This window comes from Streptomyces sp. NPDC088354 (assembly GCF_044753585.1).
In the GTDB taxonomy this organism is placed as follows: Bacteria; Actinomycetota; Actinomycetes; order Streptomycetales; family Streptomycetaceae; genus Actinacidiphila.
In genome coordinates, this window is the sequence record NZ_JBIVNJ010000016.1 from 56,294 (window position 1) to 113,060 (window position 56,767).

Below are 56,767 nucleotides of genomic sequence, written 5' to 3' on the forward strand. Positions count from 1 at the left end.
CCGGTGGTACCGAGGGACGGCCCGGGACAGCCCCGGGCAACCGGAGCAGCATACTACGTCCGCTCCTGTCCCTCGAAACTACCATGGTCAGCGGGACGGCCCGATCCCCCGCCGGGTCCCGCGCCTCAGTACGCTGCGTGCGGAACCCTGCCTCTGCCCCAGGTCCCTGGCCGCCCCCCCGCAGGAGGAACACGTGCCGCCGACGCTCGACGCCCCCGCGGTGCGCGCATGGTGCCGGCTCGCCCTCCAGGCACTCGGCCGGGCGCGCGAGGAGATCGACGCGATCAACGTCTACCCCGTCGCCGACGGGGACACCGGCACCAACATGTACCTCACCGTCGAATCCGCCGCCCAGGCCGTCGACGCGGTCTTCGACGGGCACGCCGCCTCCGGCACCGAGCCCGACCTCTCCTCGTGCCTGCGCTCCATGGCGCACGGCGCCCTCATCGGGGCCCGCGGCAACTCCGGCACGATCCTCGCCCAACTGCTGCGCGGCATGACCGAAGTGCTGGCGTCCGGCTCCGGGGACCTGCGGCCCGCGCTGCGCCGTGCCGCGGAGTCCGCGTACCAGGCGGTCGCCCATCCCGTCGAGGGCACGATGCTCACCGTGGCGACCGCCGCGGCCGAGGCCGCAGCCGCCACGGCGGACGCCGCCGCCGACGCCTGGGCGGTGGCACGGGCCGCGTACGAGGGCGCGCGCCGCGCGCTCGCCGCCACCCCGGCGCAGTTGGACGTTCTCGGGAACGCCGGCGTGGTCGACGCCGGCGGCCGGGGACTGGTGGCCGTCCTGGGAGCCCTCGCCGACGCGGTCTCCGGACAGGCCCCCATGGGCCCGCTGGTCGACGCCCTCCCCAAGGGCCCCGCCCTGCCCTTCGGCTGCGCGCCCGGCGGCGACACGGGCGACCCGCACGTCGTGCCCGGCGGCCCCGGCTTCGAGGTGGTCTACCTCCTGGACGCGCCGGACACGGCCGTCGACGGTCTGCGCCGCAGGCTCGACGGGCTCGGCGACTCCCTGGTGGTCGTCGGCGGCGACGGCCTGTGGAACGTCCATGTGCACGTCGACGACGTCGGCGCCGCCATCGAGGCCGGGATCGAGGCCGGACGGCCGCACCGCATCAAGGTCACCCACTTCGGCGACCAGGCCCGGGCCCACGAGCGCGGCCGCCGCGGGCAGCGCGGGGAACCCGCCCTGCGCGCCGTCGTCGCCGTCGTGCGCGGCGACGGCCTCGCCGCGCTGTGCGCCGAGGCGGGCGCCGTGGTCATCGCCGTCCGGCCCGGGGAGCCGCCCGCCAGCGGCGAGATCGCGGAGGCCATCCGCCGCGCGTACGCCCGCGAGGTCGTGCTCCTGCCCAACGACGTCGAACTGCGGCACGCGGCCGGGGCCGCGGCCGAACAGGCCCGCACCGAGGGGGTGCGGGTCGCCCTCATCCCCACGCGGTCCGCGGTCCAGGGCATCGCCGCCCTCGCCGTCCACGAGCCGTCGCGGCGGTTCGACGAGGACGTCGTGGCGATGACGTCCGCGGCCGGCGCCACGCGCTACGCCGAACTCGCCGTCGCGGAGACGCGGTCCTGGACGATGGCGGGCGTCTGCCAGGCCGGGGACGTCCTCGGCCTCATCGACGGCGACGTCGCCATCATCGGCGGGAACCTCGTGGAGACCGGGATCACCGTGCTCGACCGGATGCTGGCGGCGGGTGGGGAGATGGTCACCCTCGTGCTGGGGGCCGGCGCGCCGGCCGGTCTCGCGGGGCGGCTCGAGGCGCATGTCCGGGAGAGTCACCTGGCGGTGGACACGGTGGTGTACACGGGGGGGCAGGAGCGGTGCCCGCTCCTGATCGGCGTCGAGTAGTTCCCCCGCCCTCCCGCCCGTGTGCCCTGTGAAGTCACGCGCCCCGACACGCGTTGTTGGGGGGTCGGGTGCGGGGCCTCCGGGGTTGGCCATTCTGGACAGCACATCTCGGTGCCTTGAGGACCCTGAAATTGCGCACCGGGGTGGTGCACCCAAATATGCTCCAGTGTCCAGAACGCCCACTCCTACGACCCCGCCCCCTCAGGTCTCGTTCACGAAGGGCGTAGCCGTCACGGCCAACAGCACTCCCACCGGCCGTGAGTCGCCCATCCGACCCGGGAGGGGGTGTGGCGGGGTTCGCCCGCAGGGGACGAGCGGAGACCGCGTGGCCCGATGCCGGACGATGCTGGGCCAAACCGCGAGCCCCGTGGGGGTACCTCCCAGCGGTAGCTGGTGGAGGACCCCGGCGCGGCACCGACCCCCACCACGCACAAAGCGGGGCCCGCACTTACCGCGCCGGGTGATCGGGAGGGTGGGCGGGGGAAAAACCCGGCCCGGACGGCAGGCGCGGCGCGCGCCGTGCGCAAAGATGGACGCGATGTCTGCTCCCCTTGACGAACCGCTCACCAAATCCGTCGGCGGCCGCACCGCGAAGGTCTTCGCCGACCACCTCGACCTGCACACCGTCGGAGACCTGCTGCACCACTACCCGCGCCGCTACGCCGAGCGCGGTGAGCTGACGCGCCTGTCGGACCTTCCGCTCGACGAGCACGTGACGGTCGTCGCGCGCGTGGCGAAGGCGACGAAGAAGACCTACGGCCCGGGCAAGGCCCGGCTGGAGGTGGTCGTCACCGACGGCAGTGGCTCGTTGACGCTGGTGTTCTTCGGCCGGGGGGTGTTCAAGCCGGAGCAGGACCTGCTCCCGGGCCGGCGCGGCATGTTCGCCGGCAAGGTGTCGGTCTTCAACCGGGCGCTGCAGTTGGCGCACCCGGAGTACCAGTTGCTGGACGCCGAGGAGGGCAAGGAGGCCGTGGACGCGTTCGCGGGCCGGCTGATGCCGATCTATCCGGCGTGCAAGCAGGTCAACTCGTGGACGATCGCGAAGACCGTGGACACGGTGCTGACCTCGCTGGGGGCGACGCGGTGGGCCGGGACGGGGGAGCCGCTGCCGGAGGCGCTGCGCGGGTCGCGCGGGCTGGTGGGGTTGCCCGAGGCGCTGGAGAAGATCCACCGGCCGCGGACGAAGGCCGACATCGCCGTCGCCAAGGACCGCCTGAAGTGGGACGAGGCGTTCGTGCTGCAGGTGGCGCTCGCGCGGCGCCGGGCCGCGGAGTCGGCGTTGCCGGCCGTGCCGCGCGTGCCGGCGCAGGACGGGCTGCTGAAGGCGTTCGACGCGCGGCTGCCGTTCACGCTCACCGAGGGCCAGGAGTCCGTCTCGGCCGAGATCTTCGCGGATCTGGCGACGGACCACCCGATGCACCGGCTGCTGCAGGGCGAGGTCGGCTCGGGCAAGACGATGGTGGCGTTGCGCGCGATGCTCGGGGTGGTGGACGCGGGCGGTCAGGCCGCGATGCTGGCGCCGACGGAGGTGCTGGCCCAGCAGCACCACAGATCGATCACGGAGATGATGGGCGACCTCGCCGAGGCCGGTCTGCTGGGCGGTTCCGAGCTGGGCACGAAGGTGGTGCTGCTGACCGGTTCCATGGGGGCCGCCGCGCGCCGTCAGGCGCTGCTGGACCTGGTGACCGGAGAGGCCGGCGTCGTCGTGGGTACGCACGCGCTGATCGAGGACAATGTGCAGTTCCACGACCTGGGCCTGGTCGTCGTCGACGAGCAGCACCGCTTCGGGGTCGAGCAGCGCGACGCGCTGCGGGGCAAGGCGAAGCAGCCGCCGCATCTGCTCGTGATGACGGCGACGCCGATCCCGCGCACGGTCGCGATGACGGTCTTCGGCGATCTGGAGACCTCCGTGCTGGACCAGTTGCCGGCCGGCCGTTCGCCGATCGCCACGCACGTCGTGCCGGCGAAGGACAAGCCGCACTTCCTGTCGCGCGCCTGGGAGCGGGTCCGCGAGGAGGTCGAGAACGGGCACCAGGGGTATGTGGTGTGCCCGCGGATCGGCGACGAGGAGCCCGATCCCAAGAAGAAGTCCGCGGAGGACGAGGCGGAGCGGCGGCCGCCGCTGGCGGTACTGGAGATCGCCGAGCAGTTGGTGAAGGGTCCGCTGGCGGGCCTGCGGGTGGAGGTGCTGCACGGCAGGATGCATCCCGACGCCAAGGACGACGTGATGCGCGGCTTCGCCGCGGGGGAGGTGGACGTGCTCGTCGCGACCACCGTCATCGAGGTCGGCGTCAACGTCCCCAACGCCACCGCCATGGTGATCATGGACGCGGACCGCTTCGGCGTCTCGCAGCTGCACCAGTTGCGCGGCCGGGTCGGCCGCGGTTCGGCGCCGGGGCTGTGCCTGCTGGTGAGCGAGATGCCGGAGGCGAGTCCGGCCCGGGCCCGGCTGGACGCCGTGGCCGGGACGCTGGACGGGTTCGAACTGTCCCGGATCGACCTGGAGCAGCGCCGGGAGGGCGACGTGCTCGGGCAGGCGCAGTCCGGGACCCGGTCCTCGCTGCGGATGCTCACCGTCATCGACGACGAGGACGTGATCGAGGCCGCCCGCGAGGAGGCCGTCGCGCTGGTCGCCGAGGACCCCGAGCTGACCGGGCAACCGGATCTGCGCAGCGCCCTGGAGAGCCTCGTCGACGCGGACCGGGAGCAGTACCTCGACAAGGGCTGACGGGCCGTCAGTGTCAGACCCTCCTGGGAGAATGGACACAGTCCGCGCCGATCCGCTCGGGAATCGGCGTAGTTGGACCTTTGGGGGCTGATTTCATGTCGTTCCGTCATCTCAACGAACTGCCGCTCGGTGAGAAGGTCTTCCGGATCGAGCTCTCCAGCGACGACGACAGCACCGTGACCCTCTCCCTGGCCGGCTGGTCCGAGGACGATCCGGACACCCTCCTCGCCTCCGGCACGCTCGCCCTGCCGCTGGCCGACGTCCCGTCCCTGCGCATCGCTCTCAACCGCGCGCTGCGCGCGCTCGCCCTCGTGGCCGACGTGGCCGAGCCCATCCCGGACCGCGACGTGCTGCGGGAGCTGTTCCCGGGGCACGGCGCGCCCTGGGTGCCGCAGCACGAGGAGGAACTGCTCCGCCGGTTCCACGACGGCGATTCCGTCGCCCGGATAGCCGCCCGCTTCGGCCGCACCCCCGACTCCCTGCGGACGAAGCTGCGCGAACTCGGCCACGACCCGCGCCGCCCCGAGTACTGCCCGCCCGACGGCTGCCTGTCCTGGTCGCGCTACGCCTCGCCGGCACTGGTGGGTTCGCCCGCGCCGGACGCCGGGGGCGAGCAGGGCGGGCTCTGACCTACGTATCGTGGGGGAGCGGCGCCCCAGGGTGCCGCTCCGCCCGCCCACGAGACGAATGAGCCGCTGATGACCCGCGTGATCGCCGGAGCCGCCGGTGGCCGCCGCCTGGCCGTACCGCCGGGCAACGGCACCCGCCCCACCTCGGACCGGGCCAAGGAGGGGCTGTTCTCCACCTGGGAGTCGCTGCGCGGCACCCTGGCGGGCGCGCGGGTGATCGACCTCTACGGCGGTTCGGGCGCCGTCGGTCTGGAGGCGCTGTCCCGCGGGGCCGAGCACGTCCTGCTGGTCGAGGCCGACCCGCGGGCCGCCCGCGTCATCCGGGACAACGTGCGCACCCTCGGCCTGCCCGGTGCCGAGGTGCGGGCCGGCAAGGCCGAGAAGGTGATCGCAGGACCCGCCCCCCAGGACCCGTACGACGTGGTCTTCCTGGACCCGCCGTACGCCGTCACCGACGACGAGCTGCGAGAGATTCTGCTCACACTCCGTACGCAGGGGTGGCTCGGGGCCGACGCGATCGCCACCGTGGAACGGAGCACCCGAGGCGGGGAATTCCGCTGGCCCGAGGGCTTCGGAGGGCTGCGGGCCCGCCGCTACGGCGAAGGGACGCTTTGGTACGGTCGCGCCGCCGACGTCACTGACGCGTCATGAACCCACCGCAGAAGCCTCAGAGCGAGGAGTCACCGTTGCGCCGCGCCGTCTGTCCGGGGTCCTTCGACCCCGTCACCAATGGACACCTCGACATCATCGCCCGTGCCTCCCGTCTCTATGACGAGGTCTATGTGGCCGTGATGATCAACAAGTCCAAGCAGGGCCTGTTCTCGATCGAGGAGCGCATCGCCCTCATCGAGGAGGTCACCGCCGACTACGGGAACGTCCGGGTCGAGGCCTTCCACGGACTGCTCGTCGACTTCTGCAAGCAGCGTGACATCCCCGCCATCGTCAAGGGGCTGCGCGCGGTCAGCGACTTCGACTACGAGCTGCAGATGGCCCAGATGAACAACGGGCTGTCCGGCGTGGAGACGCTCTTCGTCCCCACCAACCCCACCTACAGCTTCCTGTCCTCCAGCCTCGTCAAGGAGGTGGCGCAATGGGGCGGTGACGTCGCCCACTTGCTGCCCCCCGTCGTGCTGGAGGCTCTCAAGAAGAAGCTCGCGCGGCAGTAGAGTCTGTGACGTGGACGTCCAGATGAAGCTCGATGAGATCGTGGCCGCCGTCGAGGCCGCCCGGTCCATGCCGATGTCGGCCTCCTGCGTGGTCAACCGTGCCGAGCTGCTCGCCATGCTCGAAGACGTGCGGGCCGCGCTGCCGGACTCGCTCTCCCAGGCCCAGCAGCTGCTGGGCGGCCGGGAGCAGATGGTCGAGGAGGCCCGCGCCGAGGCCGCCCGGATCCTCCAGGCCGCGCACGCCGAACGCGGCTCGCTGATCTCCGACACCGAGATCGCCCGCCGGTCCCAGCAGGAGGCCGAGCGCATCGTCACCGAGGCGCAGCGCGAGGCCGCCGAGATCCGGGCCGAGGCCGACGACTACGTGGACAGCAAGCTGGCCAACTTCGAGGTCGTCCTCACCAAGACCATCGGCTCCGTCGACCGCGGACGCGAGAAGCTGCTCGGCCACGGCCACGGCCCCGAGCTGGACGAGAACGGCTACCCGTACGAGGACGACGCGCCCGAGCGCAGCGCCGACCCCGAGACGCTGCGCCGCCGCGCCGACGACTACGTGGACGCCAAGCTGGGCGCCTTCGAGGCGGTGCTGAGCAAGACCCTGGAGGCGGTCGGCCGCGGCCGTCTGAAGCTCACCGGCCACCGCCCGATCGACGAACTGGGCGCTCACATGGCGTCCCAGGACGCCGGCGACTCCGAGGGTCACGACCCCGGCCAGTCCGACGCCGAGTACCTGGCGGGCCTGGCCGCCCCCGCGGTCCCCGGGGAGTACCAGTACGACGCGAACACAGGCCAGCAGCCCGCCTACGGCTACCAGCAGCCCGATCCGTACCAGCAGCAACAGCAGCCGGACCCGTACCAGCAGCAGGCCCAGTACGCCGACCCCTACGCCGCCCAGCCGCAGCAGCAGGCGTACTACGACCCGAACTACGGCTGGCAGCAGCCGCAGCAGCCCCAGGGCGGCTACGAGCAGCAGCAGTACATCCCGCAGCAGCCCCAGGGCGCGGCGCTGGACGAGACCAGCTTCTTCGACACCAGCATGATCGACCTGAACCGCCTGCGGGAGCTGGAGCAGGAGCGCGGTTTGGGCTGAGCCCGGGGGACCGGTATCCTGATCCCTCAGCCGTGTGATCCCCGGCGCTTTGGCGTGCCCGCCCGTCCTCCGGACGAACGTGCACCGAACCGATGAAAGCAGGAGCTCTGAACACCCGCCTCGACCACCGCAACCCGCTCGTGTTCGACACGCATGAGCTGGGCCGTCGTCCTGGTGCGATGAAGAAGGTCTCCCGCACGGTTCCGGCACCGAAGGATCTCGGCATCGAGGTCATCGGCGTCCGCGAGGGCGCAGAGATCATGCTGGACCTCCGCCTGGAGTCGGTGATGGAGGGGGTGCTCGTCACGGGCACCGCCCACGCACCGCTCTCGGGGGAGTGCGTAAGGTGTCTGGAGCCGGTCGAGCGTGAGCTCGACACGGAATTCCAGGAGCTGTACTCCTACCCCGACGCCGACACCCGGACCGGTGGGCACCACGGTGCCGCCGACGCCGGTGACGACGCGGAGGAGGAGGACACTCACCTCCTCGAGGGCGACCTGTTCGACCTCGAGCCCGTGCTGCGGGACGCGGTGGTTCTCGAACTGCCGCTGCAGCCGGTGTGCCAGGACGACTGTCCCGGTCTGTGCTCCGAGTGCGGGGCACGGCTGGCGGACGACCCGGACCACCGTCACGAGGCCACCGACATCCGTTGGGCGGCCCTGCAGAACATTCAGCTGAGCGGTGCCGACGAGGGCGCCGACGAGAACCAGGAGAAGTAGCCGTGGCTGTTCCGAAGCGGAAGATGTCGCGCAGCAACACGCGCCACCGCCGTTCGCAGTGGAAGGCTGCGCCCGTGAGCCTGGTGGCGTGCGAGCGTTGCCACGAGCCGAAGCAGCAGCACATCGCGTGCCCGAGCTGCGGCACCTACAACCGTCGTCAGGTCCTCGAGGTCTGATCGGCGGGTGAGGGGCCTCATGTCGGACGGAACAACGTCGACAGACGCCGGTAAGGCAGCCTCGTCCCCCGCGGTTCTGGAAGGGCGGCTCGGGTACACACTCGAACCCGCCCTTCTGGTACGTGCGCTGACCCACCGCTCGTACGCGTACGAGAACGGCGGTCTGCCCACCAACGAGCGGCTGGAGTTCCTCGGGGACTCGGTGCTCGGCCTGGTGGTCACCGACACCCTCTACCGCGGCCACCCGGATCTCCCGGAGGGCACGCTCGCGAAGCTGCGGGCCGCGGTGGTCAATTCGCGCGCGCTCGCCGATGTGAGCCGCGGTCTGGACCTGGGCAGCTTCATCCGCCTGGGCCGGGGCGAGGAGGGCACGGGCGGCAGGGACAAGGCATCGATTCTGGCGGACACGCTGGAGGCGGTGATCGGGGCGGTCTATCTGGACCAGGGTCTGGACGCCGCGTCCGAGCTGGTGCACCGGCTCTTCGATCCACTGATCGAGAAGTCCTCCAACCTCGGTGCGGGCCTGGACTGGAAGACCAGCCTCCAGGAACTGACCGCGGGCGAGGGCCTCGGCGTCCCCGAGTACGTGGTCACCGAGACCGGACCCGACCACGAGAAGACCTTCACGGCTGCCGCCCGCGTCGGTGGTGTCGAGTACGGCACCGGCACCGGCCGCAGCAAGAAGGAAGCCGAGCAGCAGGCCGCCGAGGCCGCGTGGCGTGCGATCCGCGCCAAGCGGGACGGCGACACGGCTGCCGTGAACTGAACACCGTCGGGCCCGCCCGGCCGGCCCCAGGCCGTCCGGGCGGGCCCTTACGGTTTTCCGCCGAACCCGCGAGAGGAGCACCCACCGTGCCCGAGCTGCCCGAGGTCGAGGTGGTGCGGCGCGGTATGGAGCGCTGGGTCAGCGGCCGCACCGTCGCCGACGCGGAGGTCCTGCATCCGCGCGCCGTCCGCCGGCACCTCGCCGGGGCCGAGGACTTCGCGGCCCGGCTGAAGGGTGCGACCCTCGGCCCGGCGCGGCGCCGCGGCAAGTACCTCTGGCTGCCGCTGGAGGACTCCTCGCTCACGCTCCTCGGCCACCTCGGCATGAGCGGGCAGCTGCTCGTCCGGCCGGAGGACGCGCCGGCCGAGACGCACCTGCGCATCCGCGTGGGCTTCGACGACGCCCTGGGCACCGAACTGCGCTTCGTCGACCAGCGCACCTTCGGCGGCCTGTCCCTGCACGAAGCGGTCCCCGGCGACCCGGACGGGCTGCCCGTACCGCTGTCGCACATCGCCCGCGACCCGCTCGACCCCGCCTTCGACGACGCCGCCTTCCACGCCGCGCTGCGCCGTCGCCGCACCACGATCAAGCGCGCGCTGCTGGACCAGTCCCTGATCAGCGGCGTCGGCAACATCTATGCCGACGAGGCGCTGTGGCGCACGAAGCTGCACTACGAGCGCCCCACCGCCACCCTCACCCGGCCGCTGACCGACGAGCTGCTCACCCACATCCGCGAGGTGATGAGCGACGCCCTGGCGGCCGGCGGCACGAGTTTCGACAGCCTGTACGTCAACGTCAACGGGGAGTCCGGCTACTTCGACCGCTCCCTGGACGCGTACGGCCGCGAGGACGAGCCCTGCCGCCGCTGCGGCACGCCGATCCGCCGCCGGCCGTGGATGAACCGTTCGAGCTACTTCTGCCCGCGCTGCCAGCGGCCACCGCGCCCCGCGACCGCCCGCGCGTCCTAGCCGCGCCGCGCCACGCGCTGAGCCCCTGGTTCGCGCTTCCCGGGGTCAGCGCGAACGCCGGGCGGCCCGGACGCGACGCCTGACGGCGAGCGGCGCCCAGTAGCCGAAGAAGCGTCCCGGGGGTCTGCTGGCCTGGGGTCGCCCAGACGATCGACGCTGTGACCTGCGATTGAGTGCAACGGTTGTCAGCGCTGGCCGTCGTCGTGCGCCCTCGGACGGCCCAGAGACGGGCCAACGCCGAAGCCGTCCTCGCCTCGGACCGTCGCACGAGAACACCTCGCTACTCCGGGCCCATGGCGCACCCGGCAGGCTGCATTGCGGCTGATCGGCCCTGATCTTCTTGGGCTGGCCGTGGAGCCTCGGCAGGGTGAGGTCGTCATCCACGCTGCAGTACGCAGAGAGACACCCGAAGTACTTGAGGATCTGGACGACATAGCCGGCGACCTCGACGGCTTCCTGCAAGGTGGCCCCGAAGCCCGGTCGGCCATCACGCGGCGTGTGCACATCGGTCCGCCCGACGCGACCACCTGGCCGGGCTTCGCCCACGCGCTTGTCTACATCGCCAAGTCATAGCGAAGCAGGTGGCCCCAGTCTCGAAGACCGAGGCTGCTGACCCTGCCTCACCTGGGCTGACGCTGACCTGCAGCAACGCGGCCTGGTCACCGCCGTTCCCCGTGGGTCCCCGTTCGGCACCGCCTCACGGGGCACGGCTGCGGCACGCTCGATCCCCTCGATTCGGCAAGGCGCCGTGGCACTGTCACCACCCGTGTCCTTGGCGACTTCCTCCTGCGTGCAGGGGTTGTCTGTGGCGGGCACTAGCGTGCCCGCCGAGTCCCGTCGATGTCTGTACGCCATGAGGAGCCACGATGCCCGGCGATGCACCCGAGTTGCCCGTGAAGGATCTGCGCACCCTGATACCGGAGTACGCGGACCTCGCCAGGGAGACCGTCCTCCTCAACCCCGAGCCCGGCGACCCAGGCGGGCGGGAGAGTTCGCTGGGAGGCGAGTTGCTGTGGCCCGCGGACGAGCCGTGGCCGTACTGCGCACAGGAAGGCCACTGGACGCCCGGGTCCGGCTGGGGCAACAGCCCTACCGACCCGGGCGCGGTGCCGATGGTGCCGATCCTCCAGCTGTTCGCCCGTGATGTCCCGGGGTTGGAGTTCCCGGAGGGGAAGGATCTGCTCCAGCTGGTGTGGTGCGCGCTCATACACGAGCGGGATCCCGGGCCGGTGATGCCGCAGCTGTACTGGCGCAACGAGGCGGAGGTCGTGGCCGGAGGGCTGCTGTCCGAGCCCCCCGAGGTGAGCGAGGGGGAGTACGACGAGGACAACATGCCGGAACCGTCCACGCTGTCCCCGATGGTCGCGGAGGACTTTCCGAGGTGGCTCGATCTGCCCAAGGACATGGAGGAGACCTGGGAACGTCGTCTCCGGTTGCCGACGGGCGACGCCGAGTGGCCACCCGACTCCAACCTCATCGGAACGAAGGTCGGTGGCTGGCCCGCCTGGACGCAGCCTGCCGACTGGCCGGACTGCGAGAGCGGACACCGCATGGAGCACCTTCTGACCATCACCGACGACATACCGTTGGGCGACTGCGGCGGCGTCTACTTCTTCCATTGCCGCCAGTGCCCCGGTCTCCCCTGGGACTGGCGCTTCGACTGCCACTGACAGCTGAGGTCGGTGGAGCGGTTTGGCCGGTGGCCTGCCTGGGCCGGGATCGAGCATGATCACGGGGCCGTGAGCCTGCCGGCTACTCGGGCAGGCTTGTCCCCTGCTCGCAATGTGGTCCGAGTGGCCACCTGGTCTTGCTCGACGCGGGTCCCGGACCGGGGACCGGGGGAGGTGGGTGAGGCCGCGGAGCCGTCCGCCCCCCCGCCGGCCAGCGGCCTTCCTCCGGGTACTCGACCTCGGTCCCGCCGGTGAGTCGAGCGGTTCGTAGGAGATGGACGGCTGGATGGACGCGGGCCGCTGTCGATCGCGTATTCGGCTACAAGCCTGCGACCGACGACGGCCGGAGACGGCCCGTGCCGTCTGACAGGTCTGTGACCCGCGGCTTTCTCAGTAGCCGAAGTCCTGGGTCCACCAGGGGCCGCCGTCGCCGAAGACCGCGCCGACGCCGAGAGTCTTGAAGTCGCAGTTGAGGATGTTGGCGCGGTGGCCGTCGCTGTTCATCCAGGCGGTCATGACCTCCTCCGCGGTGGCCTGGCCGCGGGCGATGTTCTCGCCGCCGAGGTCCTTCACGCCGGCCTGCGCGGCGCGGTCCCAGGGGTCGTCGCCGTCGGGGTCGGTGTGGTCGAAGAAGGCGCGGGCGGCCATGTCGGCGCTGAAGTCCGAGGCGAGTGCGTCGAGCTGCTCGTCGTCGGTGACCGGCTGGCAGCCCGCGGTGGCGCGCTGCTGGTTGACCAGGGCCAGGACGGCGGCCTCGGCCGCGCTCTCGGAGCCGTTCTCCACGGGAAGGGCGGTGGCCACCGGCGGCGTGGTCGGCACGACCGTCGCGGGGGCCGAGGTCTGCGGCGCCGTGGGGGTGGTGGTCGGGGGCCCGGCCGTGCGGCTGGGCGTGGGGGTCGGCGTGGGCGACGCGCTGGTCGCGGGGGCGGAGGGCGGCGTCGATCTGGGCGGGGTCGCGCGCGCGTCGCCGCGGCTGGCCGGCTGGGAGGGACGGTCCGCGGGGACGGTCCCCAGATCCTGCGGACTGCTGGAGTTCGGTATCCCGGCGGCCTGGATCTGCCCCGGCCCGTTGTCGTGGTATGAGATGCCGCCCGAGCCGTCGGGCGACGGCAGCAGGCCGCTGGAGACGCCGATCGCGCCCACGGCGAGCGCCGCGGAAGAGGCCAGGAGGCCGGTGCGTACGGGGTTGCTCTTGCGTCGCCGGGCGTTGCTGCGGTGGCCGCGGGGGCGCGGCGCCTCTGCGACTGGCGCCGGCTCAAAGGCATTACGGCTGTGGCGGCCCATCCGGTGCAGTCCTTCACATCGACGACGGTGTTCACCCGTTCGGGTGAGTCCTGTTGCGGCGTGACTGTACCGAAACACAGGCGGGGCAGGTGTGAAGCCTGCGCAACTGGCGGGTTAGCGTGCTTCCGTGAACGAGACTGTCCGCCTCACCGCATGGGTCCGCGGCCGTGTTCACCAGGTGGGTTTCCGCTGGTGGACGCGGGCCAGCGCGCTGGAGATCGGAAACCTGGCCGGCTATGTGAGCAATCTCTCGGACGGCCGGGTCCAGGTCGTGGCCGAGGGTGACCGTATTCTGTGCGACCGATTGCTGCACTCGCTGCGCACCGGCGACACGCCCGGACGCGTCGACGGCGTCACCGAGATCTGGGGAGAGCCGCGCGGCGGCTACGAGGGCTTCGCGATCCGCTGACACCCCGCGGTCCGCGCCTCGCCCGTTCCGCTGTGTCCTCGCAGGTGGGACGGACAGCGAAGATCAATGGCAATCGCACTTGGCAAGGGCGTCAAGGAGGTTGCCATTTTCCACACCGCGTGGAAGGCTGCCGACATCGAGGATTCGGTGATCTTCCGGATGCATTGTCCGGGCCTTTCCTCCACCCCAGGCGGGTCGCCCCCGGTGCCGGTACGCACCGTGAATTCGCAGGCGTACCCGACGGCCGGGCTGTGATCGTGTTGACCGTCAAACTATTTGGTGAGACGCTGGAAGCCCCGCGCACCGCGGCTGTATGCATGGCGAAGGGCAGTCTCGGCGCACACGGCGCGGGTGTCTCCAACCCCTCACTCACGACCCACACCGCACAACGGTCGGTCACTCAGCGTGGAGGACCATCCATCATGGCAAAGGCGCTTCTCGGTTACGTCGGCGGACCCGACCCGCGACTTCTCTCCGAGATGCGAAGGCTGCAGCAGCGCGTCCAGGACCTGGAAACCGAGCTCGTTCGGATTCAGGCCGAGAACGACGCGCTTGCCAACGCTTCGCGCGAGCTCGTCGACGTACCTCACCCGGAGCCTGTTCTCGCTTGATGCGGCCTTTCGGCCGGTCAGTGGAAACGACCCCGTTTGGGAATGTGCAAGGGACGCCCCGGCGTCCCTTCGTCGTTTTGCCTCCCCCTCACCCGCCCATGATCTCCGCCCTCACGTTCCATGTGCCCCCGGCATTCCTCGGTGAAACCGGGACCGGGAGGTAGAGTCCCACGGCGTGCATCTCAAGAGCCTGACCCTGCGCGGGTTCAAGTCATTCGCCTCGGCGACGACCCTGCGGTTCGAACCCGGAATCACCTGTGTCGTCGGTCCGAACGGTTCCGGCAAGTCCAATGTCGTGGACGCGCTGTCCTGGGTCATGGGCGAACAGGGCGCGAAGTCACTGCGCGGCGGCAAGATGGAGGACGTCATCTTCGCCGGCACCACCGGCCGTCCGCCGCTCGGCCGCGCCGAGGTGTCGCTGACCATCGACAACAGCGACGGCGCCCTGCCGATCGACTATGCCGAGGTCACCATCACGCGGATCATGTTCCGCAACGGTGGCAGCGAATACCAGATCAACGGCGACACGTGCCGGCTGCTCGACATCCAGGAACTCCTCTCGGACTCCGGTATCGGCCGCGAAATGCACGTCATCGTCGGGCAGGGGCAGCTGGATTCCGTGCTGCACGCCGATCCGATGGGCCGCCGCGCCTTCATCGAGGAGGCCGCCGGAGTTCTGAAGCACCGTAAGCGCAAGGAAAAGGCGCTGCGCAAGCTCGACGCGATGCAGGCCAACCTCGCCCGTGTGCAGGACCTCACCGGGGAGCTGCGCCGCCAGCTGAAGCCGCTGGGGCGGCAGGCCCAGGTCGCCCGGCGGGCGGCGGTGATCCAGGCCGACCTGCGCGACGCGCGGCTGCGCCTGCTCGCCGACGACCTCGTCACCCTGCGGGAGGCGCTGCGCACCGAGGTCGCCGACGAGGCCGCCCTCAAGGAGCGCCGCGACACCGTCGAGGCCGAACTGGCCGCCGCGATCCAGCGCGAGACCCGGCTGGAGGAGCAGGTGCGGGCACTGGCGCCGCGCCTGGCCGACGCCCAGGCCACCTGGTACGGGCTGTCGCAGCTGGCCGAGCGGGTCCGCGGCACCATCGGCCTGGCCGAGCAGCGGGTGCGGCACGCCACCGCGCAGCAGCCAGAGGAGCGCCGCGGCCGCGACCCGGAGGACATGGAGCGCGAGGCCGCCCGCATCCGCGAGCAGGAGGCCGAACTCACCGAGGCCCTGGACGCCGCGCAGCGCGCCCTGGACGACACGGTCCACCACCGGGCCGAACTCGAACGCCGTCTCGCCGATGAGGACAAGGCCCTCAAGGCCGCCGCCCGGGCGATCGCCGACCGCCGCGAGGGGCTGGCCCGGCTGCAGGGTCAGGTCAACGCCGCCCGCTCCAAGGCCGGCTCGGCCGAGGCGGAGATCGGCCGCCTCGCCGCCGCCCGCGACGAGGCCCGAGAGCGCGCGGAGTCCGCCCAGGAGGAGTACGAGGAACTCCGCGCCCGGGTCGAGGACCTGGATGCCGACGACACCGAGCTGGACGAGCGCCTGGACGCCGCGAAGGCCGAGCAGGCCGCCGCCGACGAGGCGCACTCCGCCGCCCGTGAGGCCGCGACCGCGGCGGAACGTCAGCGGGCGGCCCTGGCGGCCCGTCATGACGCCCTGGCCATGGGGCTGCGCCGCAAGGACGGCACCGGCGCGCTGCTCGCCGCCGGCGACCGGCTGGCCGGTCTGCTCGGCCCCGCCGCCGAACTGCTCACCGTCGCGCCCGGGCACGAGGTCGCGGTCGCCGCGGCGCTGGGCGCGGCGGCCGACGCCGTCGCCGTCTCCGGCCCCTCGGCCGCCGCGGAGGCGCTGCGCCTGCTGCGCAAGGACGACGCCGGACGGGCGGCGCTGCTGGTGGCGGGCGACACCGGGTCCGGGGAGGGCGCCGCCGTTCCCCCAGGGAGCCGTTCGGCGGCCTCGCTGGTCGCGGGGCCCGACTCGCTGCTGCCCTCGGTGCGCCGGCTGCTGCGGGACTACGTCGTGGTGGACACCCTCGCCGACGCCGAGACCCTGGTGTCCGGCCACCCCGCGCTGACCGCCGTGACCGCCGAAGGCGACGTTCTCGGCGCGCACTTCGCGCACGGCGGTTCGGCCGGCGCGCCCAGTCTGCTGGAGGTCCAGGCCGCCGTGGACGAGGCGGCGGCGGAGCTGGAGTCGCTCGCCGTGCGCTGCGCGGAGCTCGCGGAGGCGCAGGGCCTGGCGAAGGAGCGCAGGACCGCGGCCGCCCGGCAGGTCGACGAGCTCACGCAGCGGCGCCGCGCGGCCGAGAAGGAGAAGTCCGCCGTCGCCCAGCAGTTGGGCCGGCTGGGTGGCCAGGCCAGAGCCGCGGCCGGGGAGGCCGAGCGTTCGGCCGCCGCGGTGGGACGCGCCGAGGAGTCGATGGCCGCCGCCATAGAGGAGTTCGAGGAGCTGTCGTTCCGTCTCAGCGAGGCGGAGGCCGCGCCCGCCGAGGAGGAGCCCGACACCTCCGTGCGCGACCGGCTCGCCGCGGACGGCGCCAACGCCCGCCAGACGGAGATGGAGGCACGGCTCCAGGTGCGTACGCACGAGGAGCGCGTCAAGGGCCTCGCCGGCCGCGCCGACGGACTCGACCGGGCGGCCCGCGCCGAGCGGGAGGCGCGGGCGCGCGCGGAGCGGCGCAAGGCGCGTCTGGCGTACGAGGCGCAGGTCGCGTCCGCCGTACTGAAGGGCGCACAGGGCCTGCTCGCGTACGTACAGGTGTCGCTCGCCCGTGCCGAGGCGGAGCGGGCGGCGGCCGAGCGGGCCAAGGCGGAGCGCGAGGCGGAGCTGGACACCGAGCGCCGCCAGGGGCGGGAGCTGAAGTCGGAACTGGACCGGCTGACCGACTCCGTGCACAAGGGCGAGGTGCTGGGCGCAGAGAAGCGGATGCGCATCGAGCAGATGGAGGCCAAGGCGCTGGAGGAGCACGGTGTCGAGCCGGCCGGTCTGATCGCCGAGTACGGCCCCGACCAGCTCGTGCCGCCGTCGCCGCCCGCCGAGGGCGAGGAGCTGCCGGAGGACCCGGAGCACCCGCGCAACCGGCCCCGCCCCTACCACCGCGGCGAGCAGGAGAAGCGCCTGAAGGCGGCGGAGCGCGCGTACCAGCAGCTGGGCAAGGTCAACCCGCTGGCGCTGGAGGAGTTCGCGGCGCTGGAGGAGCGGCACAAGTTCCTGTCCGAGCAGCTGGAGGACCTCCGCAAGACCCGCGCGGACCTGCTGCAGGTCGTCAAGGAGGTCGACGAGCGCGTCGAGCAGGTCTTCACCTCCGCCTACCAGGACACGGCGCGCGAGTTCGAGGGCGTCTTCTCGCGGCTCTTCCCGGGGGGCGAGGGCCGGCTGATCCTCACCGATCCGGAGAACATGCTGACCACGGGTGTGGACGTGGAGGCGCGACCGCCGGGCAAGAAGGTCAAGCGCCTGTCGCTGCTGTCCGGCGGCGAGCGCTCGCTGACCGCCGTGGCGCTCCTGGTGTCGATCTTCAAGGCCCGGCCCAGCCCGTTCTACGTGATGGACGAGGTCGAGGCGGCGCTCGACGACACCAACCTGCAGCGGCTGATCCGCATCATGCGCGAACTCCAGGAGAGCTCGCAGCTGATCGTGATCACCCACCAGAAGCGCACCATGGAAGTGGCGGACGCGCTGTACGGCGTCTCCATGCAGGGCGACGGCGTCTCGAAGGTGATCAGCCAGCGCTTGAAGGCATGACGGCCTCTTGAGTTCAACCTGTGAACAATCGCAGGGGAGCGGGGGCGGATCACCTTCCCTTGTGAGGCAAAAGTACGCGTTTTGACTTTGAAGCTTGAATGATTAGGGTCAGCGATGTTCTCTTAGTGTTCGAGTGATGGTGACTTGGGGAGTCCCGGCACTCGTAGCTCATGCCCCCACCTGTGGGCTCAACGCAGAGTCCGGGAGATTCACCAGTGACCACCACCACACACAAGGCCGGCACGGCGGGCCACGCCGATCTCGGCCACGTCATCTTCATCACCGCGGCCGCCGCCATGGGCGGCTTCCTCTTCGGCTACGACAGCTCCGTCATCAACGGCGCCGTCGAGGGCATCCGGGGGAAGTACGACATCGGCTCCGCCGCACTCGCCCAGGTCGTCGCCATCGCGCTGATCGGCTGCGCCATCGGCGCCGCCACCGCCGGCCGGATCGCCGACCGCATCGGCCGCATCCGGGTGATGCGGATCGCAGCGGCGCTCTTCACCGTCAGCGCCGTCGGCTCCGCACTGCCCTTCGCCCTGTGGGACCTGGCCGCCTGGCGGATCATCGGGGGCTTCGCCATCGGCATGGCGTCGGTCATCGGCCCCGCCTACATCGCGGAGGTCGCCCCCGCCGCCTACCGCGGCCGGCTCGGCTCGTTCCAGCAGGCCGCGATCGTGATCGGCATCGCGGTCTCCCAGCTCGTCAACTGGGGCATCCTGCAGGCCGCCGGCGGCGACCAGCGCGGCCACGTGCTGGGCGTCGAGGCCTGGCAGCTCATGCTCGGCGTGATGGTCGTGCCCGCCGTCCTGTACGGCGTGCTGTCCTTCGCGATCCCCGAGTCGCCCCGCTACCTGATCTCCGCCGGCCGTCTCACGGACGCCAAGAAGGTGCTGCGCGACGTCGAGGGTGAGGGTGTCGACGCCGACGCGCGCGTCGCCGAGATCCGCTCCCACCTGAGCAGCGAGCACCGGTCCACGTTCAAGGACCTGCTGGGCGGGCGCTTCGGCTTCGCCCCGATCGTGTGGATCGGCATCGGGCTGTCGGTGTTCCAGCAGCTCGTCGGCATCAACGTGATCTTCTACTACTCGGCCACCCTGTGGCAGTCCGTCGGCATCGACCCGAGCAGCTCGTTCCTGTACTCGTTCACCACGTCGATCATCAACATCATCGGCACCGTGATCGCGATGGTCTTCGTCGACCGGATCGGCCGCAGGCCGCTGGCGCTCATCGGCTCCGCGGGCATGGCGATCTCCCTGGGCCTGGTCGCCTGGGCCTTCTCCCACAAGACCGGCAGCGGCGGCCACATCACCCTGCCGGGTGCCGAGGGCGCCGTGGCGCTGGTCGGCGCGCATGCCTTCGTGCTGTTCTTCGCCCTGTCATGGGGTGTCGTGGTGTGGGTCTTCCTGGGCGAGATGTTCCCGAACCGCATCCGGGCCGCGGCCCTCGGCGTCGCCGCGTCGGCGCAGTGGATCGCCAACTGGGTGATCACCGCCAGCTTCCCGAGCCTGTCCGACTGGAACCTGTCGCTGACGTACGTGATCTACACGGCCTTCGCGCTCCTGTCGATCCCCTTCGTGCTCAAGTTCGTGCCCGAGACGAAGGGCAAGACCCTGGAGGAGATGGGCTAGGCCCCCAGCCCGCGCGCCCGAGGGAGGGCCGCCCCCGGTCCGGTCGGGACCGGGGGCGGCGCCGGTACACGCACTGACGGGCAGTCAGTTGAGCGGACTTGGGAACCCGTGCCCGGGTGGCTCCCTGGGGAGGGCGCCGCGTGACCGATACTGGACGGGTTATGGAAACCGTCATTCTTGCCGTAGTCATCGCCCTGGTCGTGATCCTCGCGGCCGGCGGGCTGGTGGTGGGCAGCCGCCGCAGGAAGCAGCTGCCCCCGAAACCGCCCACCGAGACCCCGACGATCACCGCGCCTCCAGCCGAACCCCATGTCGGCGACGAGGCCGAGGAACCGCGGGACGAACCCCGCCGGACCATCGAAGAGGTCGAGCTCCCCGGCTCGGACGAGGCCGCGGGCCCGGGCGTCCTCGTCGAGGAACCCCCTGCCGCCGTCGAGATCGAGCTTCCCGAGCCGACCGCGGGCCGCCTGGTGCGCCTGCGCTCCCGGCTCTCCCGCTCGCAGAACGCGCTCGGCAAGGGGCTGCTCACGCTGCTCTCCCGTGAGCACCTGGACGAGGACACGTGGGAGGAGGTCGAGGACACTCTGCTCACCGCGGACGTCGGTGTCGCCCCCACCCAGGAGCTGGTCGAGCGGCTGCGCACCCGTGTACGGGTGATCGGCACCCGGACCCCCGCGGAGCTGCGCACCCTGCTGCGCGAGGAGTTGCTCAACCTCGTCGGCACGGACTTCGACCGCGCTCTGCGCACCGAGGGCAAGCCCAATGCGGACGGTGCGGACCAGCCGGCCGTGCTGATGGTCGTCGGGGTCAACGGCACCGGCAAGACCACGACCACCGGCAAGCTCGCCCGTGTGCTGGTCGCCGACGGCCGCAGCGTCGTCCTCGGCGCCGCCGACACCTTCCGTGCCGCCGCCGCCGACCAGTTGCAGACCTGGGGCGAGCGGGTCGGCGCCCGCACGGTGCGCGGGCCCGAGGGGGGCGACCCCGCGTCGGTCGCCTTCGACGCGGTCAAGGAAGGCATCGCCGAGGGCGCGGACGTCGTCCTCATCGACACCGCCGGCCGCCTGCACACCAAGACCGGCCTCATGGACGAGCTCGGCAAGGTCAAGCGCGTCGTGGAGAAGCACGGCCCGGTGGACGAGGTCCTGCTCGTGCTCGACGCCACCACCGGCCAGAACGGCCTGGTGCAGGCCCGCGTCTTCGCCGAGGTCGTCGACATCACCGGCATCGTGCTGACCAAGCTCGACGGCACCGCCAAGGGCGGCATCGTCGTGGCGGTCCAGCGCGAGCTGGGCGTGCCCGTCAAGCTCATCGGCCTGGGCGAGGGTGCGGACGACCTGGCCCCCTTCGAGCCCGAGGCGTTCGTGGACGCGCTGATCGGTTCCTAGTGCCGGTACGCACGCACACAGGTGCATGAGTAAGGGGCGCACTCCCAAGGAGTGCGCCCCTTACTCATGCGGTGTCCCGGCTGCTCGGGCGGCCCGCTCAGGCGTAGGCGCGGTCGCGGTGGCAGACGTACGCCAGGGTGCCGAGCAGCAGGCGCGCCTCGGGGGGCTGCTGGGCGGCGTCCAGGGCAGGCGGCCGCAGCCACCGGACGGGACCGAGGCCGCCGAGGTCGGAGGGCGGCGCGGTGATGTCGTCGCCGAGGCCGAGGCAGCGCAGATCGAGGTCCGCGTCGTCCCAGCCCATGCGGTAGAGCAGGTGCGGCAGCTCCGCGGCGGCGCCCGGCGCGACGAAGAACTGCGCCCGCCCGTCCGGGGTGGCGACGACCGGCCCGAGGCGCAGTCCCATGCGCTCCAGGCGCACCAGGGCGCGTACGCCGGATCGTTCCGCCACTTCGATCACGTCGAAGGTGCGTCCCACGGGCAGCATGAGCGCCGCGCCCGGCACGCGCTCCCACGCGGCCACGGCCTCCTCCAGCGTCGCGCCGGCCGGTACCTCGCCCGCGAAGTCCAGCCGGTGCGCCCCCGGGGCCTTGCAGCCGGGGTCCCCGCAGGAGCACTGCCCGCCCCCGCGTGTGGCGCGCGCACCCGGCGCCACCGCCCAGCCGCACAACCCCGTGTACTCCGCCACGGTGGTGCACGCCGAGGCGTGCGTGCGGCGGCGCGCGCCGGAGCGGATGTGTCGCATCTCCCGCATGCTGCCGATCGTGAAGCCCATGACACCCCCAACGGGTCGCAGTTGCCGATGGTTACGCCCGTGCCTGATCGGCATGTGTCAAGTGAAGCGCGCCGGGTGCGGATGTAGTTCATTCGAAGGGGTGGCGAATGGTGGCGTTTCCGCAAGGGGGTCGCCGGATGGGTGATCGTAGGATTACTTTCGGTTGGGAAGCCCCGGAGAGTGTGCGGGCCGGTGGGTATGCCGGAGGCAAGGCTCGTAGCACACTGAGCACTTGGGGGCCGAGCCGGGCAACGGGTCCACGCCTCCGCGGTGTTGGGCGACGGAATGGGGGCATGACGGTGGGCGGCACACAGGACAAGCAGCCCAACGCGCAGTTGACCTCATGGTTCGTGCGCAGCGGCTGGTCCAAGGGCGAACTCGCGCGTCAGGTGAACCGCAGGGCGCGGCAGATGGGCGCGCTGCACGTCAGCACGGACACCTCCCGGGTACGCCGCTGGCTCGACGGCGAGCAGCCGCGGGAGCCCATTCCGCGCATCCTGTCGGAGCTGTTCTCCGAGCGCTTCGGCTGTGTGGTCCCGGTGGAGGACCTGGGGCTGCGCCCCGCCCACCAGCCGCCCGCCGCCACCGGGGTGGACCTGCCGTGGGCGGGCCCGCAGACCGTCCAGCTGATCAACGAGTTCTCGCGCAGCGACCTCATGCTGGGCCGCCGCGGATTCCTCGGCACCTCCCTGATGCTCTCCGCGGGCCCGTCCCTCGTGGAACCGATGCAGCGCTGGCTGGTGCCCGTCCCCGCGCACGGCGGCGACGGCGGGACGCCGCCGCCCCGGGAGACCGGCGACCGCCGGCCGAAGCTCTCCGGCCCCGAGCTGGAGCTGCTGGAGGCCACCACGGTGATGTTCCGTCAGTGGGACAACCAGTGCGGTGGCGGCCTGCGCCGCAAGGCCGTCGTCGGCCAGCTGCACGAGGTCACCGACCTGCTCCAGGAGCCGCACCCGCAGGTCGTGGCCCGCCGGCTCTACCGGGTCACCGCGGAGCTCGCCGCACTCGCCGGCTGGATGTCCTACGACGTGGGCCTGCACCCCACCGCCCAGAAGTACCTGGTCCTCGCGCTGCACGCCGCCAAGGAGGCCGACGACCAGCCGCTGGGCGCGTTCATCCTGTCCAGCATGAGCCGTCAGATGATCCACCTGGACCGGCCCGAGGACGCGCTGGAACTCATCCATCTGGCGCAGTACGGCAGCCGCGGCACCGCGAGCGCCACCACGCAGGCGATGCTGCACGCGGTGGAGGCCCGCGCGTACGCCACCATGGGCCAGGTCAACAAGTGCCACCGGGCCGTGCGCATGGCCGAGGACGCCTTCTCGGACTCCACCGCCTCCGAGGACCCCGACTGGATCAGCTTCTTCAACGAGGCCGAGCTCAATGCCGAGAACGCCCACTCCTACCGCGACCTGGCCTACGTGGCCGGCCGCAGCCCCGCTTACGCGTCACTGGCCCGCCCGGTGATGCAGAGGGCCGTGGACCTGTTCGCCGACGACAGCGTCCACCAGCGCGCCTACGCCCTCAACCTGGTCGGCATGGCCACGGTGCACCTGCTGGAGAAGGAACCCGAGCAGGCGGCACGCCTCACCGAGCAGGCCATCGACGTCGCCCGGCACGTGCGCTCCGAACGGGTCAACACCCGCATCCGGAAGACCGCCGACTCCGCCCTGCGCCAATACGCCCACGTGGCCGAGGTCGCCCAGCTCACCGAGCGGCTCGCCAGCGTCCTCCCCGAGGCCGCCGAAACGGCCTGATCCAGCCACCTCCCCAGTACTCCGGCCGCGGCCGGCCATCCCGACAGCCCGACTCGGCTCCCCCATGCCAGGTCAACCGGGTGGCCGTCCGCGGCCGGTCCCGTATACAGCGTGTCGGCCCCGCTCATGGTCACGGAGTAGTCACGGCGGCTTACGCTGGGGTTGCGGTTCACCGTGACGTAACACAGCCGACTTCTTCGTCACGGCCTCGAAACACCGGGTGGCGCCCACGGAAACCCGCCTGGGACAACCTCATGGCGAAAACCGGCCCACAGAGCCCACTTCCCGCACGGGCCGTCCGGATGACGAGGAGACGCCGATGGCAGCAGGCATCTTGACGCTTGCCGCAGATACGCCCAAGTTGGACAGCGGTAGCACGGCGTTCATGCTGCTGAGCGCCGCACTCGTGCTCGTGATGACCCCCGGCCTCGCCTTCTTCTACGGCGGCATGGTGCGGGTCAAGAGCGTCCTGAACATGCTGATGATGAGCTTCATCGCCATCGGCATCGTCACGGTGCTCTGGACGCTCTACGGCTTCACCCTCGCCTTCGACTCCGGCAACGCCTTCATCGGTGGCTTCGACTGGGCCGGCATGCGGAACATCGGGATCTCCCAGCTGTGGGACGGCTACACCATCCCGATCTACGTCTTCGCCGTCTTCCAGCTGATGTTCGCGGTGATCACCCCCGCCCTGATCAGCGGTGCGCTCGCGGACCGGGTGAAGTTCGTCGCCTGGGCGCTGTTCGTCGCGCTGTGGGTCACGATCGTGTACTTCCCGGTCGCCCACATGGTCTGGGCGTCCGACGGCTTCCTCTTCACCCGCGGCGTGATCGACTTCGCCGGTGGTACGGCGGTGCACATCAACGCCGGTGCGGCGGCGCTCGGCGTGATCCTCGTCATCCGCAAGCGCGTGGGCTTCAAGAAGGACCCGTTCCGGCCGCACAACCTGCCGCTGGTCATGCTCGGCGCCGGTCTGCTGTGGTTCGGCTGGTTCGGCTTCAACGCCGGCTCCTGGCTCGCCTCGGACGGCGTCGCCGCCGTGGCCTTCACCAACACGCAGGTCGCCACCGCCGCCGCCATGCTGGGCTGGCTCGCCTACGAGCGGATCAAGCACGGCTCCTTCACCACCCTGGGCGCGGCCTCCGGCGCTGTCTCCGGCCTGGTCGCCATCACCCCGGCCTGCGGCTCGGTCAGCCCGCTCGGCGCCATCGCGGTCGGTGTCATCGCGGGTGTGGCCTGTGCCGCCGCGGTGGGCCTGAAGTACAGGTTCGGGTTCGACGACTCCCTCGACGTGGTCGGCGTCCACATGGTCGGCGGCATCGTCGGCTCCCTGCTCATCGGCTTCCTGGCCACCGGCGGCGTCGGCCAGACCGCCAAGGGCGTCTTCTACGGCGGCGGCTTCGACCAGCTGTGGAAGCAGTTCCTCGGCGTCGGCGTGGTCCTGTTCTACTCCCTGATCGCGTCGGCGATCCTTGCCAAGCTCATCGACCTGGTGATCGGATTCACGGTGAGCGAGGACACCGAGGTCGCGGGCATCGACCAGGCCGAGCACGCGGAGACCGGTTACGACTTCGCCGGTGTGGCCGGCGCCGCGCGCGCCCTGGTCTCCTCCCTGGACAACAGCAGTGGCAAGGGCGGCACCGAGGTGGCCGACAGCCCGTCGAAGAAGGTGGACGCGTGAAGCTCATCACCGCAGTGGTCAAGCCGCACCGGCTGGACGAGATCAAGGAGGCGCTGCAGGCCTTCGGCGTGCAGGGCCTGACGGTCACCGAGGCCAGCGGCTACGGCCGTCAGCGGGGCCACACCGAGGTCTACCGGGGCGCCGAGTACACCGTCGACCTCGTGCCGAAGATCCGCATCGAGGTGCTCGTCGAGGACAGCGACGCCGACCAGCTGATCGACGTCATCGTCAAGGCGGCCCGCACCGGCAAGATCGGTGACGGCAAGGTCTGGAGCCTGCCGGTCGACACGGCGGTCCGGGTCCGCACCGGCGAGCGCGGGCCGGACGCACTCTGAGACAGCGCGGGGCGCGGCCGGATTCCGGCCGCGCCCCTTTCGCACGGCGACGGGAGACAGTGTGACGGAGAGCGTCGAGGCCAAGGCCGGCGACAACACCCCGGAGGGCTATGCCGCCGCCCGGCTGGCGCTGCTGAACGACGACGGTCCCTCAGGACCGTCGCGCCGCAGGGCGCTGGCCGACATCACCGACCGCTGGCTGGCGGCGCTCGCCCACGGCGCGGCCGCCCGGGCCGGTGCCGGCACCTGGGCCCTGGTCGCCGTCGGCGGCTACGGCCGGGCCGAGCTCTCCCCGCGCAGCGACCTCGACCTGCTGCTCCTGCACGACGGCACCGGCAAGGCCGCGACCGTCGCCTCCCTCGCGGACGGCGTCTGGTACCCCGTGTGGGACCTGGGCGTCGCCCTCGACCACTCCGTCCGCACCCCGGCCGAGGCCCGCAAGACCGCGGCCGAGGACCTGAAGGTCCAGCTCGGCCTCCTCGACGCCCGCCACATCGCGGGCGACGCCGCCCTCACCGCGTCCCTGCGCACCGCCGTCCTCGCCGACTGGCGCAACCAGGCCCCCAAGCGGCTGCCCGCGCTCCACGAGCTCTGCATGGAGCGCGCCGAACGCCAGGGCGAACTGTCCTACCTCCTCGAACCCGATCTCAAGGAGGCCCGCGGCGGCCTGCGCGACGCCACCGCGCTGCGCGCCGTGGCCGCCTCCTGGCTGGCCGACGCGCCGCGCGAGGGCCTGGAGGACGCGCGTACCCGCCTGCTCGACGCCCGTGACGCCCTCCACCTCGTCACCGGCCGCGCCACCGACCGCCTCGCCCTGCAGGAGCAGGACCAGGTCGCCGCCGCGCTCGGCCTGCTGGACGCCGACACCCTGCTCCGCCAGGTGTACGAGTCCGGCCGCACGGTCTCCTACGCCTTCGACGTCACCTGGCGCGAGGTCGGCCGCGTCCTGCGGTCGCGGCAGATGCGCCCTCGCCGGCGCGGTCTGCTCGGCCTCGGCCGCCCCGAGCAGAGCGCGGCCGCGGCCGAGCGCACCCCGCTCGCCGAGGGCGTCGTGGAGCACGAGGGCGAGGCCGTCCTCGCCCGTACGGTCCGGCCGGAACGCGATCCTGTGCTGCCGCTGCGCGCCGCCGCGGCCGCCGCGCAGAACGGCCTGCCCCTGTCCCTGCACGCGGTCCGCCGGCTCGGCGTCGCCCAGGCCACCCGCCCGCTGCCGGTGCCGTGGCCCGCCGAGGCCCGCGAGCAGCTGGTGACGCTGCTGGGGGCGGGGGAGTCCACCGTCCCGGTGTGGGAGGCGCTGGAGGCCGAGGGCATGGTCACCCGGCTGATCCCGGACTGGGAGCGGGTGCGCTGCCGCCCGCAGCGCAACGCCGTGCACGTGTGGACCGTCGACCGGCACCTGATCGAGTGCGCCGTACGGGCCTCCCGGCTGACCCGCCGGGTCGGCCGCCCCGACCTGCTGCTCATCGCGGCCCTGCTGCACGACATCGGCAAGGGCTGGCCCGGCGACCACTCCGAGGCGGGCGAGGTCATCGCGCGCGACGTCGCGGCCCGCTTCGGCTTCGGCCGCGCCGACGTCGCGACGCTGGCCCTGCTGGTCCGCCACCACCTGCTGCTGATCGAGACCGCGACCCGCCGCGACCTGGACGACCCCGTCACCGTCCAGGGCGTCGCCGAGGCCGTGCGCGACACCGAGACCCTGGAGCTGCTGCACGCGCTGACCGAGGCGGACGCGCTGGCCACCGGCCCCGCCGCCTGGAGCGCCTGGCGGGCCTCCCTGGTCGCCGACCTGGTCAAACGGGTCGCCGCCGTCCTGGCGACCGGCGAGGTGCCCGAACCCGCGGCGCCCGAGACCACCGCCGAGGAGGAGCGCCTGGCGGTGGAGGCCGCCCGTACCCGCGGGCCGGTGATCGCGCTGCACGCCCATGCCGAGCCGGACCCCGAGGACGCGCCTCGTGCCGCGGCGGACGACGAGCCGGAGCAGGTCGGCGTCGAGCTGCTGCTCGCCGTGCCGGACCGCCCCGGACTGCTGGCCGCCGCCGCCGGCGTCCTGGCCCTGCACCGGCTCACCGTCCGGGCCGCCGACCTGCGCGCCGTCGACCCGATCGGCGACGGCCCGGTCACCCTGCTGCGCTGGCGGGTGGCCGCCGAGTACGGGTCCCTGCCCGAGGCGGCCCGGCTGCGCAACGACTTCGCCCGCGCCTTCGGGGGCTCGCTGGACATCGGGGCCCGGCTCGCCGAACGCGAGTCGGCGTATCCCCGGCGGCGCGGGGTGACGCCGCCCCCGCCGCGGGTCACCGTCGCCCCCGGCACCTCCAAGGCCGCGACCGTCATCGAGGTCCGCGCCCACGACGCCCCGGGCCTGCTGCACCGGATCGGTGCCGCACTGGAGAAGGCGGGCGTCAACGTCCGCTCCGCCCGGATCAGCACGCTCGGCGCCAACGCGGTGGACGCGTTCTACGTCACCGACGGCAACGGCGATCCGCTTCCCGACGTACGCGCGGCCGAGATCGCCGACCAGGTGGAGCGGGCACTGCGCTGACGCCATGGAGACCTTTCCCGGGCCGGGCGGATACCCTGGAGGGCGACCTACCTCCCGCCCCCGACCTGAGGATCCGCGACCGACGTGTTCGACACCCTTTCCGACCGCCTCGCAGCGACATTCAAGAACCTCCGGGGCAAGGGCCGCCTCTCCGAGGCCGACATCGACGCCACAGCGCGCGAGATCCGCATCGCGCTCCTGGAGGCGGACGTCGCCCTGCCGGTGGTCCGAGCGTTCATCAAGCAGGTCAAGGAGAGGGCCGCCGGCGCCGAGGTCTCACAGGCGCTGAACCCGGCCCAGCAGGTCATCAAGATCGTCAACGAGGAGCTTGTCGGCATCCTCGGTGGCGAGACCCGCCGCCTGCGTTTCGCCAAGCAGCCGCCGACCGTGATCATGCTCGCGGGTCTGCAGGGTGCCGGTAAGACCACGCTGGCCGGAAAGCTCGGCCTCTGGCTGAAGACCCAGGGCCACGCCCCGCTGCTCGTCGCGGCCGACCTCCAGCGTCCCAACGCCGTCAACCAGCTCCAGGTCGTCGGCGAGCGGGCCGGCGTCGCCGTCTTCGCCCCGGAGCCGGGCAACGGTGTGGGCGACCCGGTGCAGGTGGCCAAGGACTCCATCGAGCACGCGCGGGGCAAGCAGTACGACGTCGTGGTCGTCGACACCGCCGGCCGCCTCGGCATCGACGCCGAGATGATGCAGCAGGCCGCGGACATCCGCGACGCCGTGCAGCCCGACGAGATCCTCTTCGTCGTCGACGCCATGATCGGCCAGGACGCGGTCAACACCGCCGAGGCCTTCCGCGACGGCGTCGGCTTCGACGGTGTGGTGCTGTCCAAGCTCGACGGCGACGCGCGCGGTGGTGCCGCGCTGTCCATCGCGCACGTCACCGGCCGCCAGATCATGTTCGCCTCCAACGGCGAGAAGCTGGACGAGTTCGACGCCTTCCACCCCGACCGGATGGCCTCGCGCATCCTCGGCATGGGTGACGTCCTCAGCCTGATCGAGAAGGCCGAGCAGACCTTCAGCCAGGCCGAGGCCCAGAAGATGGCCGAGAAGCTGGCCAAGGGCCCCAAGGAGTTCACCCTCGACGACTTCCTCCAGCAGATGGAGCAGGTCCGCAAGATGGGGTCGATCTCCAAGCTGCTCGGCATGCTCCCGGGCATGGCCCAGATCAAGGACCAGATCAACAACCTCGACGAGCGCGACGTGGACCGCACCGCCGCGATCATCAAGTCGATGACCCCGGGCGAGCGCCAGGACCCGATGATCATCAACGGCTCCCGCAGGGCCCGCATCGCCCGCGGTTCCGGTGTCGACGTCAGCGCGGTGAAGGGCCTGGTCGAGCGGTTCTTCGAGGCCCGCAAGATGATGTCCCGGATGGCCCAGGGCGGCATCCCGGGGATGCCGGGGATGCCGGGCCTGGGTGGCGGCCGCCAGAAGAAGCAGCAGAAGAAGGCCAAGGGCAAGCGCCAGAGCGGCAACCCGCTGAAGCGCGCCGAGGAGGAGAAGGCCGCGGCCGCTCGCCGGGAGCAGCAGGCGGGCAACGCCTTCGGGGTCCCGCAGGACCAGGGCAACCAGTTCGAACTGCCCGACGAGTTCAAGAAGTTCATGGGCTGAGCCCCTCGACCCGTGCCGTGCCGGAGGCGCCCCCGAGACGGGGGCGCCTTCGTCGTACGGGCATCATGGACGCATGCGCGTTCACATCCGCCCGCCGGAATTCGCCGACGCTCCCGCGTACCGCGAGGCCGTCCTCCGCTCGGCCGAGCACGTGGGCCAGTGGAATCCCGTCGAGCCGGACGGGCTGCCGGAACTGCTGCGCCGCCAGGGTCCGGTCCTGCGGACCTTCCTGATCATCGACGAGGAGACCGGCGACATCGCCGGGAAGTGCAACGTGGCCAACATTTCCATGGGCCGCTTCCGCAACGCCTCGCTCGGCTACGACAGCTACATGCCCTTCGTCGGTACGGGCCGGATGACCGAGGGACTGCGCCTGGTGGTGGACCGCTGCTTCACCGCGGAGCCGCGCGGGCTGGGCCTGCACCGGCTGGAGATCAACGTCCAGCCGGAGAACGAGCGCTCGGTCGCCATGGCCAAGCGGCTGGGCTTCCGCCACGAGGGCTTCTCACCCCGGATGCTCTACCTGAACGACGCCTGGCGGGACCACGAGCGCTTCGCGCTCACCGCCGAGGAGTGGCCCGGAGCCTGAGGGGCGCACTCGGGCGGCTGTCCGTATGGTGCCAATATGGCCAATTCGGTACCGCCTCGGAAGAACCCGGGCGACCCGTGGCGGGCGGAGGGAGCTCCGTCGTCGCCGCCCACCAGGCGACGGCGCAGGCTGGGCGGCTGGGGCGGGATGATCCTGGCCGCGGTCGCCGTGTTCCTGATCACCGACCTGGTGCTGTCGCTGGTCGCCGGATCACGCCCGACCACGATCTCGTACTCCGAGTTCGGCCGGCAGCTCGCCGCGAACAACATCTCGAAGATCTACTCCAAGGGCGACGCCATCGAGGGCCAGCTCAGGGAGGCCGCCCCCGCGCCCAAGGGCTCGGGGGACAAGACGTACACCCAGTTCAAGACCCAGCGGCCGGTCTTCGCCAAGGACGACCTGTGGGGCGCGCTGACGAAGAACAAGGTCACCGTCACCGCGCAGCCCGTCGTCCAGCAGCGCGGCATCCTCTACAACATCGCGCTGTCACTGGCGCCGGTGCTGCTCCTGGTCCTGCTGTGGCTCTTCGTCGCACGCCGGATGAGCCGGCTGACCGGCGGGGGAGGCCTCGGCGGGCTGGGCGGCTTCGGCCGCAGGACACCCGTGCCGATCCGGCCCGACGAGGGCCGGCGCACCACCTTCGAGGACGTCGCCGGCATCGACGAGGTCGAGGCCGAGCTCAACGAGGTCGTCGACTTCCTCAAGCGGCCCGACGCCTACCGGGCGCTCGGCGCGCGCATGCCGCGCGGCGTGCTGCTCGCGGGACCGCCCGGCACCGGCAAGACGCTCCTGGCACGGGCCGTCGCCGGTGAGGCGGACGTGCCGTTCTTCTCCGCCTCCGCGTCGGAGTTCATCGAGATGATCGTCGGCGTGGGCGCCGGCCGGGTGCGCGAGCTGTTCGCCGAGGCCCGCAAGGTCGCCCCCGCGATCATCTTCATCGACGAGATCGACACCATCGGCCGCGCCCGCGGCGCCGCCGGCGGACTCGGCGGCCACGACGAGCGCGAGCAGACGCTGAACCAGATCCTCACCGAGATGGACGGCTTCTCCGGCTCCGAGGGCGTCGTCGTCATCGCCGCCACCAACCGCCCCGACGTCCTCGACCCCGCCCTCACCCGGCCCGGCCGCTTCGACCGCACCGTGCACGTCAGCCCGCCCGACCGGACCGGCCGCGAGGCGATCCTCCGCATCCACCTGCGCGACGTCCCGCTCCAGGCCGACATCGACCTCACGCGGGTCGCCCGCGCGACCCCCGGCATGACGGGCGCGGAACTCGCCAACCTCGCCAACGAGGCCGCCCTGCTCGCTGTCAAGCGCGGCAGGAAGACCGTCGGGCAGAGCGAGCTCTCCGACGCCCTGGAGAAGGTGCAGCTCGGCGCCGCGCGGCCGCTGGTGCTCTCACCCGAGGAGCGGCGCCGCACGGCGTACCACGAGTCCGGCCACGCGCTGCTCGGCATGCTCCAGCCCGGCGCCGACCCGGTACGCAAGATCACTATCGTGCCGCGCGGCCGCGCCCTGGGCGTCACCCTCTCCACGCCCGACTCCGACCGCTACGCCTACAGCGAGGAGTACCTGCGCGGCCGCATCATCGGCGCCCTCGGCGGCATGGCCGCCGAGCACGTCGTCTTCGGGGTGATCACCACCGGCGCCGAGAACGACCTGGAGCAGGTCACCAACCTCGTGCGCGGCATGGTCGGCCGATGGGGGATGAGCGACCGGGTCGGGCCGCTGTCGGCGATCCCGGCCGACGCCCAGCAGCCGTACGGGCTGTCCGCCGCCCCGTCCACCCTCGACGTGGTCGACGCAGAGATGCGCCGCATCGTCGACGAGTGCTACGGCACCGCCTGCCGCCTCCTGGACCAGCACCGCGAGCAGCTGGACTCGCTGGCCGAGCGGCTCCTGGAGGCGGAGACGCTGGAGGAGGGCGAGGCGTACGCGGCCGCCGGCATCCCCCGGCTGGAGAAGCCGTCCGGAAGTCTCGGCTAGGGCCCGGTCTGCCGCTGTGCGCCCCGCGCGCTCCGGGCCCGGGGTCTTTCGGGCAGGCCGTGTGGCGAGTGGGCCGAAGGGCCGCTGCGGGTACCCCGGAGGTGAACCGGGCCCGACGCGGGTCAGACCCGCGCGACCAGGTAGCGGAAGACGTTCTCCATCCGCACGGTGCCGTCCGCGCGCCGGTAGGGGTGCAGTGCCTCGCGCAGTTCCTTGCGGACCTGGTCCACGTCCGTGGCGGCCGCCGCCGCGTCGAAGAGCCCGGTGGAGACCAGGCCACGGACCGCGCTGTCCATGTCGGGGTAGCCGAACGGGCAGGACACCCGGCCGGAGCCGTCCGGGCGCAGACCCGCACCGCGGGCCATGTCCTCGAGGTCGTCCCGGCCGCTGAGCCGGGTCTCCACGGCGGCGCCGCGCGGCTCGGCCAGGCGTGCGGCGACCCGCAGCACCCGTCCCGTCGCGCACCGTTCGGGCGGTCCCCAGCCGGCCAGGACGACGGGGCTGCCGCGCTCGGCGAGGCCGGACGCCGCACGCAGCGCCGGTACCAGTGCCGACGGCGGCGCCGCCGGGTCGAACGCGGTGATCACCGTGAACGGTGGCGCGTCGTTCGTGGCCGCGGCCGCGGCCTCCGGGCCGCCGGGGACGAGCCGGGTACGGCCGCGGGAGGGTGCGGGGATGCCCCATTGCGGGGCCGGGAGCAGTCGTTGCCGTGCGAGTGCCAGCCGCTGGTCGTCGGGGTCGCAGCCGGTGACGGTGGCCCCGCGGGCGGCGGCCATGAGCAGCGCGAGCCCCGAACCGCAGCCGACGCCCAGCAGGCGTGTGGCGGTGCCGACGCCCAGGCGCTCGTACACGGCTTCGTAGAGCGGCACGAGCATCCGCTCCTGGATCTCGGCCCAGTCCCGCGCCCTGCCGTCGGCCCGGTGGATGCGTGGGTGTGCGAGCGTAGGTGTCATAGATCGCCCCTTCAGCCGCGTCGCGGTCTCGCTGAAAGCTTTCCTCGTACGCTCCCCCGTTACGCCGCGCATGTTCACGGTTACGCGGCGCATGCCCCCTAGGTCAGCCAACTCCCCTTCCGGGCCGTAGTCCAGAGGTTTGAAGGCGGGGATTGAGCCGAACCCGCGGCCGGAGTGCGCCCCGTCGATTCACGTCCGGCGGCGGCGGACCCGTACCATCTGCGGCATGGCAAAGGCTCCCGTACTCACCCCCCAGGCTGACGACTTCCCGCGCTGGTACCAGGACCTGATCAACAAGGCCGAACTGGCCGACAACGGCCCGGTGCGCGGCACCATGGTCATCCGGCCGTACGGGTACTCGCTGTGGGAGCGGATGCAGCAGGAGATGGACGCACGGATCAAGGAAGCGGGCGCGCAGAACGCGTACTTCCCGCTCTTCATCCCGCAGTCCTACCTGACCCGGGAGGCCGAGCACGTCGAGGGCTTCGCCCCGGAGCTGGCCGTGGTCACCCACGGCGGCGGCAAGGAGCTGGAGGAGCCGGTCGTCGTCCGGCCCACCTCCGAGACCATCATCAACGAGTACTTCTCCAAGTGGGTGCAGAGCTACCGCGACCTGCCCCTGCTCATCAACCAGTGGGCCAACGTGGTCCGTTGGGAGATGCGCTCGCGGCTGTTCCTCCGCACGAGCGAATTCCTCTGGCAGGAGGGCCACACCGCGCACGCCACCTTCGAGGACGCGCGGGACTACGCCGCGATGATCCACCGCGACGTCTACGGCGACTTCATGACCGGCGTCCTCGGCATCGACGTCCTGCTGGGCCGCAAGACCGCCCGCGAGCGCTTCGCCGGCGCCATCAACACCCTCACCCTCGAAGGCATGATGGGCGACGGCAAGGCGCTGCAGCTGGGCACCAGCCACGAGCTGGGCACCAACTTCGCCAAGGCCTTCAACACCTCCTACCTGTCCAAGGAAGGACAGCAGGAGCTGGTCTGGCAGACCTCCTGGGGCACGTCGACCCGCATGGTCGGCGGCCTGATCATGTCCCACGGCGACGACAACGGACTGCGCGTGCCGCCGCGGCTGGCGCCCGTGCAGGCCGTCGTGCTGGCGATCAAGGGTGACGACGAGGTCGTGGCCAAGGTCCGCGAGATCGGCGACCGGCTCAAGGCCGCTGGCATCCGTGTGCAGGTGGACGTGCGCACCGACACCCCCTTCGGCCGCCGCGCCGTCGACTGGGAGCTCAAGGGCGTGCCCGTCCGCGTCGAGGTCGGCCCGCGCGACCTGGAGAACGGCACCGCGATGCTGGCCCGCCGCATCCCCGGCGGCAAGGAGCCGGTGGCCATCGACGAGCTGACCGCGCTGATCCCCAAGGCCCTTGAGGAAGACCAGGCCACGCTGCTGCGCCAGTCCCGCGAGCGCCGCGAGGCGCGCACCGTGGACGTCGCGACGATCGGCGAGGCCGCCGAGGCCGCGGCCACCGGCTGGGCCCGCATTCCGTGGGCGGACCTGGGCCCGGAGGGCGAGGCCAAGCTCGCCGAGCAGGGCGTGTCCGTGCGCTGCCTGCTCACCGAGGACGGGGCTGTGCCGGAAACGGACGACGCGCCGGGTACCGTGGCGGTCGTCGCGCGGGCATACTGACCGTCAGATGACTGAAAAGCGACGTACGTAATCGGCAGTACGTCCTTGCTTGAGGCGGGTGCGTGGCTTCTCCGCTGTTCTCCGCACCCGCCCTCAGGCGTACTCATCATCCTGAACTGACTAGTACGTGCAAAATATTTGGGATGGCCCGGTATCGGAACACCGGGCGCCCCCGGCTCGTTGTCACGACGTGAGCACGACACCACCAGTCCTCGCCGCCGAGCTGGCAGTCGCATGGGCCGACATTCAACGGCACCACCCCGAGCTGCCCGATCTGGCCGCCCCCGAGTCCCTGATCGGAGAGTCCTCGTCCGCTTGCGGCACGGAGCTCTCCTTCGAGCGCCTGCTGCACGAGGCCGTCCACGGAGTAGCCGCCGCGCGCGGCGTCCGGGACACCTCGCGGGCGGGCCGCTACCACAACCGTCGGTTCCTGGCCATCGCCGATGAGCTCGGCCTGGACCACTCGGAGGAGCCGCATCCCAGCAGCGGCTTCTCCCTGGTCCAGATGCGCCCCGACACCAAGAAGCGCTACCGGGCCACGATCGACCGGCTGCAGCGCGCCCTCAGAGCGCACACCGCGGCGACCACCGCCGACACCGCCCGCAGCTTCCGCGGGCCGGCCGCCCGGCACGGGTCCTCGGGTGGCGGCGTTCGGGTGAAGGCGGTCTGCGACTGCGGGCGCAATGTCCGGGTCGTGCCGTCCGTGCTCGCGCAGGCCCCGATCGTCTGCGGGGCGTGCGGAACACCCTTCCGGATCCCGGAGACCGCGGCGGTCGCCTGAGGCGGCCGCCCGCGGCGGCGGGTGCGCGGAGCGCCGCCGGGGACGTTCCCGGCGTGCGGCGGCGTGCCTGCCGTATGGCACAATGGTCAGCTGAGCACTCGGCAGCCGTGCAGGACCCCTCTCTCCTTCGGCTGACGCGTCCGTCGGGCATCCGGCTCCACAACCCCACGTGGCGGTCAGGTGTGCCCAACCCACGTCAACACCAGGAGAACCCACTCCCGTGGCAGTCAAGATCAAGCTGAAGCGTCTGGGCAAGATCCGTTCGCCTCACTACCGCATCGTCGTCGCCGACTCCCGGACCCGCCGTGACGGCCGGGCCATCGAGGAGATCGGCCTGTACCACCCGGTCCAGAACCCGTCGCGCATCGAGGTCGACGCGGAGCGCGTGGCGTACTGGCTGGGTGTCGGCGCGCAGCCGACCGAGCCCGTGCTCGCGATCCTCAAGAAGACCGGCGACTGGCAGAAGTACAAGGGCGAGCCGGCTCCGGCCCCGCTCCTGGTCGCCGAGCCCAAGGCCGACAAGCGCGCCCTCTTCGAGGCTGCCGCCAAGGACGCCGGGGACGAGCCCAAGGGTGAGGCCATCACCCAGAAGGCCAAGAAGTCCGACAAGAAGGACGAGGCCGCCGAGGCGGCCGAGTCGACCGAGGCCTGATCGTGCTCGAGGAGGCCCTCGAACACCTGGTCAAGGGCATCGTCGACAATCCCGATGACGTGCAGGTCGCCGAGCGCACCCTGCGTCGCGGGAAGGTCCTGGAGGTCCGGGTGCACCCCGATGACCTCGGCAAGGTGATCGGCCGCAACGGCCGTACCGCCCGTGCCCTGCGTACCGTCGTGGGCGCGATCGGCGGACGTGGTGTCCGCGTCGACCTCGTCGACGTCGACCAGGTTCGCTGAGAAACGAAGCACCGGCACGGGCCGGGGGAGGCGTCACCGCCGCCCCCGGCCCGAGCCGTATCCGACACGCAACGCACAGGAGCGCGAACAAGTGCAGCTGGTAGTGGGACGCATCGGCCGCGCCCATGGCATCAAGGGCGAGGTCTCGGTGGAGGTGCGCACCGACGAGCCGGAGTTGCGGCTCGCGCCGGGCGCGGTGCTGGCCACGGACCCGGCCTCGGCCGGACCGCTCACGATCGAGACCGGCCGCGTGCACAGCGGCCGGCTGATGCTGCGCTTCGCGGGCGTCAAGGACCGCACCGGCGCCGAGGCCCTGCGCAACATCCTGCTGATCGCCGAGGTCGACCCGGACGAGCGTCCGGAGGACCCCGAGGAGTTCTACGACCACCAGCTGATCGACCTCGACGTGGTCACCGTCGACGGGACCGAGGTCGGCCGCATCACCGAGATCTCCCACCTGCCCTACCACGACCTGCTCGTCGTGGAACGGCCGGACGGCAGCGAGGTCATGGTGCCCTTCGTCGGGGAGATCGTGCCCGAGATCGACCTGGAGCGGCAGCGGGCCGTCATCGACCCGCCGCCGGGCCTGCTCGACGAGGCCGAGGCCGAGACCGCCGGCAGCCGCGGCGAGGGTGACGGCGAGGGCGGGGCGGAGCCGGCGTAATGCGCATCGACGTCGTCACGATCTTCCCGGAGTACCTGGAGCCGCTGAACGTCTCCCTGGTCGGCAAGGCCAGGACGCGCGGACGGCTGGACGTACGCGTCCACGACCTGCGCGAGTACACCCACGACCGGCACAACACGGTCGACGACACCCCCTACGGCGGCGGCCCGGGGATGGTCATGAAGCCCGAGCCGTGGGGCGAGGCGCTGGACGCCGTCCTGGCGTCGGGCGAGGGCACGCCCGTGATCGTCGTACCGACCCCCAGCGGCCGCCCCTTCACCCAGGAGCTCGCGGTCGAGCTGTCGGAGAAGCCCTGGCTGGTGTTCACCCCGGCGCGTTACGAGGGCATCGACCGGCGCGTCATCGACGAGTACGGTGACCGGCTCGACGTGCGCGAGGTCTCCATCGGCGACTACGTGCTGGCCGGCGGCGAGGCCCCGGTGCTGGTCATGGTCGAGGCGATCGCCCGGCTGCTGCCGGGCGTGCTGGGCAACGCCGAGTCCCACCGCGACGACTCCTTCGCCCCCGGCGCCATGGCCGACCTGCTGGAAGGCCCCGTCTACACCAAGCCGCCGGTCTGGCGGGACCGCGGTGTGCCGGACCTGCTGCTCAGCGGCCACCACGGCAAGGTCGCCCGCTGGCGCCGCGACGAGGCCTTCCGGCGCACCGCCGCGCACCGCCCCGATCTGATCGAACGCTGCGACCCGGCGACGCTGGACAAGCACGACCGCGCGATCCTCGCGGCCCTCGGCTGGGCGCCGCGCGAGGACGGCCGATTTTGGCGAGCCCCCGAGGCCGTGGAAGAATAGGCGGCTGCCGCTCTGCGCCCGCCGCGCGCCCCTGCCACAGGGGGACACGACGCCCGTCCGACGCGGTGGCAGCCGTATCACCATCACTATGTCCGCCGATGACCTGTGGCATGGGCGAAGAAAGCAGACAGACATGTCCCACGTGCTCGACACCGTCGACGCCGCGTCGCTGCGCAGCGACATCCCGGGCTTCCGTCCGGGCGACACCGTCAACGTCCACGTCCGCGTGATCGAGGGCAACCGCTCCCGTATCCAGCAGTTCAAGGGCGTTGTCATCCGCCGCCAGGGTTCCGGCGTCCGTGAGACCTTCACGGTCCGCAAGGTCTCCTTCAGCGTCGGCGTCGAGCGTACCTTCCCGGTGCACAGCCCGATCTTCGAGAAGATCGAGCTCGTGACCCGCGGTGACGTCCGTCGCGCGAAGCTGTACTACCTCCGTGAGCTGCGCGGCAAGGCCGCGAAGATCAAGGAGAAGCGCGACAACTGAGTCCGCCCGGGCATATGCGGGGCCGTATAGGCTCTGCGCTCGATGGACACCGAGGTACCTCTTCCGGAGCGCGACCGCGCCGAGCCGGCCCCAGGGCCGGATGAGCGGTCGCGCTTCGGCGTACGTACACAGCGGTATGCGCTTCTCGTCGTGGCGTGCGCCGCCGTGATCGCCGCGGTCAACGTCTTCGTGGCGCAACCCTTCGAGATTCCCAGCGGGTCGATGGAGAACACCCTGCGATCCGGGGACCGGGTGCTGGTCAACAAACTGGCGTACCGTTTCGGCGGCGCCCCGGCCCGGGGGGACGTCGTGGTGTTCGACGGCGAGGGATCCTTCGTGCAGGAGTCCGGCAGGACCGACTACATCAAGCGGGTGATCGGTGTCGGCGGGGACCGGGTGACCTGCTGCGACCGGCGGGGCAGGATCACCGTCAACGGCCGCCCGCTGGACGAGACCTATCTTTATCCCGGCGACACACCGTCGCGGGTAGCGTTCGACATCGAGGTACCTGAGGGGAGGCTGTGGGTGATGGGCGACCACCGTGCCGACAGCCGCGATTCCCGCGATCACCTCGGTGACCCCGGAGGGGGCACGGTCCCGGTGGACAAGGTGATCGGCAGGGCCGAGGCCACCATCTGGCCGCTGGGCCGGCGCCGGTCGCTGGACGGCGCCCATGGGTAGCCGGGGACGGTCGGGAGAGGACCGGCCGGTCCGCGCGGCGTACCTGGGCGACGAGGCGGAGGCCGCGGGCCCGCGCAGGAGCGGCGGCCGCGCCGAGCGCCGCAGGCTGGCCCGGAAGGTCAAGCGCAAACGCCGGCGCTCCGCCGCCAGGGAGATACCGCTGCTCATCGGCGTCGCCCTGCTGATCGCACTGGTCCTGAAGACCTTCCTGCTCCAGGCGTTCGTCATCCCGTCCGGCTCCATGGAGCAGACGATCCGCATCGGTGACCGCGTGGTCGTCGACAAGTTCACCCCGTGGTTCGGCGCCAAGCCGCACCGCGGTGACGTGGTCGTCTTCAAGGACCCCGGCAACTGGCTGGAGGGCGAGCAGGCCTCCGGCGGCCAGGACCCCGTGGGGGTCAGGCAGGTCAAGGAGTTCTTCACCTTCATCGGCCTGCTGCCGTCCGCCGACGAGCAGGACCTGATCAAGCGGGTGGTCGCGGTCGGCGGCGACACGGTGAAGTGCTGCGACAAGGACGGCCGGGTCACCGTCAACGGCACCCCGCTCGACGAGCCGTACATCTACCCGGGCAATCCGCCCTCGGACATTAAATTCACGGTCAAGGTTCCGCCGGGCCGGCTGTTCGTCATGGGTGACCACCGCTCCAACTCCGCGGACTCCCGGTTCCACCTGAAGGACCCCGGTGACGGCACCGTGCCCGAGAGCCTGGTCGTCGGCCGCGCCTTCGCCGTGGCCTGGCCCCTTGGCCACTGGTCCGGACTGAAGGAGCCGACCACCTTCTCCACCGTCGCCGCACCGGCTCTCTCTGGCGCGTCTGCCGCCACCGCGAGCCATAGGGTGGCAACATCCAACAATCGGCAAGGAATGATTGCGCTCCCGCCTCCTGCGGAACTCCCGCTCGTTATGGGAGTCGTGGGCCTGCGCCGCATCTGGCGGCGCGGGCGGCAGCGTGGAGTGAGGAGTGGATGTGGGGGACCTGGTGGTCGGCGCAAGGTCCGGACGCGAGGAGCCGGAGGACCATGGGTCCTCGGCGGGCGCGACCGGCGAGGACGGGGTGAAGCCCGGCGACGGCGCGCACGCGGACTCCGGCTCGGGCGGCTCGGGCGGCTCCTCCGACGAGGCGGATGAGACGACGGACGGCGACGGCGGCCCGCCGCAGAAGCAGCGCTCGTTCTGGAAGGAACTTCCGCTGCTCATCGTGATCGCCCTCGTGCTCGCGCTGCTGATCAAGACGTTTCTGGTGCAGGCGTTCTCCATTCCGTCCGCGTCGATGGAGAACACGCTGCAGGAGGGCGACCGGGTCCTCGTCGACAAACTGACGCCCTGGTTCGGCTCGGAGCCCGAGCGCGGCGAGGTCGTCGTCTTCCACGACCCGGGCGGCTGGCTCGGCGAGACCGCGCCGGTCGACACCAACCCGGTCACCTCGGCGATCCAGAAGGTCCTCAGCTTCGTCGGCCTCATGCCCTCCGCCGAGGAGAAGGACCTGATCAAGCGGGTCATCGCGGTCGGCGGTGACACCGTGGAGTGCCAGGGCACCGGCCCGGTCAAGGTGAACGGCAAGGCGCTGGACGAGCCGTACATCTACCCGGGGAACACCCCTTGCGGCGACCGTCCCTTCGGTCCGATCAGGGTCCCCAAGGACCGGATCTGGGTGATGGGCGACCACCGCCAGGACTCCCTGGACTCGCGGTACCACCAGGACCTGCCGGGCAACGGCACCGTCTCCAACGACGAGGTCGTCGGCCGCGCGATCGTGGTGGCCTGGCCGATCGGGCGCTGGTCGACCCTGCCGATCCCCAGCACCTTCGACCAGCCGGGCATCAACGCGGCCGCCGCCGCGGGGCTGCCCGCCGCGGCGGGTGTCGCGGGCGCGGTGCCGCTGGTGCTGCTCCGGCGGCGCTGGCTGATCAACCAGGCGAAGTGACGGGGCTGCCCCGGATCCGTACCGCCGGGTAGGGTGCCGTCGCATGAGCACAGGCACACGCACGGGCACGCGTACGACGACGGGCGGCACGCGCGGGACGGGCGGTAAGAGCGGCGGACGGGCCGGAGCGATACTCTCCGGCCTGGCCGTGGCCCTTGGTTCCGTTCTCTTCCTCGGCGGTTTCGTCTGGGGCGCGATCCTCTACCGGCCCTACACCGTTCCGACGGGGTCGATGACCCCGACCGTGGACACCGGGGACCATATCCTCGCCCAGCGCATCGACGGCTCCGAGGTCCGCCGCGGCGACATCGTGGTCTTCGACGACGCGTTGTGGGGGGACGTCCCGATGGTCAAGCGGGTCGTGGCGGTCGGCGGCGACAAGGTCGCCTGCTGCGACAAGCAGGGGCGGCTGACCGTCAACGGCAAGCCGATCGACGAGCCGTACCTGCTCGACCCCAGGGCTCCGGCCTCGCCGACCGGCTTCTCGGCCACCGTGCCGAAGGACAATCTCTTCATGATGGGCGACAACCGCGCCACGTCGGAGGACTCCCGCGTCCGGCTCACCGACGCCGACGACGGCTCCGTGCCGCGCAGCGCGGTGAACGCCCGCGCCGACGCCATCGCCTGGCCCAGTGGCCGCATGGGCATGCTGCAGCGGTCCTCGGCCTTCGCCGGTCTGTCCGGGGACGGGCCGTCCGCCCCCGGTCCGCTGAAGGCGGTCGTGGCGGCGGCGGTGGGCGGTGCCGTGCTCATCTTCTGCGGGGCCGCGTACGGGCCGCTCGCGCGTGTGGCGGGCCGTCGGCGGACGGCGCGCTGACCATGGCGCGGCGGCGCGCGGCGCGGGTCATCCTCCTCGACCCCTTGGACCGGATCCTCCTGCTGCACGGCTACGAGCCGGACGACCCCTCGGTGACCTGGTGGTTCACCCCGGGCGGCGGGGTCGAGGAGGGCGAGAGCCTGGAGGACGCGGCACGGCGTGAGCTCGCCGAGGAGACCGGCATCACGGGTGCGAAGCTCGGGCCGGTGCTCTGGGAGCGCTCGTGCGCGTTCGACTTCGACGGGCGGCGCTGGGAGCAGGACGAGTGGTATTTCCTGGCCCGGACCGACGACACCCGATTCCATACCGCCGGATTGACGGAATTGGAGCAGCGCAGCGTCACGGGCCTGCGATGGTGGACCTGTGAAGAACTTCTCGGCACGCGTGAGACGGTGTACCCGACCAGACTCGCCGGACTGCTGGGCGTGCTGCTGGACGAAGGACCCCCTCTGTCCCCGATCCACCTGGGGACAGAGCGTGACTGACGCACAATGGGGGGACGTACGGCTGAAGGGGAACATGCCATGAGTGCCGAGGACCTCGAGAAGTACGAGACCGAGATGGAGCTCAAGCTCTACCGGGAGTACCGGGACGTCGTCGGCCTGTTCAAGTACGTGATCGAGACCGAGCGTCGCTTCTACCTCACCAACGACTACGAGATGCAGGTGCACTCGGTGCAGGGTGAGGTCTTCTTCGAAGTGTCGATGGCCGATGCGTGGGTCTGGGACATGTACCGACCGGCGCGTTTCGTGAAGCAGGTACGGGTGCTCACGTTCAAGGACGTGAACATTGAGGAGCTCAACAAGGCCGATCTCGACCTTCCGTCGGACGACTCCGGCTTCAACGGCTGAGCCGCGCCGGCTCGGGGCGGTCCGCTCGAGGGAAGTTATCCACAGGGCTCCGGCAAGATCATCTTTCGGGCACCACCTCCGTCACAGTGAGTGACGGAGGTGGTGTGACATGAACGCCCGAGGAGCATTCGGACGGTACGGCGAGGAACTGGCGGCGCGGTCCCTGACGGCGGCCGGGATGACCGTGCTGGAGCGCAACTGGCGCTGCCGGCACCGTGAGCGCCACGGCGAGATCGACATCGTGGCGGCCGACGGCGACGCCGTGGTCGTGTGCGAGGTCAAATCGCGGACGGAGGGCGGCCCCGAGCATCCGATGGCCGCGGTCACCGCGCGCAAGGCCGAACGGCTGCGGCGGCTCGCCGAGTGCTGGCTGGCCGACCACGGCGGGCCACCGCCGCCGGGCGGGGTCCGCATCGACGTGGTCGGCGTGACCCTGCCCGAGCGGGGCGCCGCCCGGGTCGAGCACGTACGGGGGGCCGCCTGATGGGATTCGCCCGTACGTGTTCGGTGGCGTTGCTCGGCGTGGAGGGCGTCGTCGTCGAGGTGCAGGCCGATTTGGAACCCGGCGTGGCGGCGTTCACGCTGGTGGGACTGCCCGACAAGAGCCTGAGCGAGAGCCGTGACCGGGTCCGCGCGGCACTCGTCAACAGCGGCGAGACCTGGCCGCAGAAGAAGCTCACCGTCGGTCTGAGCCCCGCGTCCGTCCCCAAAGGCGGAAGCGGCTTCGATCTCGCCGTCGCCTGCGCCGTGCTCGCCGCCAATGAGCGGGTCGCCCCCGAGGACATCGCCGATCTGATGATGATCGGCGAGCTGGGCCTCGACGGCCGGGTCCGGCCCGTGCGCGGGGTGCTCCCGGCCGTGCTGGCCGCCGCGGAAGCCGGTTACCGGCACGTGGTGGTCCCCGAGCGGACGGTGGCGGAGGCCTCGCTCGTGCCGGGCGTCTCGGTGCTCGGGGTGCGCAGCCTGCGGCAGCTGATCGCGCTCCTCAACGACGAACTGGCTCCCGAGGAGCCCGAGGACCCGGGCGAGGGGCGCCCCGACCCGATGCTGGCCGGACTCGCGCTGCTCGGCGCGGGACACGGCACGGGGCTGTCCGACGCCGGGACACCCGACCTCGCCGACGTCGCCGGGCAGGGCACGGCCCGCACGGCCCTGGAGGTGGCGGCGGCCGGCGGCCACCACCTGTACCTCAAGGGCCCGCCCGGCGCCGGCAAGACCATGCTCGCGGAACGCCTGCCCGGACTCCTGCCGCCGCTGACGCGGCAGGAGTCGGTCGAGGTCTCGGCCGTCCACTCGGTCGCCGGCATCCTGCCCGCGGGCAAGCCCCTGGTCGACGAGCCGCCCTACTGCGCCCCGCACCACTCGGCGACGATGCAGTCCCTCGTCGGCGGCGGCAACGCCCTGCCGCGCCCCGGCGCGGTATCGCTGTCCCACAAAGGCGTGCTCTTTCTGGACGAGGCACCCGAGTTCAGCGGCCAGGCGCTCGACGCGCTGCGGCAGCCGCTGGAGTCCGGCCATGTCGTCATCGCCCGCGCCGCCGGCGTCGTACGTCTTCCGGCGCGCTTCTTGCTGGTCCTGGCCGCGAATCCCTGCCCCTGCGGGCGGTACGGCTCGCCCGGCGGCATGTGCGACTGCACGCCCAGCATGGTCCGCCGCTACCAGGGGCGGTTGTCCGGGCCGCTGCTGGACCGGGTCGACCTGCGTGTGGACGTCGAGGCGGTCAGCCGCGGTGAGCTGATGGGCAGCACCGCCGGAGCCGAGAGGACGCACACGGTCGCGGCACGGGTGCGCGAGGCACGGGAACGGGCCGCCGCGCGGTACGCGGGCACCCCCTGGCGGATCAACAGCGAGGTCCCCGGCCACGAGCTGCGGACCCGCTGGTCCGTCGCCCCGGGCGCCCTGCGCGCCGCCGAACGGGACATGGAGCGCGGCCTGCTCACCGCCCGCGGCCTCGACCGTGTGCTGCGGGTCGCCTGGACCGTCGCCGACCTGGCCGGCCGGGACCGGCCCGACGGCGCCGACATGGAACGTGCCCTGGAACTGCGCACCGGGGTCCGCCGCGGCCTCGCGACAACGACGGCGACTGCGACCGCGACGGGAGGCCGTTGATGGCCGGCACGCTCTTCGGCACCGACGACACGCTCGACGAACCCGTCCCCGGGGACGAACCGCCCCCGACCGACGAGGAACGCCTTGCCCGGGCGGCTCTCACGGGCGTCGCGGACCCCGGCGACGAGATCGCCGGGCGCTGGCTGCGCGAGCTCGGCCCCGTGGAGACGCTCAGGGCCCTCGCGGCCGGCGACGCGCTGCCCGGGGCGAGCGAGCGGCGGAGGGCGGGCTACGCCCTGCGGGCGGCCCGCGTCGACCCGGTGCGGGACCTGGCCGCGGTCCGGGCCATGGGCGGGCGCTTCGTCTGCCCGGGAGACACGGACTGGCCGAGTCAACTGGACGACCTCGCGGACGAGCGGCCGTTCGGGCTGTGGACGCGGGGGCGGCCCTCCCTGCGGATGTGGGCGCTGCGCTCGGTCGCCGTCGTCGGCGCCCGCGCGTGCACGTCGTACGGCTCGCACATGGCGTCCACCCTCGGTGCGGAGCTCGCCGAGGCGGGCTGGGTCGTCGTGTCCGGCGCCGCGTACGGCATCGACGGTGCGGCGCACCGCGGGGCGCTGTCCGCCGGTGGCGCGACCGTCGGGGTCGTCGCGTGCGGGGTGGACGTGGCCTATCCGCCCGGTCATGCCGAGTTGATCGGACGCATCGCCGAACAAGGTCTGCTCATCAGTGAATTGCCGCCCGCATCGCATCCGACGCGGTCGCGGTTCGTGCTCCGCAATCGCGTGATCGCGGCGCTGACCCGCGGCACGGTCGTGGTCGAGGCCCAGTACCGCAGCGGATCGCTGATCACCGCCCGCCGCTCCCGTGAGCTGGGACGCTTCGTCATGGGCGTGCCCGGACCCTGCACGTCGGCACTGTCGCAGGGGGTGCACGAACTGCTGCGCGCGGACGCCGTGCTGGTGACCGGCGCCGCCGATGTGGCCGATCTCGTCGGCCGGATCGGACAGGATCTCGCGCCCGAGCGCCGTGGGCCCCTGCTGCCGCACGACCTGCTGCCGGCGGAGACCGCGCGGATCCTGGAGGCGCTGCCGGGAGGCAGAGCCGGCGCCGAGTGCGCGGCGATCGCGGCGGCCGCCGCTTGCACCCCCGACGAGACTCTCGGCCGGCTCCTGGAGCTGCACGTTCTCGGCTTTGTGGAACGTGACGGCCCGCGCTGGAAGTTGGCGGAAAACCATCTGAAGGAGGGGTCCGCGCCGACACGCTCTGCCGGTGAACACACCATCAGGTGACAGGACGGTTCTTGACCTGGGACCTCCGGGATGGCGAGGTTATGGGGACGCCGCATCGTCGCGGTCTGCGACCTCGTCGTCACGCTACGCTCAAGGAGGTCCGAGTCCCGTCCGCCCCGCAGGTCACAGCAGAACGGCTCAAATCCACGCATGCACCCGCACACCCCCGGGTCAGACCGCGCGACGGCGGCGACCACCGTCACCGGTTCCCCCCGGCCTCCCGGCCCCACCACGCTCGACGCGCTGTGGCGGACCTACAAGTCCACGGGGGACACACGCCTGCGTGAGCAGTTGATCCTGCACTACTCGCCCCTGGTGAAGTACGTGGCCGGGCGCGTCAGCGTGGGTCTGCCAGCCAACGTCGAGCAGGCGGACTTCGTCTCCTCCGGGGTCTTCGGGCTCATCGACGCCATCGAGAAGTTCGATCCCGAGCGCGCGATCAAGTTCGAGACCTACGCGATCACCCGCATCCGCGGCGCCATGATCGATGAACTGCGTGCCCTGGACTGGATCCCCCGCTCGGTGCGCCAGAAGGCCCGCGCCGTGGAGCGCGCCTACGCCACGCTGGAGGCCTCGCTGCGGCGTACCCCCAGCGAGCCGGAGGTCGCCGCGGAGATGGGCATCGCGCTGGAGGAACTGCACGCGGTGTTCAGCCAGCTCTCGCTCGCCAATGTCGTCGCCCTGGAGGACCTGCTGCACGGCGGCGTCGAGGGCGGCGACCGGCTGAGCCTCGTCGACACCCTGGAGGACACCGGCGCCGACAACCCCGTCGAGGTCGCCGAGGACCGCGAGCTGCGCCGGCTGCTGGCCCGGGCGATCAACACCCTGCCCGAGCGCGAGAAGACGGTGGTCACTCTCTACTACTACGAGGGGCTCACACTCGCCGAGATCGGACAGGTGCTCGGGGTGACCGAGAGCAGGGTCAGCCAGATCCACACCAAGTCCGTGCTCCAATTGCGCGCGAAACTGGCCGACGTCGGCCGATGACGCGCGTTGCCGACGGGAGGGCACGGCCGCCGCGCGGCTTCCGTACAGTGGTGCCGTGCCCAAGATTCGAGCGGCCTCGGTGGCCGAGCACAGGTCGATGCAGCGCGACGCCCTGCTGGACGCCGCACGAACCCTGCTCTCCGAGGGCGGTACGGAAGCGCTGACCTTCCCCGCCCTCGCCGAGCGCACCGGACTGGCCAGGTCCTCGGTCTACGAGTACTTCCGCTCGCGCGCGGCCGTCGTCGAGGAGCTGTGCCGGGTCGACTTCCCCGTGTGGGCGGCCGAGGTCGAGGCGGCGATGGCGGCGGCCGACAGCCCCGAGGGCAAGATCGAGGCCTATGTGCGCAGCCAGCTCGCCCTCGTCGGGGACCGCAGGCACCGCGCGGTGGTCGCCATCTCCGCCGGTGAGCTCGACGCGGGCGCCCGTGAGAGGATCCGCGCCGCCCACGGCGGCCTGATCGCCATGGTCGTCGACGCCCTGGGCGCCCTGGGCCACCGCGAACCCCGGCTCATCGCCATGCTGCTGCAGGGCGTCGTCGACGCCGCCGTGCGCCGCATCGAACTGGGCGCCGCCGAGGAGCCGGACGCCATCGCCGACGCCGCGGTCACCACGGCCCTGCGCGGGGTCCTCGGCTGACAGCGGGCGCCGCGGTGCCCTCCGGCATCCGCCCTCCCTCCGTCCCCTCGGGAAGCGGTACACCGAACACCGGCAGCAGCCGGGACGGTCCGCCGCGCAGCATCGCGTCCGGCAGCAGCGACAGCGGATCGAGATAGAACTCCCCGCGCAGCAGCCCCCAGTGCAGGCAGCCGCCCGGGCAGTGCCACGGTCCGTCCGCGAGCACCCCGACCACCTGGCCCGCGCGGACCTCCTCGCCCACCGCGACCGTCGCCCGAACCGGCTGGTACGTGATCCGCATGCCCTCCGCGAGCCGGATCACCACAATGCCGCGCCCCGCGACCGACCCGGCGTACGCCACGCGCCCGGGCGCCGCCGCGCGCACCGGTGCGCCAGGGCCGGCCCGCAGATCCACCCCGCGGTGCCCCGCCGCCCACCGCACCGGCGGGGGGTCGAAGCCCCGCTCCACCACCGGTCGGCGCGCCCCGTCCGCCGCCGCCACCGGCCACGCACGGTCAGCCGGGACGCCGCCCCGGTCAGCCTGGTCACCCCGGTCACCCTCGCGCACGACGGCGCTCACCGGCCCCGTGAGCCCACCGAGCCACGTCGTCACCGCGAGGTACACCGTCACCACGAACACCGTCGATCTCGTCATGCCCCCACGGTGACGGACCCCGCCGCGAAGAGATGATCATGGTCGCGGCCTGTGGACAACCAGCCCCGGCCCGCACCCCGCAGGCACGATGTCGCCCGCGGCTCCGGCGGTCCCGTACACTTTCCATGGCGATCCGGGTCACCGGGTCGACTTCGCACGCCCCGCCACCGTCCTCCCCGTGAGCGGTGGACGCGCTCCTCGGTCCCTTGTGGCATGGCGCGTTCGGGGCGTCAGGCGCGGCCGCCGTCCGGCGGCCGCTCAGAACCGAGTACATCTAGGAGTACGGCCATGGCCGTCGTCACGATGCGGGAGCTGCTGGAGAGCGGCGTCCACTTCGGGCACCAGACCCGCCGCTGGAACCCGAAGATGAAGCGTTTCATCTTCACCGAGCGCAACGGCATCTACATCATCGACCTGCTCCAGTCGCTGTCGTACATCGACCGCGCCTACGAGTTCGTCAAGGAGACCGTCGCGCACGGCGGCTCCATCATGTTCGTCGGCACCAAGAAGCAGGCGCAGGAGGCCATCGCCGAGCAGGCGTCCCGCGTCGGCATGCCCTACGTCAACCAGCGCTGGCTGGGCGGCATGCTCACCAACTTCTCCACGGTCTACAAGCGCCTGCAGCGCCTGAAGGAGCTCGAGGAGATCGACTTCGAGGACGTGGCCGCCTCCGGCCTCACCAAGAAGGAGCTCCTGGTTCTCTCCCGTGAGAAGGAGAAGCTGGAGAAGACTCTCGGCGGTATCCGCGAGATGCAGAAGGTGCCCAGCGCCGTCTGGATCGTGGACACCAAGAAGGAGCACATTGCCGTCGGTGAGGCGCGCAAGCTCCGTATCCCGGTCGTCGCGATCCTCGACACCAACTGCGACCCCGACGAGGTCGACTACAAGATCCCGGGCAACGACGACGCGATCCGCTCCGTCACCCTGCTCACCCGCGTGATCGCCGACGCCGTCGCCGAGGGCCTCATCGCCCGCTCCGGCGCCGGTGCCGCCACCGGTGACAAGGCCGAGGGCGAGCCGCTCGCCGCCTGGGAGCGCGAGCTCCTCGAGGGCGACAAGGCCAAGTCCGACGAGTCCGCCGCCGAGCCGGCCGCCGCTGAGGCCGCTCCGGTCGAGGCCGCCACCGAGGCGCCGGCTGCCGAGGCCGCCCCGGCCGAGGCCGCTGCCGAGACCGTCGAGGCGCCGGCCGCCGACGCGGACGCCGAGCAGGCCTGAGCCTCGCCCGCCTTCCGATGCGTGTGAGGACGGCGGGGGCTCCGGCCCCCGCCGTCCGTCCGTAGAACCGCCGGACTCACCGGATTCACCGACTTCCGAGAAGAGACTGACAGACATGGCGAACTTCACCGCCGCCGACGTCAAGAAGCTCCGCGAGCTCACCGCCGCGGGCATGATGGACTGCAAGAAGGCGCTCGAGGAGGCCGAGGGCGACCTGGACAAGGCCGTCGAGATCCTCCGGGTCAAGGGCCAGAAGGGCGTCACCAAGCGCGAGGGCCGCTCGGCCTCCAACGGCGCTGTGGTGTCCTTGATCGCCGGTGACAACAGCGAGGGTGTCCTCGTCGAGCTGAAGTGCGAGACCGACTTCGTCGCCAAGGGTGACAAGTTCGTGGCCGCCGCCGACGCCATCGCCGCGCACGTCGCCGCCACCAAGCCGGCCGACCTGGAGACCCTGCTCTCCTCCGAGATCAAGGACGGCCAGTCCGTCCAGGCCTTCGTCGACGAGGCGAACGCCACCCTCGGCGAGAAGATCGTCCTGGACCGCTTCGCGCAGTTCACCGACGGTTTCATCGCCTCCTACCTGCACCGCACCAGCCCGGACCTGCCCCCGCAGGTCGGCGTCCTGGTCGAGCTGGACAAGGCGAACGCCGAGGTCGCCAAGGACGTCGCGCAGCACATCGCCGCCTTCGCCCCGACCTTCCTCTCCCGCGAGGACGTGCCGGCCGATACGGTCGAGAACGAGCGTCGCGTCGCCGAGGCCACCGCCCGCGAGGAGGGCAAGCCCGAGGCCGCCCTGTCGAAGATCGTCGAGGGTCGCGTCAACGGCTTCTTCAAGGAGAACGTCGTTCTCGAGCAGGCCTTCGCCAAGGACAACAAGAAGACCGTTCAGAAGGTCCTCGACGAGGCCGGGGTCACGCTGAAGCGCTTCGCCCGCTTCCGCGTCGGCGTCTGAGCGTCCGAACCGCGCAAGCGATTGACCGGCGACCCCGCTAGGGTCGTACGCAGCCTGCCGTTCACCGGCGGCCGGCCGCAGTTGTGACGAGGAGGCCATTGCTACAGGGAACGATCACGAACCCTCGGCAATGGCCTTCTTCGTACGTGCACGAGGAGATCTCCATGGATCAGGGTGCCGACAAGGCCCACAACACCAACGGCGACGGCTCCAACACCCAGCGCCGGTACCTGCTCAAGCTCTCCGGCGAGGCTTTCGCCGGCGGCGGGGGACTGGGTGTCGACCCCGACGTCGTGCACAAGATGGCCCGCGAGATCGCGGCCGTCGTCCGCGAGGGCTACGAGATCGCGGTCGTCATCGGCGGCGGCAACTTCTTCCGCGGCGCCGAACTCCAGCAGCGCGGTATGGACCGGGCACGTTCCGACTACATGGGCATGCTCGGCACCGTCATGAACTGCCTCGCCCTCCAGGACTTCCTGGAGAAGGAGGGCATCCAGTCGCGCGTGCAGACCGCGATCACCATGGGGCAGGTCGCCGAGCCCTACATCCCGCTGCGAGCCGTGCGCCACCTGGAGAAGGGCCGCGTCGTCATCTTCGGCGCCGGTATGGGCATGCCCTACTTCTCCACCGACACCACCGCCGCGCAGCGCGCCCTGGAGATCGACGCCCAGGCGCTGCTGATGGGCAAGAACGGGGTCGACGGGGTCTACGACTCCGACCCCCGCAAGAACCCCGACGCCGTCATGTTCGACGCGCTGGAGTACGGCGACGTCATCGCCCGCGACCTGCGCGTCGCGGACCTGACGGCGATCACGCTCTGCCAGGACAACAGGCTTCCGATCCTCGTCTTCGAGCTGCTCGCGGAGGGCAACATCGCGCGGGCCGTGAAGGGTGAGAAGATCGGCACGCTCGTCAACGACACGGGCACCCGCTGACGGACGACGCCGGCCGCAACCCGGCCGGCGATCCGCCCGGAACGGGGATGGACAACAGGCTGCCGGTCGGACACCGTGCAGGGAAGACGCGCGCAGGGGCCCCTACTAGATGGCTCCGCCTTCTGAAGACCAGGAGCACATGGTGATTGAAGAGACCCTCCTCGAGGCCGAGGAGAAGATGGAGAAGGCCGTCGTGGTCGCCAAGGAGGACTTCGCCGCGATCCGTACCGGCCGTGCCCACCCGGCGATGTTCAACAAGATCGTGGCGGACTACTACGGTGCCGCGACCCCGATCAACCAGCTGGCCTCCTTCGCGGTACCCGAGGCGCGGATGGCCGTGATCACTCCCTTCGACAACTCGGCGCTGCGCAACATCGAGCAGGCCATCCGGGACTCCGACCTCGGTGTCAACCCGACCAACGACGGCCGGATCATCCGGGTGGTCTTCCCGCAGCTGACCGAGGAACGCCGCAAGGAGTACATCAAGGTCGCCCGCGGCAAGGCGGAGGACGCGCGGATCTCCGTGCGCAGCGTGCGCCGCAAGGCCAAGGAGACCCTCGACAAGCTCGTCAAGGACGGCGAGACGGGCGAGGACGAGGTGCGCCGGGCGGAGAAGGAGCTCGACGACACCACGCACAAGTACGTGGCGCAGATCGACGAGCTGCTCAAGCACAAGGAATCCGAGCTGCTCGAGGTCTGAGCCCCGACGTCTGACTCCGGCCCCGGGGCCGGAACCGGCCGCACCGGGCCCGCGGGCCCGGGCGCCGCACCTCGGCCGCTCCGTGCGCCGACCCAGCTCCTCCACCCACCCACCCCACCTCCGACCGACCCGGACCGGACGAAAACGCGAGGCGAATCTCCGTGAACGACTCTTCCTGGGGGGCTTCGCCACGCGCCGGCTCCTGGGGAGGCGAGGACGAAGGGGCCACTCGTATGAGCGGCCCCTTGTTCCGCGACGACGCCCCCGAACCGGCGGATCACTCCGCGCGGCCCGACCGCTCCGCGCCGCAGCCGGCGGCTCCGGGCGGACCCGCGAAGAAGAGCGCCGGGCGGAACCTGCGCGCCGCGATAGGGGTCGGCGTCGGTCTCGGCGTCGTCATCCTTGCCTCGCTCTTCATCGTCAAGGCCATCTTCGTCGGTGTCGTCGCGGCGGCTGTCGTGGTGGGGCTGTGGGAGCTGACCTCCCGGCTCGCGGAGCGCAAGGGGATCAGGGCTCCGCTGATCCCGCTCGCCGTGGGCGGCGCCGCCATGGTCGTCGCCGGCTACGCCCGCGGTGCGGAGGGCGCGTGGGTGGCGATGGCCCTCACGGCGCTCGCCGTCCTGGTCTGGCGGATGACCGAGCCCCCGGAGGACTACCTCCGGGACGTCACGGCCGGCGTCTTCGCCGCCTTCTACGTACCGTTCCTGGCCACCTTCGTGGTGATGATGCTCGCCGCGCACGACGGTCCGTGGCGGGTCTTCGTCTTCCTGCTGCTGACCGTCGTCAGCGACACCGGTGCGTACGCGGTGGGATGGCGCTTCGGCACGCACAAGCTGGCCCCGCGCATCAGCCCCGGCAAGACCCGGGAGGGACTGGTCGGGGCCGTCGCCTTCGCGATGGCCGCCGGTGCGCTGTCCATGGAGTACCTGATCGACGGGGGCCACTGGTGGCAGGGCCTGCTGCTGGGCCTCGCGGTCGCGGCGAGCGCCACCCTCGGCGACCTCGGCGAGTCGATGATCAAGCGTGATCTCGGCATCAAGGACATGGGCAAGCTGCTGCCGGGCCACGGCGGCATCATGGACCGCCTCGACTCCCTCCTGCCGACCGCTCCGGTGGTCTGGCTGCTCCTGGTGGCGTTCGTCGGCTCCGGCTGACGCCCCGCTCCGCGCGGATGCGATCAACAGCGTCCTGGGGTGGACTTGATCGATCCCCTGGACGTCGATCCGTAGGAGCGAGCATGGCCGCCAAGCCCCTGGTACCGCCCTTCACGCGGGAGAGCGCCATCGCGAAGGTGCGCATGGCCGAGGACTCCTGGAACTCGCGCGACCCCGCGAAGGTGGCGCTCGGCTACTCGCCGGACAGCCGCTGGCGCAACCGCGCGGAGTTCGTCAACGGGCGGGACGAGATCGTCGCGTTCCTGACCCGGAAGTGGAACCGCGAGCTCGACTACCGCCTGATCAAGGAACTGTGGGCCTTCGACGGCAACCGCATCGCCGTACGCTTCGCCTACGAGTGCCACGACGACTCCGGCAACTGGTACCGCTCCTACGGCAACGAGAACTGGGAGTTCGACGACCAGGGCCTGATGCGCGTCCGCCATGCGTGCATCAACGACCTGCGCATCGACGAGTCGGACCGGGCCTACCACTGGCCGCTCGGACGCCGCCCCGACGATCACCCGAGCCTGTCCGACCTGGGATTCTGAGTCGCGCGGGACCCGCCGCCCCGGGGGCGCGCCGGCGCGGCGGACCCGCGCTGGCCGGGCGGTCCCCGTGCGGCTAATCTCGAACGTGTGTACGAACTGCCATCGGATCCGGAACGTCTGCGGGTGATCCGCCTGTATCTCCAGTTGCAGATCGACGCCGTGGACGCCCGGATCCGGAAGGCGGAGGCGGGTATCCGCCCCCAGCGGCGCCCCGCGGCCGCCCGGGCCTGGCGCCTGCAGAGCGTCGCCGACCCCCGGGGCGGCCCCGGCCGCGGCGTCGTCCACCGCGACGACTGCCGCATTCGCGGTGGGGGCCGGCTCAGCGCCAGGGAATTCGAGATCGCCCTCGGCATGCCGGATGTCACCGCGTGCACGATCTGCCGGCCGGACCGCCACGCCGCCAGGCCCTGACGGGGTACTACGCGGCCGGTACCTCCCGGGCGCGGCGCTCCGACGCGACGGCCGCGGCGCCGGCGCACACGGCCGCGCCCAGGGCGAAGCACGCGGCGGCCGGGTTGACGTGGTCCGGCACCGACGCGGCCGCGTAACTGCCGCCGTCCTCCGCCTCGATGACGTCTCCCGCGACGTGCAGCAGGCCGCAGGTGTACATCGCGACCGCGCAGGCGCCCAGCAGCGCCGCGCCGGACCTGAGCCGCACCTCGCGTCCCGCGCCGCGCACCCCCGACCGGCCGAGGGTGCCGAATCCGTAGCCGGCCAGGGCGAGGACGCATACGAGGCCGGCCGGGACGAGGAGCAGAAGGACCGTCGGGCGAGTCCATCAGTGCGGGATCCGGGCGGCTGTGGCGGAGCCCATAGTTCCGGCAACAGGACTGTCACGGTGTGCGGTCCTGAACGGGCGCCACACGGTGCGGTGTTGGGCGCGCCCCGGGACGCGGGGGTCGCGGGCGGTTCCGTCAGGCGCGACGGGTCGCCGCCTTGCGCAGCCCGTACACGGCAGCGCCGGCGGCGATCACCGCGGCGCCGGTCAGGACGGAGGCCGGGGGGAGCGCGAAGGCCAGCACGAGGCAGCCGGCCGTGCCCGCGATCGGGACGACGCGGGCGGGACGGCCCTCGGCGGCGGTCAGGGTCCAGGCGGAGGCGTTGGCGACGGCGTAGTAGGCCAGCACGCCGAAGGAGGAGAAGCCGATCGCGCCGCGCACGTCCGTCGTGGCGGCCAGGACGGCGACGACCGCGCCGACGGCGAGTTCGGCGCGGTGCGGGACGTGGAAGCGGGGGTGGACGGCGGCGAGGGCGTGCGGCAGGTGCCGGTCGCGGGCCATCGCCAGCGTGGTGCGCGAGACGCCCAGGATCAGGGCGAGCAGCGAGCCGAGCGCGGCCACCGCCGCGCCGGCCCGCACGACGGGCGCCAGCGCGGGCATCCCGGCCGATCGCACGGCCTCGACCAGAGGGGCGGCAGTGCGGGCGAGGCCGGCGGGGCCCAGGACGAGCAGGACGGACACGGCGACGGCCGCGTAGACGACCAGGGTGATGCCGAGCGCCAGCGGGATCGCGCGGGGGATGGTCCTCGCGGGGTCGCGGACCTCCTCGCCGAGGGTGGCGATGCGCGCGTACCCGGCGAAGGCGAAGAACAGCAGCCCGGCCGCTTGGAGTACGCCGCCGAGGCCGGCGTCGGCGCCGACGCCGAGGCGGGCCGCCTCGGTGGTGCCGGAGGTCAGGCAGGCGGTGATCACCGCGGCGAGCACCGCCAGGACCACCGCGACGATCGCCCGGGTCAGCAGCGCGGACTTCTGCACCCCGGCGTAGTTCACCGCGGTGAGCCCGACCACCGCGGCGACCGCGACCGCGTGGGCATGGTCCGGCCAGACGTAGGAGCCCACGGTCAGGGCCATCGCCGCGCAGGAGGCGGTCTTGCCGACGACGAAGCCCCATCCGGCCAGATAGCCCCAGAAGTCCCCGAGCCTCTCCCGCCCGTACACATAGGTGCCGCCCGACTGCGGATAGCGGGCCGCCAGCCTGGCCGAGGAGGTGGCGTTGCAGTACGCCACCACCGCCGCGAGGGCGAGGCCGAGCAGCAGCCCGGACCCGGCCGCGGAGGCGGCCGGGGCGAGAGCCGCGAAGATCCCGGCACCGATCATCGATCCGAGCCCGATCAGCACGGCATCGGCCACGCCCAGGCGCCGCTTCAGCTCTCCGGTGCCGGTGGTGGCCGACGTGCTCATCACTCACTCCCAGTCCGCCGCTGCCCGAGCCGGCCCGTGTCGCAGTACCGGCGCACGATATCCGCAGAAGGTGGACGGCTCCTGACCACGGGATCGCGGTGGCGTGACGGTCGGCGCGTCCCGCCCCGGCCAGGGCGAACCTCCGCCTACGCCGGCCCCAGCAGGCGCCGTGCGGCGTCCGGCACATGTGTCAGGGCGTGCACGAGAACAGTGGGACCCGAGCTCTCCAGAGCGGGCCCGGTGTACCCCCACGCCGCACCGATCGACGGGACACCGGCGGCCGAGGCTGCCGCGATGTCACTGGGGCTGTCCCCCACGAAGCAGGCGCGGCCAGGCGGCACGCCCAAGCGGTCGAGAGCGAGCAGGATGCCTGCCCCCGAGGGCTTCGGCTCCGCGTCGCCCCAGCCGACCACCACGGAGAAGTACGACGAGATCTCCTGAGGGATCATCCATGCGACCCGGCTGCGGGGCTGCATGGTCACCACCCCGATCTCCGTGCCCGCGGCGGCGAGGTCACGCAGAACCTCGACCGCACCGGGGAAGGGCGACGCGTTCCGCATGGCCACGCCCAACGCCACTTCCCACGGTGTCCCGAACGCGATCTCCTGATCGACCACGCCGAGATGCGCCAGGAGTTCGTCATGGCGCAGGTGATCGAGATCCGCGGGCAGTTCGCCCTCGTCGAAGGGCTTGCCCAGTACGGCGCCGGCGACTCCGAGGACCGCCTGCCGCACGGCACGCCGGCTGTCCAGCAGGACGCCGTCAAGATCGAAGAGAACGGCCGTCGGGGAACTGCTCACTGTGTGAATCCGCCACTCGCAACAAGACCGCCCGGGCACCGGCCGTCCGAACAGGAACTCTCCGGGGACGGCGATGCGCGGGTCGGCAGC

The 56,767-nt window shown here is 71.8% G+C and carries 56 protein-coding genes; 49 read left to right on the top strand and 7 right to left on the bottom strand.

The window, feature by feature from the left end:
* Window positions 1-193: 193 nt before the first annotated feature.
* From ACIP98_RS23200 to ACIP98_RS23250, 11 genes are all read left to right on the top strand, one after another.
* Window positions 194-1,849 (top strand): DAK2 domain-containing protein, encoded by a 1,656-nt coding sequence (locus tag ACIP98_RS23200; protein WP_401977731.1) that lies wholly within the window; start codon window positions 194-196, stop codon window positions 1,847-1,849.
* A 538-nt stretch (window positions 1,850-2,387) separates the two neighbouring features.
* On the top strand, window positions 2,388-4,577 hold the full coding sequence (gene recG, locus ACIP98_RS23205; protein ID WP_401977733.1) for an ATP-dependent DNA helicase RecG: 2,190 nt from the start codon (window positions 2,388-2,390) through the stop codon (window positions 4,575-4,577).
* A 95-nt stretch (window positions 4,578-4,672) separates the two neighbouring features.
* A complete protein-coding gene (locus ACIP98_RS23210; RefSeq protein ID WP_401977734.1) occupies window positions 4,673-5,206 on the top strand; it encodes a hypothetical protein in 534 nt (177 codons plus the stop codon).
* Window positions 5,207-5,275: 69 nt separating this feature from the next.
* Entirely contained in the window at window positions 5,276-5,857 is a 582-nt protein-coding gene (gene rsmD, locus ACIP98_RS23215) for a 16S rRNA (guanine(966)-N(2))-methyltransferase RsmD (RefSeq protein ID WP_319659749.1), read from the top strand.
* 35 nt (window positions 5,858-5,892) lie between these two features.
* Window positions 5,893-6,372, top strand: a complete 480-nt coding sequence (gene coaD, locus ACIP98_RS23220; protein ID WP_319660046.1) for a pantetheine-phosphate adenylyltransferase — start codon at window positions 5,893-5,895, stop codon at window positions 6,370-6,372.
* A gap of 10 nt (window positions 6,373-6,382) precedes the next feature.
* Window positions 6,383-7,462: an ATP synthase F0 subunit B gene (locus tag ACIP98_RS23225; RefSeq protein ID WP_401977736.1), complete on the top strand. Its 1,080-nt coding sequence runs from the start codon at window positions 6,383-6,385 to the stop codon at window positions 7,460-7,462.
* 92 nt (window positions 7,463-7,554) lie between these two features.
* Window positions 7,555-8,181 (top strand): YceD family protein, encoded by a 627-nt coding sequence (locus tag ACIP98_RS23230; RefSeq protein WP_401977738.1) that lies wholly within the window; start codon window positions 7,555-7,557, stop codon window positions 8,179-8,181.
* Window positions 8,182-8,183: 2 nt separating this feature from the next.
* Entirely contained in the window at window positions 8,184-8,357 is a 174-nt protein-coding gene (rpmF, locus tag ACIP98_RS23235) for a 50S ribosomal protein L32 (protein WP_026251550.1), read from the top strand.
* Between the two features lie 19 nt (window positions 8,358-8,376).
* Complete coding sequence (rnc, locus tag ACIP98_RS23240) at window positions 8,377-9,123, top strand: ribonuclease III (RefSeq protein ID WP_319659746.1); 747 nt, start codon at window positions 8,377-8,379, stop codon at window positions 9,121-9,123.
* 86 nt (window positions 9,124-9,209) lie between these two features.
* The gene (gene mutM / locus ACIP98_RS23245) at window positions 9,210-10,091 is read left to right on the top strand and encodes a bifunctional DNA-formamidopyrimidine glycosylase/DNA-(apurinic or apyrimidinic site) lyase (protein ID WP_319659745.1); all 882 of its coding nucleotides are present in this window, start codon (window positions 9,210-9,212) and stop codon (window positions 10,089-10,091) included.
* Window positions 10,092-10,957: 866 nt separating this feature from the next.
* Entirely contained in the window at window positions 10,958-11,761 is an 804-nt protein-coding gene (locus ACIP98_RS23250; RefSeq protein WP_401977739.1) for a hypothetical protein, read from the top strand.
* A gap of 390 nt (window positions 11,762-12,151) precedes the next feature.
* Here ACIP98_RS23250 and ACIP98_RS23255 read toward each other — a convergent pair whose 3' ends face one another.
* Window positions 12,152-13,045 carry a CAP domain-containing protein gene (locus ACIP98_RS23255; protein WP_401977741.1) on the bottom strand — a complete coding sequence of 298 codons (894 nt, stop codon included), beginning with the start codon at window positions 13,043-13,045 and terminating at the stop codon, window positions 12,152-12,154.
* Between the two features lie 127 nt (window positions 13,046-13,172).
* On the opposite strand from ACIP98_RS23255, the gene ACIP98_RS23260 reads away from it, so the two are divergent.
* From ACIP98_RS23260 to ftsY, 6 genes are all read left to right on the top strand, one after another.
* Window positions 13,173-13,454 (top strand): acylphosphatase, encoded by a 282-nt coding sequence (locus ACIP98_RS23260; RefSeq protein ID WP_319659742.1) that lies wholly within the window; start codon window positions 13,173-13,175, stop codon window positions 13,452-13,454.
* Window positions 13,455-13,520: 66 nt separating this feature from the next.
* A complete protein-coding gene (locus ACIP98_RS23265; RefSeq protein ID WP_319659741.1) occupies window positions 13,521-13,709 on the top strand; it encodes a hypothetical protein in 189 nt (62 codons plus the stop codon).
* Between the two features lie 167 nt (window positions 13,710-13,876).
* Window positions 13,877-14,065 carry a hypothetical protein gene (locus ACIP98_RS23270; protein WP_319659739.1) on the top strand — a complete coding sequence of 63 codons (189 nt, stop codon included), beginning with the start codon at window positions 13,877-13,879 and terminating at the stop codon, window positions 14,063-14,065.
* Between the two features lie 175 nt (window positions 14,066-14,240).
* Complete coding sequence (gene smc, locus ACIP98_RS23275) at window positions 14,241-17,798, top strand: chromosome segregation protein SMC (RefSeq protein WP_319659738.1); 3,558 nt, start codon at window positions 14,241-14,243, stop codon at window positions 17,796-17,798.
* Window positions 17,799-17,968: 170 nt separating this feature from the next.
* Window positions 17,969-19,429 carry a sugar porter family MFS transporter gene (locus ACIP98_RS23280; protein ID WP_401977743.1) on the top strand — a complete coding sequence of 487 codons (1,461 nt, stop codon included), beginning with the start codon at window positions 17,969-17,971 and terminating at the stop codon, window positions 19,427-19,429.
* Between the two features lie 161 nt (window positions 19,430-19,590).
* Entirely contained in the window at window positions 19,591-20,817 is a 1,227-nt protein-coding gene (gene ftsY / locus ACIP98_RS23285) for a signal recognition particle-docking protein FtsY (RefSeq protein WP_401977744.1), read from the top strand.
* Between the two features lie 97 nt (window positions 20,818-20,914).
* Here the strand turns inward: ftsY and ACIP98_RS23290 are convergent, their stop codons facing one another.
* The gene (locus tag ACIP98_RS23290) at window positions 20,915-21,589 is read right to left on the bottom strand and encodes a bifunctional DNA primase/polymerase (protein ID WP_319659735.1); all 675 of its coding nucleotides are present in this window, start codon (window positions 21,587-21,589) and stop codon (window positions 20,915-20,917) included.
* 293 nt (window positions 21,590-21,882) lie between these two features.
* On the opposite strand from ACIP98_RS23290, the gene ACIP98_RS23295 reads away from it, so the two are divergent.
* The 7 genes from ACIP98_RS23295 to ftsH all read left to right on the top strand — a co-directional run bounded on the left by ACIP98_RS23295 (window position 21,883) and on the right by ftsH (window position 32,093).
* The gene (locus ACIP98_RS23295; RefSeq protein ID WP_401977746.1) at window positions 21,883-23,346 is read left to right on the top strand and encodes a hypothetical protein; all 1,464 of its coding nucleotides are present in this window, start codon (window positions 21,883-21,885) and stop codon (window positions 23,344-23,346) included.
* 319 nt (window positions 23,347-23,665) lie between these two features.
* The gene (locus ACIP98_RS23300; protein WP_319659732.1) at window positions 23,666-25,027 is read left to right on the top strand and encodes an ammonium transporter; all 1,362 of its coding nucleotides are present in this window, start codon (window positions 23,666-23,668) and stop codon (window positions 25,025-25,027) included.
* Entirely contained in the window at window positions 25,024-25,362 is a 339-nt protein-coding gene (locus ACIP98_RS23305; RefSeq protein ID WP_319659731.1) for a P-II family nitrogen regulator, read from the top strand. The genes ACIP98_RS23300 and ACIP98_RS23305 overlap by 4 nt, the downstream gene beginning before the upstream one ends.
* A 61-nt stretch (window positions 25,363-25,423) precedes the next feature.
* Window positions 25,424-27,901 (top strand): [protein-PII] uridylyltransferase, encoded by a 2,478-nt coding sequence (locus tag ACIP98_RS23310; RefSeq protein ID WP_401977747.1) that lies wholly within the window; start codon window positions 25,424-25,426, stop codon window positions 27,899-27,901.
* 84 nt (window positions 27,902-27,985) lie between these two features.
* Entirely contained in the window at window positions 27,986-29,518 is a 1,533-nt protein-coding gene (ffh, locus tag ACIP98_RS23315) for a signal recognition particle protein (protein WP_319659729.1), read from the top strand.
* 73 nt (window positions 29,519-29,591) lie between these two features.
* Window positions 29,592-30,107, top strand: coding sequence for a GNAT family protein (locus tag ACIP98_RS23320; RefSeq protein ID WP_319659728.1), 516 nt, complete (start codon window positions 29,592-29,594; stop codon window positions 30,105-30,107).
* Between the two features lie 36 nt (window positions 30,108-30,143).
* Window positions 30,144-32,093, top strand: a complete 1,950-nt coding sequence (ftsH, locus tag ACIP98_RS23325; RefSeq protein WP_319659727.1) for an ATP-dependent zinc metalloprotease FtsH — start codon at window positions 30,144-30,146, stop codon at window positions 32,091-32,093.
* A 122-nt stretch (window positions 32,094-32,215) separates the two neighbouring features.
* On the opposite strand, the gene ACIP98_RS23330 is transcribed toward ftsH, so the two are convergent.
* Entirely contained in the window at window positions 32,216-33,046 is an 831-nt protein-coding gene (locus ACIP98_RS23330) for a methyltransferase domain-containing protein (protein WP_401977749.1), read from the bottom strand.
* A 226-nt stretch (window positions 33,047-33,272) separates the two neighbouring features.
* Between ACIP98_RS23330 and proS the strand changes: the two genes are divergently transcribed.
* The 18 genes from proS (at window position 33,273) to ACIP98_RS23420 (ending at window position 47,556) form a co-directional block, all read left to right on the top strand.
* Window positions 33,273-34,685, top strand: a complete 1,413-nt coding sequence (gene proS, locus ACIP98_RS23335; protein ID WP_401977751.1) for a proline--tRNA ligase — start codon at window positions 33,273-33,275, stop codon at window positions 34,683-34,685.
* A 190-nt stretch (window positions 34,686-34,875) separates the two neighbouring features.
* Window positions 34,876-35,466, top strand: coding sequence for a hypothetical protein (locus ACIP98_RS23340; protein WP_319659724.1), 591 nt, complete (start codon window positions 34,876-34,878; stop codon window positions 35,464-35,466).
* 220 nt (window positions 35,467-35,686) lie between these two features.
* Window positions 35,687-36,118, top strand: a complete 432-nt coding sequence (gene rpsP / locus ACIP98_RS23345) for a 30S ribosomal protein S16 (protein WP_319659723.1) — start codon at window positions 35,687-35,689, stop codon at window positions 36,116-36,118.
* Between the two features lie 2 nt (window positions 36,119-36,120).
* The gene (locus tag ACIP98_RS23350) at window positions 36,121-36,360 is read left to right on the top strand and encodes an RNA-binding protein (RefSeq protein ID WP_319659722.1); all 240 of its coding nucleotides are present in this window, start codon (window positions 36,121-36,123) and stop codon (window positions 36,358-36,360) included.
* Window positions 36,361-36,451: 91 nt separating this feature from the next.
* Window positions 36,452-37,024: a ribosome maturation factor RimM gene (gene rimM / locus ACIP98_RS23355; RefSeq protein ID WP_319659721.1), complete on the top strand. Its 573-nt coding sequence runs from the start codon at window positions 36,452-36,454 to the stop codon at window positions 37,022-37,024.
* Window positions 37,024-37,833, top strand: a complete 810-nt coding sequence (gene trmD, locus ACIP98_RS23360) for a tRNA (guanosine(37)-N1)-methyltransferase TrmD (protein WP_319659720.1) — start codon at window positions 37,024-37,026, stop codon at window positions 37,831-37,833. The genes rimM and trmD overlap by 1 nt, the downstream gene beginning before the upstream one ends.
* A gap of 133 nt (window positions 37,834-37,966) precedes the next feature.
* On the top strand, window positions 37,967-38,317 hold the full coding sequence (rplS, locus tag ACIP98_RS23365; RefSeq protein ID WP_319659719.1) for a 50S ribosomal protein L19: 351 nt from the start codon (window positions 37,967-37,969) through the stop codon (window positions 38,315-38,317).
* A 42-nt stretch (window positions 38,318-38,359) separates the two neighbouring features.
* A complete protein-coding gene (gene lepB, locus ACIP98_RS23370; RefSeq protein ID WP_319659718.1) occupies window positions 38,360-38,998 on the top strand; it encodes a signal peptidase I in 639 nt (212 codons plus the stop codon).
* Complete coding sequence (lepB, locus tag ACIP98_RS23375) at window positions 38,991-40,127, top strand: signal peptidase I (RefSeq protein ID WP_319659717.1); 1,137 nt, start codon at window positions 38,991-38,993, stop codon at window positions 40,125-40,127. Before lepB (ACIP98_RS23370) ends, lepB (ACIP98_RS23375) begins: the two co-directional genes overlap by 8 nt.
* Window positions 40,054-40,923, top strand: coding sequence for a signal peptidase I (gene lepB, locus ACIP98_RS23380; RefSeq protein ID WP_401977754.1), 870 nt, complete (start codon window positions 40,054-40,056; stop codon window positions 40,921-40,923). The genes lepB (ACIP98_RS23375) and lepB (ACIP98_RS23380) overlap by 74 nt, the downstream gene beginning before the upstream one ends.
* A 43-nt stretch (window positions 40,924-40,966) precedes the next feature.
* Complete coding sequence (lepB, locus tag ACIP98_RS23385; protein ID WP_401977756.1) at window positions 40,967-41,740, top strand: signal peptidase I; 774 nt, start codon at window positions 40,967-40,969, stop codon at window positions 41,738-41,740.
* Between the two features lie 2 nt (window positions 41,741-41,742).
* Window positions 41,743-42,225: an NUDIX hydrolase gene (locus tag ACIP98_RS23390; protein ID WP_401977758.1), complete on the top strand. Its 483-nt coding sequence runs from the start codon at window positions 41,743-41,745 to the stop codon at window positions 42,223-42,225.
* 39 nt (window positions 42,226-42,264) lie between these two features.
* Window positions 42,265-42,591: a DUF2469 domain-containing protein gene (locus ACIP98_RS23395; RefSeq protein WP_018562949.1), complete on the top strand. Its 327-nt coding sequence runs from the start codon at window positions 42,265-42,267 to the stop codon at window positions 42,589-42,591.
* A gap of 109 nt (window positions 42,592-42,700) precedes the next feature.
* A complete protein-coding gene (locus ACIP98_RS23400; RefSeq protein WP_401977760.1) occupies window positions 42,701-43,075 on the top strand; it encodes a YraN family protein in 375 nt (124 codons plus the stop codon).
* On the top strand, window positions 43,075-44,700 hold the full coding sequence (locus tag ACIP98_RS23405) for a YifB family Mg chelatase-like AAA ATPase (protein WP_401977761.1): 1,626 nt from the start codon (window positions 43,075-43,077) through the stop codon (window positions 44,698-44,700). Before ACIP98_RS23400 ends, ACIP98_RS23405 begins: the two co-directional genes overlap by 1 nt.
* Window positions 44,700-45,932 carry a DNA-processing protein DprA gene (dprA, locus tag ACIP98_RS23410; RefSeq protein WP_401977763.1) on the top strand — a complete coding sequence of 411 codons (1,233 nt, stop codon included), beginning with the start codon at window positions 44,700-44,702 and terminating at the stop codon, window positions 45,930-45,932. Before ACIP98_RS23405 ends, dprA begins: the two co-directional genes overlap by 1 nt.
* A gap of 150 nt (window positions 45,933-46,082) precedes the next feature.
* Entirely contained in the window at window positions 46,083-46,919 is an 837-nt protein-coding gene (gene whiG / locus ACIP98_RS23415) for an RNA polymerase sigma factor WhiG (protein WP_319659709.1), read from the top strand.
* Between the two features lie 79 nt (window positions 46,920-46,998).
* Window positions 46,999-47,556 (top strand): helix-turn-helix domain-containing protein, encoded by a 558-nt coding sequence (locus tag ACIP98_RS23420; RefSeq protein ID WP_319660045.1) that lies wholly within the window; start codon window positions 46,999-47,001, stop codon window positions 47,554-47,556.
* Here the strand turns inward: ACIP98_RS23420 and ACIP98_RS23425 are convergent.
* A complete protein-coding gene (locus ACIP98_RS23425) occupies window positions 47,525-48,190 on the bottom strand; it encodes a murein hydrolase activator EnvC family protein (protein ID WP_401977765.1) in 666 nt (221 codons plus the stop codon). The genes ACIP98_RS23420 and ACIP98_RS23425 overlap by 32 nt on opposite strands.
* Before the next feature lie 288 nt (window positions 48,191-48,478).
* On the opposite strand from ACIP98_RS23425, the gene rpsB reads away from it, so the two are divergent.
* The 7 genes from rpsB (at window position 48,479) to ACIP98_RS23460 (ending at window position 54,108) form a co-directional block, all read left to right on the top strand.
* Window positions 48,479-49,405: a 30S ribosomal protein S2 gene (gene rpsB / locus ACIP98_RS23430; protein WP_401977767.1), complete on the top strand. Its 927-nt coding sequence runs from the start codon at window positions 48,479-48,481 to the stop codon at window positions 49,403-49,405.
* Window positions 49,406-49,520: 115 nt separating this feature from the next.
* A complete protein-coding gene (gene tsf / locus ACIP98_RS23435; protein WP_401977769.1) occupies window positions 49,521-50,357 on the top strand; it encodes a translation elongation factor Ts in 837 nt (278 codons plus the stop codon).
* Between the two features lie 164 nt (window positions 50,358-50,521).
* A complete protein-coding gene (gene pyrH / locus ACIP98_RS23440) occupies window positions 50,522-51,292 on the top strand; it encodes a UMP kinase (protein WP_319659705.1) in 771 nt (256 codons plus the stop codon).
* Window positions 51,293-51,434: 142 nt separating this feature from the next.
* Window positions 51,435-51,992, top strand: a complete 558-nt coding sequence (gene frr / locus ACIP98_RS23445) for a ribosome recycling factor (protein WP_319660044.1) — start codon at window positions 51,435-51,437, stop codon at window positions 51,990-51,992.
* Window positions 51,993-52,153: 161 nt separating this feature from the next.
* Entirely contained in the window at window positions 52,154-53,146 is a 993-nt protein-coding gene (locus ACIP98_RS23450) for a phosphatidate cytidylyltransferase (protein WP_401977770.1), read from the top strand.
* A gap of 83 nt (window positions 53,147-53,229) precedes the next feature.
* Entirely contained in the window at window positions 53,230-53,697 is a 468-nt protein-coding gene (locus ACIP98_RS23455) for a DUF1348 family protein (RefSeq protein WP_401977771.1), read from the top strand.
* Window positions 53,698-53,784: 87 nt separating this feature from the next.
* Entirely contained in the window at window positions 53,785-54,108 is a 324-nt protein-coding gene (locus ACIP98_RS23460; protein WP_319659702.1) for a DUF6233 domain-containing protein, read from the top strand.
* Window positions 54,109-54,115: 7 nt separating this feature from the next.
* Here ACIP98_RS23460 and ACIP98_RS23465 read toward each other — a convergent pair whose 3' ends face one another.
* The 3 genes from ACIP98_RS23465 to ACIP98_RS23475 all read right to left on the bottom strand — a co-directional run bounded on the left by ACIP98_RS23465 (window position 54,116) and on the right by ACIP98_RS23475 (window position 56,677).
* On the bottom strand, window positions 54,116-54,376 hold the full coding sequence (locus ACIP98_RS23465; protein ID WP_401977773.1) for a hypothetical protein: 261 nt from the start codon (window positions 54,374-54,376) through the stop codon (window positions 54,116-54,118).
* 235 nt (window positions 54,377-54,611) lie between these two features.
* Window positions 54,612-55,877, bottom strand: a complete 1,266-nt coding sequence (locus tag ACIP98_RS23470) for an APC family permease (protein ID WP_319659701.1) — start codon at window positions 55,875-55,877, stop codon at window positions 54,612-54,614.
* A gap of 146 nt (window positions 55,878-56,023) precedes the next feature.
* Window positions 56,024-56,677, bottom strand: a complete 654-nt coding sequence (locus tag ACIP98_RS23475; protein WP_401977775.1) for an HAD family hydrolase — start codon at window positions 56,675-56,677, stop codon at window positions 56,024-56,026.
* Window positions 56,678-56,767: the final 90 nt, after the last annotated feature.

What these genes read in the sequence shown, in the direction of transcription:
- recG (WP_401977733.1), top strand. Translation starts at nt 2,388, where the DNA reads ATGTCTGCTCCCCTTGACGAACCGCTCACCAAATCCGTCGGCGGCCGC.
- ACIP98_RS23210 (WP_401977734.1), top strand. Translation starts at nt 4,673, where the DNA reads ATGTCGTTCCGTCATCTCAACGAACTGCCGCTCGGTGAGAAGGTCTTC.
- rsmD (WP_319659749.1), top strand. Translation starts at nt 5,276, where the DNA reads ATGACCCGCGTGATCGCCGGAGCCGCCGGTGGCCGCCGCCTGGCCGTA.
- ACIP98_RS23230 (WP_401977738.1), top strand. Translation starts at nt 7,555, where the DNA reads ATGAAAGCAGGAGCTCTGAACACCCGCCTCGACCACCGCAACCCGCTC.
- rnc (WP_319659746.1), top strand. Translation starts at nt 8,377, where the DNA reads ATGTCGGACGGAACAACGTCGACAGACGCCGGTAAGGCAGCCTCGTCC.
- ACIP98_RS23250 (WP_401977739.1), top strand. Translation starts at nt 10,958, where the DNA reads ATGCCCGGCGATGCACCCGAGTTGCCCGTGAAGGATCTGCGCACCCTG.
- ACIP98_RS23255 (WP_401977741.1), bottom strand. Translation starts at nt 13,045, where the DNA reads ATGGGCCGCCACAGCCGTAATGCCTTTGAGCCGGCGCCAGTCGCAGAG.
- ACIP98_RS23265 (WP_319659741.1), top strand. Translation starts at nt 13,521, where the DNA reads ATGGCAATCGCACTTGGCAAGGGCGTCAAGGAGGTTGCCATTTTCCAC.
- ACIP98_RS23270 (WP_319659739.1), top strand. Translation starts at nt 13,877, where the DNA reads ATGGCAAAGGCGCTTCTCGGTTACGTCGGCGGACCCGACCCGCGACTT.
- ACIP98_RS23280 (WP_401977743.1), top strand. Translation starts at nt 17,969, where the DNA reads ATGCCCCCACCTGTGGGCTCAACGCAGAGTCCGGGAGATTCACCAGTG.
- ftsY (WP_401977744.1), top strand. Translation starts at nt 19,591, where the DNA reads ATGGAAACCGTCATTCTTGCCGTAGTCATCGCCCTGGTCGTGATCCTC.
- ACIP98_RS23290 (WP_319659735.1), bottom strand. Translation starts at nt 21,589, where the DNA reads ATGGGCTTCACGATCGGCAGCATGCGGGAGATGCGACACATCCGCTCC.
- ACIP98_RS23295 (WP_401977746.1), top strand. Translation starts at nt 21,883, where the DNA reads ATGACGGTGGGCGGCACACAGGACAAGCAGCCCAACGCGCAGTTGACC.
- ACIP98_RS23300 (WP_319659732.1), top strand. Translation starts at nt 23,666, where the DNA reads ATGGCAGCAGGCATCTTGACGCTTGCCGCAGATACGCCCAAGTTGGAC.
- ACIP98_RS23320 (WP_319659728.1), top strand. Translation starts at nt 29,592, where the DNA reads ATGCGCGTTCACATCCGCCCGCCGGAATTCGCCGACGCTCCCGCGTAC.
- ftsH (WP_319659727.1), top strand. Translation starts at nt 30,144, where the DNA reads ATGGCCAATTCGGTACCGCCTCGGAAGAACCCGGGCGACCCGTGGCGG.
- ACIP98_RS23330 (WP_401977749.1), bottom strand. Translation starts at nt 33,046, where the DNA reads ATGACACCTACGCTCGCACACCCACGCATCCACCGGGCCGACGGCAGG.
- proS (WP_401977751.1), top strand. Translation starts at nt 33,273, where the DNA reads ATGGCAAAGGCTCCCGTACTCACCCCCCAGGCTGACGACTTCCCGCGC.
- trmD (WP_319659720.1), top strand. Translation starts at nt 37,024, where the DNA reads ATGCGCATCGACGTCGTCACGATCTTCCCGGAGTACCTGGAGCCGCTG.
- rplS (WP_319659719.1), top strand. Translation starts at nt 37,967, where the DNA reads ATGTCCCACGTGCTCGACACCGTCGACGCCGCGTCGCTGCGCAGCGAC.
- lepB (WP_319659718.1), top strand. Translation starts at nt 38,360, where the DNA reads ATGGACACCGAGGTACCTCTTCCGGAGCGCGACCGCGCCGAGCCGGCC.
- lepB (WP_319659717.1), top strand. Translation starts at nt 38,991, where the DNA reads ATGGGTAGCCGGGGACGGTCGGGAGAGGACCGGCCGGTCCGCGCGGCG.
- lepB (WP_401977756.1), top strand. Translation starts at nt 40,967, where the DNA reads ATGAGCACAGGCACACGCACGGGCACGCGTACGACGACGGGCGGCACG.
- ACIP98_RS23390 (WP_401977758.1), top strand. Translation starts at nt 41,743, where the DNA reads ATGGCGCGGCGGCGCGCGGCGCGGGTCATCCTCCTCGACCCCTTGGAC.
- ACIP98_RS23395 (WP_018562949.1), top strand. Translation starts at nt 42,265, where the DNA reads ATGAGTGCCGAGGACCTCGAGAAGTACGAGACCGAGATGGAGCTCAAG.
- ACIP98_RS23400 (WP_401977760.1), top strand. Translation starts at nt 42,701, where the DNA reads ATGAACGCCCGAGGAGCATTCGGACGGTACGGCGAGGAACTGGCGGCG.
- ACIP98_RS23405 (WP_401977761.1), top strand. Translation starts at nt 43,075, where the DNA reads ATGGGATTCGCCCGTACGTGTTCGGTGGCGTTGCTCGGCGTGGAGGGC.
- dprA (WP_401977763.1), top strand. Translation starts at nt 44,700, where the DNA reads ATGGCCGGCACGCTCTTCGGCACCGACGACACGCTCGACGAACCCGTC.
- whiG (WP_319659709.1), top strand. Translation starts at nt 46,083, where the DNA reads ATGCACCCGCACACCCCCGGGTCAGACCGCGCGACGGCGGCGACCACC.
- ACIP98_RS23425 (WP_401977765.1), bottom strand. Translation starts at nt 48,190, where the DNA reads ATGACGAGATCGACGGTGTTCGTGGTGACGGTGTACCTCGCGGTGACG.
- rpsB (WP_401977767.1), top strand. Translation starts at nt 48,479, where the DNA reads ATGGCCGTCGTCACGATGCGGGAGCTGCTGGAGAGCGGCGTCCACTTC.
- tsf (WP_401977769.1), top strand. Translation starts at nt 49,521, where the DNA reads ATGGCGAACTTCACCGCCGCCGACGTCAAGAAGCTCCGCGAGCTCACC.
- pyrH (WP_319659705.1), top strand. Translation starts at nt 50,522, where the DNA reads ATGGATCAGGGTGCCGACAAGGCCCACAACACCAACGGCGACGGCTCC.
- ACIP98_RS23455 (WP_401977771.1), top strand. Translation starts at nt 53,230, where the DNA reads ATGGCCGCCAAGCCCCTGGTACCGCCCTTCACGCGGGAGAGCGCCATC.
- ACIP98_RS23470 (WP_319659701.1), bottom strand. Translation starts at nt 55,877, where the DNA reads ATGAGCACGTCGGCCACCACCGGCACCGGAGAGCTGAAGCGGCGCCTG.